This window comes from Elusimicrobiota bacterium (assembly GCA_016706425.1).
Taxonomy (GTDB): Bacteria; Elusimicrobiota; Elusimicrobia; order FEN-1173; family FEN-1173; genus JADJJR01.
In genome coordinates this window covers 1,957,440-2,015,110 of sequence record JADJJR010000001.1, presented here as the reverse complement: position 1 = coordinate 2,015,110, position 57,671 = coordinate 1,957,440, and the positions used below count along the sequence as shown (strand labels likewise).

Below are 57,671 nucleotides of genomic sequence, written 5' to 3'. Positions count from 1 at the left end.
CCCGTAGGTGAGGGCGTTTTTGTCCAGACGGTAACGGATCGAGCCCGTGACAAAGAGCGCCAGAATCGTCACCAGGACTTCCGCCGCCATGACCCAGCCGGGGAGCGGTTGTCGAGCGCCCAACCACAATACGCCGGCGGAGAGCAGGACGCACAGACCGAGGAATTTTTTGGAGGAAAGTTGTACCAAGTCGTTGTTTTCGTTGCTCATGAAACGCTCCTTATTTTGGCAAAGCCGCCGGTTTCAACCGTACGCGAATGGGCAGGATCACGGCCTGATGGCCGTTGAACAACAACCGCCGTTGAAGGACGAACGACGTGCGGTTGTGCAAAAAGCGGGTCCAAAAAGTTTCGCCTTCGAAGGCCAATTGGCCCATGAAAAAGACCTTTTTGGCCCAGCCGGGAGAAATCTGCTCGCAAAGACGGTCGAGACCGTCGATGACGTCGGTTTCGAGCACCATGTGGCCTTCGGCGTAGAGGCCCATGCTGTTGGCCAGTTCGACGTACTTGTCCAAGTCGGTGCGCACGTTTTTTTCCAGGTTTTCAAGCTCGGCGGTGCCTTTGAATCGGTCGGAATCGATGACGCCCACGGACAAAAACACGAAATTCTTGAAGTGGCCCGGGAACAGCCGGTGGATGGACAGGAACGAATGGATGCCCATGCCGTTGTAGCCGTTGACCATCAGGATGGCCGCCGGCTTCTGGCCCTGTTTGCGCACGGCCGGGGGCGTTTCCGGAGCGGTGAGGTTGACCAGGATTTCGTCCAAATGGTGGAGGGCCCGGGTGGTGTCTTTGTAGTGGCTGTGGACCCAATGGCAGAAGACGACGAGCGCCCCCGTGATCACCAGGGTGACCCATCCCCCGTCCATGAACTTAATGACCGACGTGGCCACGAGGATTCCCACCGTCAAGATCAATCCGAGCAGGCTGACGACGAGCTTGCGGGGCCAGCCGGACGGACGGGTGATGGAAAAGTGTTTCACCATGCCGAACTGAGTCAGCGAAAAGGTCAAAAACACATTGATCGAGTACATGACCACGAGCTTGCTCACGGAACCCCCGGTGTAAAACATGGCCGCCAGAGCCGACACACCGATCACCAGCACGCCGTCTTTAATGACCAGACGGTCCGATAGGTTGGTGAACCGTCGCGGCAACCAAGAATCGATCGCCATGTTGGACATGGTCCGGGGGCCGTCCAAAAAGCCGGCCTGGGCGGCCACCAGCAAAAGAGCGCCTTCGCTAAGCAGGGTGATGAAGAGAAAGGTCTTTCCGAAGGGCCAACCGGAGGTCAACCCGCCCACCAGGGCGGCGTTCATGGTTTTTCCCGGCACGTGGTGGACGCCGTTGAGCACGTAATTGATCAAGATGCCGCCCGCCGTGAGGGCGAGGCTCCAGGCCATGAACTTCATGGTTCGCTTGCCCGTGGCGGCCCGGGGTTCCCGCAAAATTTGAAGGCCGTTGGACACGGCTTCGATGCCGGTGAAGGTTCCGCCGCCGAGGGCGAAAGCCCTTAAGAAAATGGCGCCCATGCCGATGAGGCCGATGGCGCCGACGCCTTCCCGGGTCTCCGTTACGGTGTCCATCACCATGCCGGGCAGGTCCGTCCAATGGCCGAAAATCCCATAGAGAATGACAATCGCGTGGGTCACGAGGAACACCAAGAAAATAGGGGTTAGGATAACAATGGATTCTTTAACTCCGCGGAGGTTCAACGTTACCAGGATGGCCAAAATGATTGCGGCGGCCATGAATTTGTGCTGGGCCCAATCGGGGGGGAGGAAGCTGAAAATGGCATCAATGCTGGAGGCTACCGAAATGGCCACGGTCAATATATAGTCCACCAGGAGGGCCGAACCGGAGACCAGACCGGGGAGCGGGCCGATGAGTTTGGCCGCCACAAGGTATCCGCCCCCCCCGTTGGGAAACACTTCGATCACTTCCGAATAGCTGGCGGAGAGGATAAACACCGTTGCCGCGACCGCCAGCGCCAGGGGAATGGCCAGGTGGGTGTATTGGCCCAGGGCCCGGAAGGCTTCTTCCGGACCGTAGCAGGAAGAGGACAGGCCGTCCGCCCCCAGCCCCACCCAGGCGAAAAAAGCCACCAGGGAGACGTTGTGGAACACCCGGGGGTCCAGGGGGCTCTTGGGACGGCCGAAAATCCAGTTTTTAAACCATTGAATCATAACGGTTATCAATAAAAAACGTCTCGCTCCCACAACGTTTCTGCGGAACGAGACGACGGTTCAAACGACAGTGTTTGCCGCCACGCCTTTCCCGGAGGAAAGGGCGACAGAGGGATCTTATCATTTCGGCCCCCCCTGTCAAGGGCCCGGGGCACATTTAAAACAAATCGAAACTTTTTTCCCCACTGATTCCCGCTCGGGGCTCCGCCCCATACCCGGGCAGGGGCCCTTTTTGGACGCGCAAAAAGGGCCCCTGCACCCCAAAAACGCGCCCCCCCGTGGCCTGCGCGCGATGGCGTGCCGGAGGCCGGACCAACTTCCGGCCCTCAATTTCCAACGGGCCGGATCGGACAGGTCCGGCCCCGCTGCCGAGCCCCCCATCGCGCTCGAAACGCCACAGGGGGGGTCGAAAATCAAAACACGGAGTGCAATCGGAACGGAAGCGGGCGAAAGAATTATTGAAGTCGAAAGCGGACGAGGACCGGCAGTTCCTTTTCCTTAAACCCGTCCGGCAGGGGAGGGAAGGGCGCGGCGGCGGTCACGGCTCGTTTGGCGGTCATGTCGAACAGAGAGTCCCCCGAGGAGGCCTTGATCTTCACGGATTTCACGGACCCGTCCCGTTGAACCACAAAGCCCACTTTGCATTCCCGGGTGCCGGCGTCGGTGCGGTCCCAGGCCTCCCAAAGGCGTTTGTAAATGAGCTCCCCGTACCATTTGAACGGGAACTGCTTGGAGGCATCGCCACCTCCTCCCGGTCCGAACCCGCCAATTTCCAGGGAGGTGCCCACGCCGCCCACCGGCCCGGTTTTGGACCCCTGGAAATCTCCCCGTCCTAAAGCCGATTCACCCCGGCCGCCTTTGACGCCGGTCTTGGCCGGGGGTGTTTTGGGTTTGGGTTCGGACTTTTTCGGCGGTTCCTTGGCCACGGCCACCCGGTTGGGGTCGTCGGAGGCCGGGGCGGCCTCTTCCGGGGAAATCGGCGCGGGGGGGGCCGCCGTGGTGGGGGCGGGAGCGGGCTCCAGTTTGCCCGACCCGAACCCCGACTGGCCGCCCAAAAATTGGAACCCGTAATAGGCCGTCGGTTCGGCCGATCGCCCCATGATAAAGGCGAATACAACGGCGGCCAAAAAATGAATCAGGCTGGAGTAGAGGACGTAACGGGTCATGGCCGGGTCGAAGCCGCGTTAACGGGGCGCTTCCCCTTCCGCGGGGGCCGCCTCGATCGGCAGGACGGCCACGCCCACCTTGGCGGCCTTGAGTTTTTGGGCCGCGTCCAGGGCCAGCACCACGTTCTTAAAGCCCACGTCCCGGTCCGCCTCAATCAGCACCGCGCGCCGGGCGCTTTTGGCCAGGGCCGCCGCCAGGCGGTTTTCGAGGTCGTTGCGCAACACCCGGGCGTCGCCCACGTAGTAGTCGCCGTCCCGGGTGATCTTGAGCCGCAGCGGGGTGTCGTCGTCGCCGGCCGCCGAGGTCGCTGCCCGCGGCAGGTTGACGGGAATCTGGGACTGCCCGATGAACGGCGAGAGGATCATGAAAATGATCAACAGCACCAACACGACGTCGATGAACGGCACCATGTTGATCTCGGTGATGAGACGCTTCTTTTTGTGGGAGCCGAGATGGATTTTCACGCCGCCTCCGCCCGTTCCTCCAACTTTTCGTTGTGGTAGGTGAAGTAGTTAAAGATCATGCTGGCCGGAATGGCCACGAAGAGCCCGGCCGCCGTGGACACGAGCGCCTCGGAGATGCCCCCCGCCACCAGGGCCATGCCGCCCCCCGCCCCCGAAGCCTGGCTGATGGTGTGGAAGGCCCGGATGATGCCGACCACGGTGCCCAAGAGCCCCACGAAGGGGGCCGCGTTGGCGATGGTGCCCAGGAGCGCCAGGCGCTGTTCCACCCGTTCAAAGAGCGGCTTGAGCCCCTCGCCGGCCGGGCCGCGGCCCAACAACGTCCGCACCCACCGGTGGATGGACCAACATTCGATGAAAACCGCCACGGTCACGATGGAAAAAACCGCCAGCACCGAGAGCACCGGCCAGCCCAGGGCCAGCGTGTGCTTAATGTCAAACGAGGAAATCATGGGGACGTCCTTTCACGACGGAGATGTTGGATCGATTCGAAAATCAAAAGCAGGGCCAGGGCCGTGAGCACCAGGGCCACGACGGGGATGGATTCCCACCGCGGCCGGGTGGGCAGGTCCCTCAGCCAGGGGGCGATGGTGTTGGCCAGGGACCAAAGGGTCATTCCCATCATGAAAACCATCGGAATCACCGTGGCGATCCAGGCGCGGCCCCCCCGGCGTTTGAGCCAGACCGTGAGGCCCAAAAGGGTGAGCCCCGCCAGCAGTTGGTTGGCCGTGCCGAAAATCGTCCAAAAAACTTTCCAGGCCGGCACGGCCGCGCCCGACGCGTCGGTGATCCGGAGCGTCACGAAATAGGCCGGGAGGGCCAGGGTCGCGAGCGTGGCCATCGCCCCGCCTTTGACACCGCGCCAGCCCGTCAGTTCCTGGAGCATGTAGCGGCCGAGACGGGTGCTGACGTCCAGGGTGTCGTAAATAAAGGTCGCGAAGGCCAGCAGGGCGAAGGTCCGTGCCAGATCCGGGTCCACGCCGAAGCGCTCCACGAACCGCGCCAGCCCGTTGGCGTAGATCCGGTCCGGGCTCATGCCCAACGCGGCGTCCCCGGCGGGCAGCAGCATGAGCGTGGCCAGGGCGACCACCGCCACCAGGGCCTCCAACAGCATGCCCCCGTAACCCACGAGGCGGCAGTCGGTTTCCACATCCACCTGTTTGGAGGTCGTGCCCGAGCCCACCAGGCCGTGAAAGCCGGAACAGGCCCCGCAGGCCACCGTCACGAAAAGCAAGGGAAAAAGCGGCATGCCCTGGGCGTTGGTGAAGCCCAGGAAGGCCGGGTACTGGATTTTGTCGCCGCCCAGGAAAAGGCCCACCACGCCGATCACGAGCGTCCCGTAGAGGAAGAACCCGCCCAGATAGCCCCGGGGTTGGAGGAGAAGCCACAGCGGGGCCAGGGAGGCGACAAAGCAATAACCCAGGATCACCCAATCCCAGGCCACCTGGGGCCGGAGCCAACCGCCCTCCGGGAACCGCAACGGAAACGCGGGACCCCACCAAACAGCCGCGCCCACCAGGGGGACGGCGATCAAAGTGGCGACCCAGAGGGGCACGCGCCCCTTCGTCAGGGCCACGCCCAGCCCCAGGCCGATCAATAAATAAAGAGTCGAGGCCGTGGCCACGCCGCCGCCGAACCGGGGGTCGGCGAAACTCGCGCTCGTGATGTCGGTGAAGGCCGTGATCACGTAGACCAGGGTCAGCCAAACAAAGGCGGCGAAAAACCGATAGGCCCGGGGGCCCATGTGTTCGCGGACGATCTCGGCGACGGAGGAGGCCCGGTGGCGCACCGAGCCGATGAGGCTGGAGAAATCGTGGACCGCCCCGAAAAAAATCGACCCGAACACGATCCACAACAGCGCCGGCAACCAGCCGAACCAGAGCCCGGCCAAAATCGGCCCCACGATGGGACCCGCGGCGGCGATGGCCGAAAAGTGTTCGGCCAAGAGAAGCGGCGCCTTGGCGGGGACGAAATCCACCCCGTCTTTTTGGGTGTGGGCGGGGGTGGCGCGGCGGGCGTCGAGGCCAAACAGCCGGCCCAGGGCCCAACCGTAGATCCGGTAGGCCGCCAAGAAAAGGACGCACACCAGCGCGGCCAGTCCGGCCAGGGTCATTGGGGAGTCTCCATGCGAATTGATATTATAGCTATTACCTTTCCAGACGAGGAGCATCCATGAAACTATTGATTTCCGGATCCACGGGGCTGATCGGCGAAGCGTTGACGAGGGCGGTCCAGGACCAGGGCCACGAGGTCACCCGTCTGTCCCGCGGCAACGCCGTGACGGCGCCCCGGGTCCTTTGGGATCCCGTCACGGGGCAAATTCCCTTGCGGCTCCTGGAGGGGTTCGACGCGGTCATCCATTTGGCGGGCGAAAGCATCGCCGCGGGCCGTTGGACGGCCGCCCGCAAAAAACGCATTCGGGACAGCCGCGTTTACGGCACGTCCAATTTGGTGAAAGCGCTGACCACTCTGGAACGGCCCCCGCGGATTTTCCTCTCGGCTTCCGCCATCGGTTTTTACGGCGACCGCGGCAACGACGTCCTGTCCGAGGACAGCGTGGCCGGGGAAGGTTTTTTGCCCTCGGTGTGCCGGGAATGGGAGGCCGCCGCGGATCCCCTGCGGTCGGCGGGTTTGCGGGTGGCCCACGCGCGGTTCGGCATCGTGTTGAGCCGACGGGGCGGGGCCCTGCCCAAGATGCTGTTGCCCTTTCGCCTCGGTTTGGGCGGAGCGATGGGAAACGGCCGGCAATGGTGGAGCTGGGTGGCCCTGCCCGATGCGGTGGAAGCTCTCCTGCATATCCTGCACAACGACTCTCTGTCGGGCCCGGTGAACGTGACGGCGCCGGGGGCCGTGACCAACCGGGCGTTCACGGACACCCTGGGCCGCGTGCTGCGCCGCCCGACGGTGATGCCCCTGCCGGGTTTCGTCGCGCGCCTTCTCATGGGGGAGATGGCCTCGGGCCTGCTCTTGGCGAGCGCGCGGGTCGAGCCCCGGCGGTTGGCCCAGTCCGGGTTTCAATTCCGTTTCCCGGACCTGGCGACGGCTCTTAAGGGAAATTATTAAGGGGGGGGAGGGGGGGAGGAAGCCGCTCGAAAAATCGCCGGAGGGGGCCGACGCGCGCCGCGCGTTTCCCTCGGGTTGACACCGGGTGTCAATAAATCGATGATTTTCCATGTCCATGTTTCGAAACGGGTTTAGGGGATGGTTTCAAAGGAGTCCTTCATGCGTTTGAAAAATAATTCCGCCTTTTCGTGTCTTTCGCTCGGGATTCGCGCCGGGGTCTCGCCGGGGCCGGGGGCCCTGTCATGAGCCAAAACGCTCCCCAACACCCGGTGGCGCGCTGGTTGCGAACTTCCGTCGGATTGAAAATTTTTGTTCTGGGTTTCCTGTTGTTGGTTTTGTTGATCCCGGTCCAGATGATCAAGTCCTTGTTGCGCGAGCGGAAGAACGCGCGCGGCGGCGTGCTCGACGAAATCGCCGCGAAATGGGGGGCCCCGCAAACATGGACGGGGCCGTGGCTCACGGTTCCTTATTCGGTGGGGGTTCCCGGGCCCCGGGGAGAAACGTTGGTCGGCACGGCCCACGCGGCTTTTTTGCCCGAAACCTTGACGATCGACGGCGACGTCGCGACCGAAAAGCGGCGCCGCGGCCTTTACGAAACCATCGTTTATTCCCTCAAGGCGGACGTCGCCGCGACCTTCGGGCCCCCCCATATCGGGGCCCTGGGCTTGGCCGAAGACCGGATGCGCTGGAAGGAGGCCCGCCTCTGTTTGGGTTTGTCCGACGTGAAAGGGGTGCGGTCGGTCCTTTCCTTGAAACGGGGGGGCGCGGTTGTGGTCTTTGAACCGGGGATCCACGGGTTGGGTCCCGTTGTGTCGGGGGCCTGCGCCCCCGTCCCCCTCACGGCCAAAAGTTCGGAAACGTTTTCCTTCCCCGTTCATTTGAACGGCAGCGGGTTTTTGGGCTTTTCCCCGGTCGGCAAGACCAACGACGTGCGTCTTCGTTCCGCCTGGCCCTCGCCGAGTTTCCAAGGCGCGTTCCTTCCCGTGGAACGGGCCGTGGGCCCGTCGGGTTTCAGCGCGGGGTGGTCGGTCCTTCATTTCAACCGCAACTTCCCGCAACAATGGACGACCAAAGACCTGGAACAGTGGGCCGGCCTAGGCAACCCGTTTCAAGCGGGCGACGGTTCCGTCTTCGGGGTCCGTCTCGAGATTCCGGTGGATCAATACCAGTCCACCGAGCGGGCGTCAAAGTACGCGGTGTTGATCTTGATGGTCACGCTCTTTTCGGCTTTCGTCATGGAGGTGGTGGGGCGGCGCCCCGCGCATCCCGTGCAATACCTGCTCATCGGGTTGGCCCTCGTCTTTTTCTTTTCGCTGTTGCTGGCGTTGTCCGAAAAAATCGGTTTCGCGGGGGCCTACGTTTCGGCGGCGGTTTCGGTGGTCGCGATGATCGGGTTCTACGCGCGGGCTGTTTTCGCGTCGGTCAAAAGCGGGGCCGTGATGGCCGGGGTCCTGTCGGTTTTGTACGCGTTTCTGTATGTCCTCCTCCAAATGGAGGACAACGCGTTTCTCGTTGGCAATCTGGCCTTGGGCGTCTTGCTGGGGGTGTCGATGGTTCTCACCCGCCGGGTGGATTGGTTCAGGAGCGCGCCGGACAGCGATGCGAACTGATTTCTATTTTTAACCCGTCGTTTTCGGTTTGCAGGTCCACCAGGCGGCGGTGAAAGCGGGTGAGCGTGTGCCCCCCCAGCAGGAGCGCCGCCAGGGCCAGGATCCACCCCGACCACAGGGCGGTCTTGACCATGAGGTCGATGTGCGCCTCGCGTTCTTCGGGGGTGAGGGCCATTAAACGTTGAACCGGAAATACACCACGTCCCCGTCCTTCATCTCGTAGTCCTTCCCTTCCATGGAGACAAGACCCTTTTCCTGCAGGGCCTTGTACGAACCGAGCCGGGCCAAATCGTCGTATTTGTAAAGTTCCGCGCGGATAAAACCGCGCTCGATGTCGGAGTGGATTTTTCCGGCGGCCTTGACGGCCTTGGTGCCCCGGGAGATCGACCAGGCGCGGCTCTCCTCGGGCCCGGCGGTGAAAAAGGTGATCAGGCCCAGCAGGTCCTTTCCCGCCTTGGCCAGGGTGTCGAGCCCGGGTTCCCGAATGCCCGCTTCCTTGTAGTAGTCGCGGCGTTCCTCCGCGGGAAGTTGGACGATTTCGGCCTCGATCTTGGCGCAGAGGGAAACCACGCCGGCCCCCTCGATCCGGGCCCGGGCCTTTAGGGCCGCCAACATCGCGGCGTCGGAGCCCGTTTCGTCGCCGTTGGCCACGTAGAGAATGGGTTTGCCGGTCAGGAAACCCTGCTCCGCCTGGACGTCCGCCGGAATGTTTTGCACGCGCGCGGATTTCCCTTCCTTGAAACCTTGGACCAGCCCCTGCATCATCTCGAGTTTTTCCTTGGCTTTTTTGTCGCCGGAGCGCGCGGGCCCGTGCATCTTGTCCAGGGCCTTCTCGGCCTGTTGCAGGTCGGCCAAGAGGAGCTCCGTTTCGATGATGTCGGCCGCCTCGGCGGGGTTGAGTTGCCCGAGCACGTTCACGACGTCGGGGTCTTTGAAGCAGCGCACCACGTGGGCGATGGCGTCGACGGCGCGGATGTGGGAGAGGAATTTGTTGCCCAACCCTTCGCCCTGGCTGGCCCCTTTCACGAGTCCGGCGATGTCGACGAACTTTATGCCCGCGGGTGTCACTTTTTCGCTTTTGAACATCTCGCCCAATTTGGTCAGGCGTTCGTCCGCGAGGGGAACGACGCCGACGTTGGGGTCGATGGTGGTGAAGGGGAAGTTGCTGGCCGCCGCGGCGGCCCCCGTGAGGGCGTTGAAGAGCGTCGATTTGCCAACGTTGGGAAGTCCGACGATGCCTATTTCCATTGAACGGTCCTGTATCCTTTTTTGATGATTCGGTCCGCGAGGGACGGCCAGAGGCTGGACAGCCAGGCGCCGGGCCGCACCCACCAGGGAACGTAAATTTCGGGGCCGGCGCCGAGCGCCGCCTTGACCACCGCCCGCGCGGCCCGGTCCGCCGACACCCGGTACCCTTCGCGTTGGGGGTAGCCCGGGGGCAGGCGGGACCGGTCGAGATTGTTGGGCATTTCCGTGTCGGTGCCGCCGGGAAGGACGAGGGAGAGCGAAATCCCCCGGGGGCCGAGCTCCAGCCGCAGGCTTTCCGTCAATCCCAGGAGCGCGAACTTACTGGCCGCGTAGGCGGCCATGAAGGGCAGGCCGCGGCGGCCGACCCCCGACCCCACCTGCACGATCCGTCCTCCGCCCTGTTTTTCCATGACCCCGGCGGCCGCCCGGACCGTCTCCACCGTGGCCCAAAAATTGGTTTCAAAAATTTCGCGCATCTCCTCCACCGGCATGGCGAGGAAGGGCGCCATGCGCAGGACGCCCGCGTTGTTGACCAGCACGTCCAGACGGCCGAAGTGGTCGGCGGCGCTGGCGACCGCGGCGCGCGCCTCGTGGGGGTGCGACACGTCGGCCGGCAGCACGAAAGGCGCGGCCCCCCCCGCGGCGACGATCTCGGCGGCGAGGGCGTCGAGGCGTTCTTTGCGCCGAGCGGCCACGGCCACCCGCCAGCCCCGCGCGGCGAATTGCCGGGCCGCGGCCCGGCCGATGCCCGAGGAGGCGCCGGTGATCAACACGACGGGGCTATTCATGGACTTTGAATTTGTTGGTGATGGGCATGCGCCGGTCCCGACCGAAGGCGCGCGGGGTGATCTTGACCCCCGGGGGGGCCTGGCGCCGCTTGTATTCCATGCCGTCGATGAGCCGCAGGGTTTGGGCGGCCACGGCGCGGGGCACGCCCCCGCGGACGATGGCGTCGAGGCCCCGGTTGTCCTCGACGTAGGCGTGGACGATTTTGTCGAGCACGTCGTAGGGGGGCAGGCTGTCCTGGTCCGTTTGGTTCTCGCGCAACTCCGCGGTGGGGGGGCGCGTGAAAACGCTTTCGGGAATGAGCGCCCGGTCGGCGCAAGCGTTCCGCCAGCGGGCGAGCGCGTAGACGCGGGTTTTCGGGATGTCTTTGATGACCGCGAAGCCGCCCGCCGAATCGCCGTAGAGGGTGAAGTAGCCCACGGAGACTTCGGACTTGTTGCCCGTCGTCAGGACCAGCCAGCCGAATTTGTTGGAGAGCGCCATGAGGGTCGTGCCGCGCACGCGGGACTGGAGGTTTTCCTCCGTCGTGTCGGCGGTCCGCCCGGCGAAGAGCGGGGCCAGGGCCTTTAAGAAGGACTGGACCGTCTCCTCGATGGGGACCGTGTGGAAGGCGATTCCGAGGTTTTCCGCCAGGGCACGGGCGTCGGCTTTCGTTTCCGTCGCGTTGAATCGCGTGGGCAGCGTCACGCCGATCACGTTGTCCCTCCCCAGGGCGTCCACGGCCACGCAGGCCACCAGGGCCGAATCGATGCCGCCCGAAAGACCGATGACCGCTTTCTTGAAATTATTTTTGACAGCGTAATCCCGGGTGGCGAGAACGAGCGCGTTGTAGGCCTCTTCGTCCCGCTCCAGGGCCGGCGCCCGCACGGGCGCAAAGGCCGGTCGTTCCGTTCGCCGCGCGGGGAATTTCGCCGCCGCGGTCCCCCGGCGGGCGCGCGCGGGGGCGTCCACGTCGGCGAAAAGAAGGCACTCTTCGAATTGGGGCGCCTGGGCGATGGTCCGACCGCGCGCGTCGAGAACGCGGCTGCCGCCGTCGTAAACCAGTTCGTCCTGGCCCCCCACGGCGTTGCAGTAGGCAACGGCGGCGCCGGTTTCAACGATCTTTTTCTTGATCACGACGCCCCGCTCGCGGGTTTTCAATTCGTGGTAGGGGCTGGCGGACAGGTTGACGATCAAAGACGCGCCCGTCCGGGCGGCGGCCCCGGCGGGACCGCCGGGGCGCCAAAGGTCTTCACAAACGGTCAACCCGACCCGCGCGTCCCCCAGATCAAAAACCACGGGAACGTCGCCGGGTTCGAAATAGCGTTCCTCGTCGAACACCCCGTAGTTGGGCAAAAACCATTTGTGGAAACGGGCGTGGATTTTTCCGTTCCGCATCAACACCGCCGAGTTGCGAAGCGACCGGCCGGTGGCGGTGGGCGCGCCGATCACGACCGCGATGCCCCGGGGCAAAGCCCGAGCGAGGCCGCGAAGGGTTTTTTCGGTCGCGGCGAGGAAAGACGGTTGGAGGAGGAGGTCTTCGGGGGGGTAGCCCGTGAGGGCCATTTCGGGGAAGACCCCCAAGTCGGCGCCGGCGTCGGCGGCCCGGCGGGCGTCGCGCAAAACGAGCGCGGCGTTCCCCGCCAAATCGCCGACGGTGGAGTTGATCTGGGCGAGGGCGAGGCGGATCACCCGAGATCGGCCGCCAAAAGGAGGGCTTCGGCGATTTCTTTCATGGATTTTCGGCGGTCCATGCTTTGCTTCTGAATTTCGCGGAAGGCGTCCGGTTCGGAGAGTCCCCGCTTTTTCATGAGGAGGGCCTTGGCCCGTTCGACGAGTTTGCGCGATTCGAGCTGTTCCTGGGCGGCCAGTTTGTCTTGCAGGAGGCGCGTCTGCATGATGGCCGAGGCGCACTGGTTGGCCACCGACTGCAGGATGGACACATCGTCCTTGGTGTAGTCGTAGGGTTCGGCGGCGTAGGTGTTGATCACGCCGAGCACCTTGCCCTTATACAGCATGGGCACCGACAGCAGGGACACGAGCCCCTCCGTCACCGCGATGTCCCGGAAGGAAAACCGCTTGTCTTGGCGCACGTCTTTCACGATCAAGGGTTTTTTCTGCAAAACGGCCTGGCCCGAGAGGCTTTTCTCCACCAGCAGGGCCGGTTTGTTGCGGTAGGCCTCCGAAAGGGACTGTGTCGCCGCGATGCGCAACTCCGCCCCGGTTTCGTCCAAAAGCATCACCGAGCAGATTTTGGATTTGAGCAGGCCGGCGGTCATGCTGACGATCAACTGCAAAATCTCGTCGGCGTAGCGGTCGGAAGCCACGGTGTGGCTCACGGCCGACAGGGTTTGAATGGCGTCGGCGCGGCGGCGGGTTTCCTCGTACAGCCGGGCGTTTTCCAGGGCGCCGCCCACCTGGCGGGCGATGGTGGTGAGGAGTTTTTGTGTTCGTTCCGTGTGGGTGTGGGCCTTCCGGTGCTGGACGTTGATGACCCCGACCACGGCGTCCTTGATCAGGATGGGCACCGAGAGGAAGGACTCGAATTTGTCTTCGGGGAGGTTTTGAAAAAATTTGAAGCGGTGGTCCTCGTGGGCTTTTTCGGGAAGGGCCAGGGGTTTTTTGTGCTCCGCGACCCAGCCCGTCAAACCTTCGCCCATCCTAAGGCGGATTCGGCCGATTTCCCCGGGGTGCGGGGTTTTGGAAGCGGACAACACCAGGCAGTCCTGGGCCGGTTCGTGGAGATAGATAAAACAAGCGTCGGCGCGCGTGACCCCGCTGACCAGGCCGACGATTTCCTGCAGCATGGTGTTGAGTTCCAGGGTGGACCCGATGATGTTGGTGATTTTGTGCAGCAGGTCCAATTCTTCGGACGTGTCCAAAACAACGGCGGTCTTTGCACGGGCCATGGGGCGCTCCTCGCGGGGGGATGAGAAGACTAATCTAGCTCATTTCCGACGGGTCGTCAAAAGCGAAACGGCGCGCCGGGCGGCTCCGTTCGTGGTATGATTGAGGGAGAAGACACACCCAGGGGGCTTGCCATGAACATCCTGTTGGCCGTTGACGGGTCGAACCATTCCAAACGGGCGTCGGATTTGTTGGCGCGGGCGACCGCCGGGGCGCACCGCGTGACCGTGTTGAACGTGACCCCCACGCCCGTCCCGGCCCCCGAGAAAAATTTGACCTCCGTGACGGAGGCCCTTAAGAAAAGCGCCGTGGCCTTGACCGAGGCTGTCGCGCGGGACCTGCGGCGGGCGCGCGGTTGGAAGGCACGGGCGGTTGTGGTCGAATCCATGGACGTGGCCGGCGCGGTTCTCGCCCAGGCGGTCCAAACCAAGGCGGATTTGATCGTCCTGGGGGCCCGGGGTTTGAACCCGGTCAAGGCGATCTTCCTCGGCAGCGTCTCGCAAAAAATCCTGGAGCGGGCCACGGTCCCGGTCTGGATCGTCCGGGGCGGCGGGCGAAAGAAATCCTTCCACGCGGTGTTGGCGGTCGATGGAACGCCCGGCGGCGAGAGGGCGTCGGCGTTTTTGAAACGCTTCGGACCGGTCGGCGGCGCGCGCCTTTCGCTGGTCCACGCGGTGTTGCACCCCTTGGCGGCCTGGCGGCCGGGTCCCTTCGGCCTTCCGACCGAGGCCTACCTCTCCGTGGACTTGCTCAAACAAACCCGGGCGGATTTACTCACAAAAGGCCGGACCGTCTTGGCCCGGGCGGCGAAACGTTGGGCGGGCCGACGGCCTCCGGCGGACATTTTGCTCCGTGAAGGCTTTCCCGCGGAAACGCTGTTGGACGCGGCCGGGGCGCGGGGCGCGGATGTGATCGTGATGGGTCGGCGGGGACTCTCCCGCCTGGACCGGTTTTTAATCGGCAGCGTGTCCCGCAAAGTGGCCTCGCACGCCGCCGGTTCGGTGTTGATCGTTCCCTAACCCGGTCGCCACCCCGGCCGGGGGGAGGTCGTGATGAACGTCTCCGTCCCGCGTGTCCGATGGTTTGAAGATCTTCGGCTCGTCGACGTGCCCTCCGTCGGCGGCAAGAACGCCTCCCTGGGCGAGTTGACCGGCCGCCTGCGCGGGGCCGGCGTGCGGGTCCCCGAGGGGTTCGCCACCACGGCCGCCGCCTTTTGGGAATTCCTGGACGCGGCGGGTCTCCGCGGCGAAATCCGTCGCCGGTTGGACGATTTCCACCGAGGCGCCAAATCCCTTCAACAAACCGGCGCGGCGTTGCGCGCGTCGTTTCGCGCCGCGCCCCTGCCCGAACCCCTGCAAAACGCCCTTCGCTCCGCCCACGCCGAACTCGCCCGCCGCGCCGGGGTCCGCCGTTTGTCCGTGGCGGTGCGCTCCAGCGCCACGGCCGAGGACCTGCCCGAGGCCAGTTTCGCCGGCCAACACGAATCCTATCTGAACATCGTCGGCGAAGAGGCCCTGCTCCGCGCCGTGCGCGACTGTTTCGCGTCGCTCTTCACGGACCGGGCGATCAGTTACCGGGAACAAAAAGGGTTTGACCATCTTAAAATCGCCCTGTCCGTGGGCGTGCAACGCATGGTCCGGTCCGACAAGGCCTGCGCGGGGGTGATGTTCACCCTCGATCCCGAAACGGGTTTCCCCCGGGTGGTCGTCATCGACGCCGTGTGGGGCCTCGGGGAAAACATTGTCCAGGGGATCTCCACCCCGGACGAGTACGTCGTGTTCAAACCGCTCCTCGACAACCCCGCGGCGCGGCCGATCCTCGCCCGGTCCCTGGGTCGAAAAGAAAAGAGGATGGTGTTCGCCCCGGGGGCCGTCCCGACGCGGAACCGGCTCACCACCGCGCGGGAACGCGCCGCCTGGACGCTCTCCGACGATGAGGTTCTTCGATTGGCGCGTTGGGGGGCCGCCATCGAAAAACACTACGGCAAACCCATGGACATCGAATGGGCGAAGGACGGGGACACCGGCGACTTGTTCATTGTCCAGGCCCGCCCCGAAACCGTCCAATCGCAGAAAACGGGCTCGGTCAAAACGTACACGCTCAAGGGGAAAGGCCCGCGCCTGGTGGAGGGCATCGCCATCGGCGACGCCATCGCCGCGGGGCCGAGCCAGGTGATCCGGGATCCGAAGGACATGGGGCGCTTCAAGGCCGGGTCCGTTCTGGTGACCGCGGCCACGAACCCCGATTGGGTTCCGCTCATGAAAAAAGCCGCCGCCATCGTCACCGAGCACGGGGGGCGCACCTCCCACGCCGCCATCGTGAGCCGGGAGTTGGGGGTTCCCGCCGTGGTCGGCGCGGCCCGCGCCATCGCCGCCTTGCGGGAGGGCCGGGAGGTCACGGTGTCCTGCGCCGAAGGGGAGCGGGGGTTTGTTTACGACGGACGATTGGCTTTTGAAGCCCGCGAGGTCCCTCTGGAGGCACTGGGGGAATTGCCGGTGCGGATCCTGATGAACGTGGCGAGTCCGGAGGCGGCTTTTCGCGGTTGGCGCCTGCCCGCCCGGGGCATCGGGCTCGCGCGCATGGAGTTCATCATCAGCGACCAGATCAAGATCCATCCCATGGCCCTGGCGCATTTCGAGCGGGTGCGCGGACCGGACCGGGCGCGCATTTTGAAATTGACCGCCGGGCACAAGGACATTCGCGCTTACTTCGTGGATCGGCTGGCCGCGGGCATCGCTCAAATCGCCGCCTCCCGTTGGCCGGACCCGGTGATCGTTCGTTTGTCGGATTTCAAGACCAACGAATACAGCCGGTTGCTGGGGGGGCGGGGTTTTGAGCCGAAGGAAGAAAATCCCATGATCGGGTTCCGGGGGGCGTCTCGCTATTACGACCCGAGGTACAAAGACGGCTTCGCGCTGGAATGCCGCGCGCTCAAGAAAGTCCGGGAGGGGATTGGCCTCGAGAACGTGGTGGTGATGGTTCCCTTTTGCCGGACGCTCAAAGAGGCCGACGCCGTGCTGGCGACGATGGCGGAGTTCGGGTTGAAACGCGGCGAAAGGGGCCTGCAGGTCTACGTGATGTGCGAAATCCCCTCCAACGTGATTCTGGCGGAGGACTTCGCGGACCGGTTCGACGGGTTCTCCATCGGGTCCAACGATTTAACGCAATTGACCCTGGGCGTGGACCGCGATTCGGGCCTTTTGGCGAAGGTCTTCGACGAGCGGGACGAAGCGGTCAAAACGATGATCCGCATGGTGATCGCCGCCGCGCACCGCAAGGGACGCCCCGTGGGCATCTGCGGCCAGGCCCCGTCGGATTACCCCGACTTCACGCAATTCCTCGTCGAAGCGGGCATCGACTCCCTCTCCCTCAACCCCGACAGCGTGGTGCCCATGACGAAGCGCCTGTTGGACGCGTCGACGCCGAAGCGGGTTTGACCCTCCCCCAGGGCCGCCTCGGCCACAGGGGTCAATAACGCGGAAGTCGTTACGCGGGGCCCCCGGGAGGCTTGGGGGCGCGGTTCCATGGGAGAAAGCCCAGGACGCGGGCCAGTCCGCAATACCCGGACGCCCCGGCGAAGACCAACCCCGCGCCCACGGCCACGGCCAACCAACGACCGGGGCCGGACCAGAGTCCGCCGATCACCACGAGACTTCCCGCGACGATTTGCACCTGACGCATCAAAGGGAGGACGCGGGAGGACTTCTCCGTTTTAAACCCGGCGTTTTTCCAGGCGGCGACACCCCCCGTCCACCACCGCCACCCGCGTCCAGCCGGCGCGCCGAAGGTCTTCGACGGCCTTGGCGGATCGGAATCCCGTTTGGCAAAAAAAGAGCAAGTCCCGGTCCTTGGGCAAGGTGGGACGTTCCGCGTCGAGCCGGCTCAAAGGCACGTTTCGGCACCGGGGCGGCCGCTCCCACCGGTGTTCGTCGGGCTCTCGGACGTCGATGCCGAGGGCGCCGCGCGGGTGGTTCGGCGCGGTCCAGTCCCGCAATTCACGGACCGACACCACCGACGGGAGCGGTTCGGCCGCCGGGGCGGGGTTCGGGGTCGGGCGGTCGGCCGCGCAGGAGGTCATGCCGCCGGTGAGGTTGGAGACCCGGGCGAACCCGTTTTGGAGGAGGACCCGCGAGGCGACATGGGCGCGCAGTCCCACCTGGCAGGTCACCACCGTTTCCGCCGCGGGGTTTAACTCGGGCAGGCGATCGCGCAATTCGTCGAGCGGAATGTTGATCGCGCCCTCCAGCCGGTCCCGCGCGAATTCGCGGGCCGTGCGCACGTCCACCAATTGGAACGCCTCGCCCCGGTCGCGGCGTTGGCGAAAGTCGTCGCAGGTGATCAAGCGCTCCTCGCCCCGCAAGGCGTTGGAGGCCACGAACCCCGCGAGGATCACCGGGTCCTTGGCCGATGAAAAAGCGGGCGCGTAGGCCAGGTCCAAGGTCTCGAGATCGGTCACCTTCATGCGCGCGGCAAGGGCGGTGGCCAGCACGTCGATGCGCTTGTCCACGCCCTTTTCGCCGACGACCTGGGCGCCCAGGAGGCGTCCGTCCCCGGGGTCGGAAATGATTTTGATGTGCAAGAGTTCCCCGCCCGGGTAATACCCGGCGTGGTCCAGCGAGTGGATGGTCGTCGCTTGGACCGGCATCCCCAGCCGACGGGCCTCCTTTTCCGATAGGCCGGTTTTGGCGGCGGTGATGCCCAGGCATTCCACGATCGCGGTGCCCACGGCGCCAGGAAAAACCAGGCTTTCCCCCGCGGCGTTGGCGCCGGCCACGCGACCCTGTTTGTTGGCCGGACCGGCCAACGGCATGCGGACCGTTTTCCCCGTGACGGCGTGGACGACCTCCACGGCGTCCCCGGCGGCGAAGATATCGGGGTCGGAGGTTTGCTGGCGATCGTTCACGGCGATGCCGCCGGCCGCGCCGATGGTCAGCCCCGCTTCGCGCGCGAGCTTTAACTCGGGGCGAACGCCGATGGACAGGATCGCCATGTCCATCGGCAGACGGTGGCCGTCCGTGAGCTCGATTTCCCTGGCCCGCGGACCGCCGTGAAACGCTTTGAGGCCGCGACCCAGTTCGAGCGCGACCCCGCTGGCCCGCAGGTGGCCGCCCACGAAGGCGGACATGTCCGGGTCGAAGGGCGGGAGAACCTGGCTCTCCAGTTCCACCAGCGTCACGGCCACGCCCCAACGGGTCAAGGCCTCCGCCGATTCCAGCCCGATGAAGCCCGCGCCCACGACGACGGCGCGGCGCGGTCGGTTTTTCTCCAAAAAAGCGCGGACGGCGTCGGAGTCCGGTACAGTCTTGACGGTGAAGATGTTCTCGGCCGGAAGCCCCGCGACCGGGGGCACCACCGCCCCGGCCCCGGGCGCGAGGATCAGCCGGTCGTAGGGGGCGCGGAACACCGCGCCGGTGGCCAAATTCTTCACCTCCACCTCCCGGGCGGCGCGGTCAATGCGGATCACCTCGTGGCCGACGTGGACGCGCACCCGGAAACGCGTCCAGAATTTTTCCGGGGTTTGGAGGAAAAGGTCGCCGCGGTCGGGAATATCGCCCCCGATGTAATAGGGCAGTCCGCAATTGGCGAAGCTGACGTAGGGGCCTTTCTCAAAAAGGGTGATGTCGGCGCTCTCGTTGGCGCGGCGGGCCTTGGCGGCCGCGCTGGCGCCTCCGGCGACACCGCCGACGATCACGACGCGGAGGGGGTGGGGCATGGGGGGTCTCCTAAATGGATTTATAAAGACGAAAGGGCGCGACCGCCGCCCGGAACATCGCGCGCTGTGCCGCCCAGGGCGCGGCGAGGTCGTTTAAAGAAGCGCCGCCGTCCACGGCGCGACGCACCGCCGGAGAGCCGGTCAGGATGTCGATGGGCCGTTTGACCCTCTCGTATTCGTAGGGCGGGGGGGACCAGCGGAATTGCCGCGGGGCCAGGCGGCGGGCGGTGTGCAAAAGGGCGACGCCCGTCAAGAAGGGGGAGAAGGCGGACCAATCCGTCACGTGCGTTTGCACGCCGCCGCAGAGTCGGCCCGCCCATTTGTTGAAGGTCGGCCGGAACACGAGCGGCCGGAACGCCACCCCGGGCAACGCGTGCCGCGCCAGGGCGCGGGCCCAGGCGTCGCCGTCCAAAAAGGGCGCCCCCAGGATTTCAAAGGGACGCGTGGTCCCGCGCCCCTCCGAAAGGTTCGTCGCCTCGAAGAGGCACGCGCCCCCGTAGACGGACGCGGTCTCCAGCGTCGGCATGTTGGGGGAAGGCAGGACCCAGGGCAGGCCGGTGGCGTCGAAGCGTTGATTTCGCCGCCACCCCGTCGCGGGAAACACCCGCAGGTCCGCGCCCCAGCCGCGCGTCGCGTTCAGCCAAAGCGCCAGTTCGCCGGCGGTGAGGCCGTGGAGCACGGGCACGGGATGGAGTCCGACAAAGGAAAGGTGGTCCGGGTTCGGGAGGTTCCCGTCCGTTCGGCCGCCGAGGGGGTTGGGCCGGTCCAACACGAGGAAGGGTTTTTTCGCCCGGGCGCAGGCCTCGAGGGCGAGCGCCAAGGTCCAGACGAACGTGTAATAACGCACCCCGATGTCCTGCAGGTCGAAGACCATCGCGTCGATTTTGTCGAGCATGGACGGGGTCGGGGCGAGGGTTTTTCCGTAGAGGCTGAACAACGGGAGTCCCGTGGCCTTGTCCCGGGCGCCCTGCACGGGGGCCTGGTCCTGGAGGGCCGCCGCGAGGCCGTGTTCCGGCGCGAAAAGGGCGGTGAGCCGGAACCCCGCGCGTTGCAGGGCGAGGGCGGTGGGCGTTAAATCGGGGCGGACGGAGGCCGCGTGGGCGATGAGCCCCAACCGCGGTCCGCGCCATTTTTTTTCCGTCAGGAATCCTTCCACCCCCGGACGGACGGGTTTCATGACGCGCGGGTTCTTTGGCGTCGGGCTTCCATGAGCAGGATTCCGGCCGCCACGGCCACATTGAGGGATTCGGTTCGGCCGGCCATGGGGACGCGCACTTTCCGAACGTTCAAATCCGCCAAGGGGGCCGACCGGGGGCCGGCGCCTTCCCCGCCCAACAGGAGGGCCGTGGGACGGGTCCAATCGAAATCGGTGTAATCGACATCGCCCCGGGCGTCGGCCACCAGGAAAGTCAAATCGGATCGGGGGAGATCGCCGGGTTTTTCCAGGCGGAAAAGGGGCACGCGGAAAGCGCTGCCGGCGGAGGCCCGCAGCGCTTTGGGGGACAGGAGGTCGACGGTCCCCGGCAAGGCCCCGACGGCGTCCGCCCCCGCGGCTTCGGCCACGCGCAGCACCGCGCCGGCGTTGGCCGGGGATTGGAGCCCGTCCAAAAGCACGAACAGCGATCCGTTCGGGGGCACGGCCGCCGGGGGCGGGCGGTCGGCCCGGACCGCCAAACCGGGGGCCGCGTCCAGATCGCTGATGTAGGTCATCACCGTTTCGGACACGAAGTGAAGCGGCGCGCCCTTGGCTTTGAGAGCGTCGATCAAGGGGAAAAACCGCGGATCCCGGTAACGGGCGGTGAGGATCACGGCCTCCCGGGGCCGCAACGGGGATTCCAAAAGCTCGGCCACCAGGCGGGCGCCTTCCACGAACAGGGAACGGGGGTCGCGTCCGTCGCGGGCGTCCCGCATTCGGCGCACGAGGGGGTGCGCGCGGTCGCCCAGGGGGCGGGTCGGGGTGGTGGCGGCGGGGAGACCCGGCGCGGCGGGGTTGGGTTTACGCCGCTCCATGGGCGCGCTTTTTCGCGGCGGCGACCTGTTCGCCGTAAATCTTGGCGAAGGCCAGGACCGTCGCGACGATCAAGGGGCCCACAATGAGACCGATGGGGCCGTAGGCCTGCAGGCCGCCCAGGGTGCCGAAAAAGAGGAGCGCGATGGGGAGCTTGGCCTGTTCCCCAATGATGAACGGGCGGAGGAAGTTGTCCACCATGCTGACCACGAGCGCGCCCCAGATCATGAGCCCCACGCCGGGGACAACCCAGCCTTTGGCGATGAGCATCAGGCTCACCGGCAGCCACACCGTCGTGGCGCCGATGATCGGGATGAGCGCGAAAAAGGCGGTGGCGAACCCGAGAACGACGGAAAAGCGCACCCCCGCCACGGCGTAGCCCACGCCCGCCAGGAGCCCCTGGACCGAGGCCACGATAAACATGCCGCGGACCACCGCCGTCAGGGTTTCGTTGAGCCGGGTGAGGATGTGGGCCTTGTGGACTTCCTCCATGGGGATGAGCTCGACAATGGCCCGGGACACCCGTGCCCCGTCGCGGAAAAGGAAGAACAACGTGAAAACCATGATGGCCGTCTGAATGACGAAGACCAGGGTGTTTTTCAAAAGGGACGCCCCGAAGCCCGAAACGTTGGAGCCGAATTTTTCAACGGCGTTGAGCACGAGGTCTTTGGTGTTCGTGCCCGCCTTGTCCATGAGGTCTTGCCCGCGGACCCACAGTTTTTTGAGCGGCGCGGGGAGTCGGTCCTCAATGGCGTTGTGGGGGTCGGCGCGCACGGCCTGGACCTGTTCCTGGGCCCAGGGGTAAAGGGCGGCGGCCTGTTTCCCGAAAAGCAGGAGGAAAAACACCATCGGCACCACCACCATGAGGAACAGGGAGCTCACGCTCACCGCCGCGGCCAGGTTGGTCCGGTTGCGGAACCAACGGAGGAAACGAACGTGCAAAGGGTAAAACACCATGGCCAGGACGATGGCCACCAGGATGGCGTTGAAAAACGGCGCCACGATTTTAAGCAGTTGATAAAGGAGGAAACCGAAGGCCGCGAAAAAGAAGATGCGGAAGAGAAGGGGGCGGCCGTCGGAACGCCGGTCGGGGAACTCCGGGGCGTTCAAGACGGGTCCGTCCATTTGCCGTGGCGGCGAATGAGCGCCACCAGGCGTTCGTCGGCGTCGGCGGTGGCGATGCCCTTCTCCACGCATTCTTTGCCGACGTACAAATTGATTTTATCCACGCCGCCCCCCACGTAACCGAAATCGGCGTCGGCCATTTCCCCGGGCCCGTTCACGATGCATCCCATGATGGCGATTTTGACATTTTTGAGATGGCCCGTGCGCCGCTTGATCCGCTCGGTGGTGGTCTGCAAGTCGAAGAGGGTGCGGCCGCAGGAGGGGCAGGAGACGAATTCGGTTTTGCTGATGCGCGCCCCCGCGCCCTGGAGCAGGTTGCCCGCGCGTTCCAGGTCGCCCGCCAAGCCAAGGCCCGAAAGGAAAAGCGCGTCGCCCAGGCCGTCGGTCAAGAGCCCCCCGGCCAGCACCGCCGAGCCCAAGAGGGATTCTTCGCCGGGGTCCTGGGGGGGGAGGACCAACAGGAGGGGGATCCCCGAGGCGGCGACCCACTCGCGTGACGTCAAAAACCGCGTTTGGTGCAAAAGAAAGGAAACGTCCGCCCCCCGCAGGCCGAGGACCAAATCGCGGTGGACGGTGGAGGCGCCGTGGGCGGCCGTCAATAAGGTCTCCGCCCGGGCGCCCGTCAGCCAAAGGGGCTTGCCCGCGTCGGCGGCGGCGCGCGCGGCCGGGCGGACGTCCCCGGCGGCCTCCGGCAGCCAGAGGGCGTCGGCGACGGCCAGGGCCGCGGCGGGATCGACCGGACCGTCGGCGCGCAGGACGAAGCCGACGCGCGTTTCAAACCCGAGGGCCTTCTTGAAATCCCGCAGGCGGTCAATGTCGACGGCCGCCTGGGCCGGCCAAACGACGAGCTCGGGGGCGAGGCCAAGGCCGGCGGCGTGGATTTTGTCGAGCCGGGTTTTGAAATCCGGGGCGGCCGTTCCGCCGGTTTCGACGGCGACGCGGGGCGGGTGGTCCTTGCCCAGCGCCACGGGTCCCACCCGCAATTCCCGCGTGGGCCGGCGGGAGTAATGGGTGGGGTCGCGGGGCGGGGCCGCGCCCCCGGATTCCCGGGCGTAGGCGATGGGCGCGCGGCCCTGATAAGGGGCCGTCAGCCGCCGGGCCACGGGCAATTCGAATTCGGGGTCCTCGGTGAGGGACACGCGCACCGTGTCGCCCAGGCCGTCCTCCAGCAGGGCGCCGATCCCGACGGCGGATTTGATGCGACCGTCCTCGCCGTCGCCGGCCTCGGTGACGCCCAGGTGGAAGGGGTAGTCGCCCCCCTCGGCGTCGAGCCGCGCGGCCAACAGGCGGTAGGCGGCGATCATCACCTTGGGGTTCGAGGCCTTCATGGAAAAAATGACGTCGTGGTAGTCGTTCTTGCGGCAAACGCGCAGAAACTCCAGGGCGCTTTCGACCATCCCTTCGGGGGTGTCCCCGAACCGGTTCAGAATCCGGTCGGAGAGGGAGCCGTGGTTGGTGCCGATGCGCAGCGCCCGCCCGAGTCGCTTGAGCTTCAGCACCAGCGGGGTGAAGCGCTCCTCGATGCGTTCGAGCTCGAGCGCGTATTCCCGGTCGGTGTAGTCGCGGGTTTTAAACGCTTTCGCGTCGGAAAAATTGCCGGGGTTGATCCGCACTTTCTCGACGTGTTCGGCGGCTTCGAGGGCGGCGTCGGGGCGGAAATGGATGTCGGCCACGAGCGGCACGCGCACGCCCTTGGCCCGGAGCGCCGCGGCGATGTTTTTCAAATTGCGGGCGTCGACCTCGGAGGGGGCCGTGATCCGCACGATCTCGCAACCCGCTTGCACCAGGCGGATCGCCTGGGCCACCGTGGCGTCGGTGTCCTGGGTGCGCGTGGTGGTCATCGACTGGAGGCGGAGGGGGTTGTCCCCGCCGACACCGACGTCGCCCACCCGGACCACGCGGGTCGGTCGGCGTTGATAGGCGAAAACATCGGGGCTGAAGGGCAATGGGTCCATGGGGTTGAAGCCGTCATTATACCAAACGCCCTTCGCGGGCTGTCTTGACAATATATTACTTTTTAGTAATAATTAGAACATCCCAATACCCGGAGGACCATATGCTTACACTGACCCCGAGCGCCGTTCAAAAAGTGAAGGATCTCTACAGCCAGGACAATAGTTTGACGGGAAAATCCCTGCGCGTGTTCGTGGGCCAAGGCCACGGGTGTTCCAGCTACGAGTACGGCTTTTCCTTCGACCAGGCCAAAGACGGCGACACGACCCTTCCCTGCGACGGGTTCCAGGTGGTTGTCGACGCCCCCAGCGCCGCCCTCTTGAAGGGTTCGGTCATTGATTTCAAGGAAGATTTTTCGGGGGGCGGGTTCGCCATTCAAAACCCCAACGCCAAGCGCAGCTGCGGTTGCGGGAAATCGTTTGATGCCTAATTTGTTCGACGTCACGGACCGGGCCGCCGCCCGCGCGCGCCAACTGCTCTCCGGCCGCGGGCCCGACGCGGCCCTGCGGGTGCGGGTGATCCCGGGCGGATGCTCCGGTTTGAGCTACGCGCTGGCCCCTTTGGACGGACCCGCCCCGGCGGGGGACCAACGGGTGGAATCGAACGGTCTCGCGGTCTACGTCGAACGTCAAAGCCTGTTGTATCTGGCGGGGACGACCCTCGATTACGAATCGAATATTTTCGCAAGCCGCTTCACCTTCAAGAACCCCAACGCCGCCGAAGCCTGTTCCTGCGGGGAGTCTTTCGCGCCGCGGGCGGGTCTGCCCACCGACAACGTCCGGCCCACCCCCTGCAAGAAGTGATCAGCGGCTGTAGCGCCCCGGGGAGAGGACGCGCTTCGGGTCGAAGAATCCCTTCAGCCGGTCCACCGTGTTCCAAAAGGGGTCGTCCCGGCCCGTCAACACGCCCATGGTTTGCACGCCGTTCCGGTAAGGGATGAACCCCGCCCGCAGGCACTCGCGCAAAAGCTCTTCGTAGCAAGCCGTGGCCCGGGCGCATTCGTCCGGGTTGTCCTTGTCGAAAAACACCGGGAACGTGCTGTCCAGCGCCCGCGCGTTGACCGTCGTGAACATGGCCGGCGCCTCGAACCCGTGCTTGGCACAGATGGGCCGCACCACGTCCAAAAACTCCTGGACATGGCGGCCCGTCAAGGGCACGATGGGGACGAGCCACATCAGGCCGCAGCGGTCCCGGTCGGGGTCGAGGTCCCGGGCCGGTGTCGCGTGGCGGGTGTTGCGCCACCAGGACATGCGCAGGGAATGTTCGCCCGGACGCCCCGCGGCCAGGCCGAAGGTGAACCGCAACGTCTGCACGGCCCCCGGAATGTCCATGTCGAGGATCACGCTCAGGATTTTCTTGAACTGGTCCAAAAACCGGATGGTGCCGCGGGAGATGAACCGCAATTCATCGACGCGGCCTTTGAGCGCCGCGCGCAGCGCTTTCTTCGACGCGTTGATCTGGTCCTGGGTCCCGTACAGGGGCGCGATGCCGCTCCAGGTGTAAATTTTTCCTTGCTGGGCGATCCCGCGCGCCACGTCGGGCGGCATCGGCGTGCGGCCGCCCGTTTCCTCCCAGGGGAACTGCCGCGCCATGAGCAGGGCCCGGTCGCGGTGGGCGATCACGAGCGAGCCCTGCACGAAACCCCGCATCACGAGCGGGCGGAAGGCGTCGACCAGCGGGACGATGGCGTTTTCGTCGCGGCAAGCGAAATAGGCCATCTCAATGCACTCCGGCGCGGGGGCCAGCCACAAACCCATTTTGACCACCACCCCGAAATTGGATTGGGTGAAGAGGCCATCGAGGTAAGGCCCCACGCCCCACTTGTAAACCCACCGACCCTGGGCCCCGTCGAAATGGCCGAAACCCGTTTTGAGCAGTTGTCCGTCGGGCAACACGACCTCGAAACCCGCCACGGCGGCGAAGTGGTCGCCGTATTGGCCGAGGCCGAAGCCGCGCTCCAGGGCGTTGCCCACCAGGCTCGCCCGGGGGCCCGCGCCCGTCCCGTCGACGCAAAACGGAACGCGGTTTTTTTCCAGGTATTCCGCCAGTTGGCCTTGGGTGACGCCCGGCTCAATCACGGCGTAACCGAGTTCCGCGTTCACTTCCAAAATGCGGTTCATGCGGCCGAGGTCCATGACCACGCTGTCGTCCTTGGCGGGCTGGGCCGAACCGTACCCCCAATTGTGGCCGCCGCTCACCGGATAGAGGGAGAGCCCGTGGTCCCCCGCCGCTTGGATCAATGCCTTCACCTCCGCCGCGTCGGCGGGGCAAACCACGGCGCGCACACGCCGGTCCGTCGGGAGCGTGTTCCGGTGGTAGGGCGCGAGCCGCGCCGCGTCGGTAAAAAAGTGCGCTTCGCCCACGGCACCCGCCAGGGCCCGGGCCGCGGCTTCGGGCAGAGGCGCCGGCGCGGGGGGGGCGGCGACGGGCGCGGCGGGGCGGGCCGTCACAAGCACGTGGGGACTGTGCCGGGTTTTTTTCACCCGCCCGGGGGTGAACCCGCTTTGCCGGAGCGCCGCCAACAATTCGTTCACGTTCATGTCGACCAGGGCCTGGGGCGGTCGCTCGCGCGTGAGCACCAAGAGCTCGTAGGCCAGGCGGAACAGGCGGGGACCCACGCGGAGGAATTCCCGCGCGACCGCCGCCGCCCCGCCCCGGGCCCAGGCGCTCTCGAGGTCCGCCGCGAAGAGCCCGCGGAGAAAGGATCCGCCGGTGCGCCCCAGAACCAGGACCTCGCCGTCGGTTTTGATCACCCGCGCGGCCTCCGACAAGAGAAAAGCGGGGTTGCCCATGCCGACGAAGGCCAAGGGGTTCACCAAAAACACGCGGTCAAAGACCTTGTCTTCAAAAGGCCAGGACCGGCCCGGGTCGCCGTGGACCCAGGCGGGCGGCGCCTCGGGGAATTTGGCTCGGGCGGCGGTCAAGGCGCTTTCGTTTCCGTCGAACCCGACGTAGGCCACGGCGTGGGAGGCCAGGGCCTCCCGCAGGGCGCCGGTGCCGCAGGCCACGTCCAGGACTTTTTGACCCTCGGTCAATTGGGTGCCGTTGGCAATGTCCGCCGTCTGTTCCTGAAACGGCGCGAGGCTAGAAAAAAAATCCAGCAGCCGGTGATGCGCCCCGGGGTCGATGGTCGGCACGCCCATGAGCCCCTCGAAAAGGACCAGGTGCGTCAACAACAACACCGCGATCGAAACCGGAAGGGCGCCCCAGGGCCGAATGTTGAAACCGTAATCGGCGAACAGGTCGATACTTCCCAGGCCGCCGATCACAAAGGCCCAGAAGACCCGCCGGGCCAAGCGCTTGGCGTTCTCGTCTTCCAAAAAGCGGGAGCGCGCCAGGAGTTGACCGGTGCCCGCGATGAGGAGCCCGAAGAGGAAAACCACGAACAACGGGTGCAACGGCCCCGCCTGGAACCAATGCCCCCAGGGGTACCGGTTCACGCCGGAGAGGAACGCCCGTCCCCCGTAGGTGAGGGCCAAAAACCCGACCCCCGACCCGTAGAGCAGGCCGACGCCCCACCAAGCGGGGGGGAAACGGCCGAGCACGGCGCAGTAGTGGTAAATCCCGATGGGAATGAAAACGACCCCGACGTAGGCGGCGCGGCTCCAGAAGAAGGCGGTTGACGCGTCGGCGGAGCACAGGATCAACGCGTTGGTCGTCTGCCAGAGGCCGAGGGCGACCTGGAAGAACCCGAAGAGGGCCGTGGCCCGGGTTCGCTTCTTGGACACGACGAAGGCCGCCACCCAAAAGCTGAGGACGGCGCTGGCCAGGGGCAACAGGGCCAAGGGTGTGAAATCGTAATCGATCATGTTTTTCCTCCGTTAAGGCGGAGAGCCAGGGGGGCCGCCCACCGTCGCAAAAAGAGTCCGATCCCGCCCCACATCGTCAGGTACCAAAGGGGGACGCCTCCCGGGGGCGGGTCGGGGTAGCGCCAAAGGCCCAGGGCCACCCCGGGAAATTCGAGCAGCGTGCCGACAAGGACCAGATAACCCGCGTGCCGGAGATCCTCCGGCGCGTGAAAGCGGAGCAACGCGACGGCCAGCACCCCGCCCGAAGCGGCCAACACCGCCGTCGACGATCGAAAAAGGGAAAAGCTCAAAGCAAAGAGGATCAAAAGCCCCCAAACGGGCGGCCCGGGCCGGGGGGCGGGGACGCCGCCGATGGTCCGGTGGGTCTGGAGGACCCAGAATCCCCAAAGGATATATTCCCAGGCGGGTAAAACGCCCAGGTCCGGGGAGGTGAACTCAAAAATTCCCCGGTGGATGGCCACGGTGTTCATGACGGTAAAAATCGCGGCGGACCCGAGAAAGAGCGCCGCGTCGGAGCGCCGCCAGGGGGCGAACGTCACCCCCCAAAGAATCAGCAGCAGGCCGGTTTTCCAAAAGGCTCCCGGGACCCCGAACAAAATCGCGAACGTCGCCGCCAGTCGCGCCCAAGGCAGGAGCTTTCTCATCGCCCCCCCGCAAACAGAGTCCCGAAAAGCGCGGCGCGAAGCCGCGTGGACCTCCGAATCCCCCGGGGGGGACGCATCGGTTCAGGCCGCGCGGGGGTTCGGGCACCGGGGCACTCAATCGCCTGATAGACCGGAAGGAAATTGGCGAGTCGATGACGCGCGTTCGGCAGGCCGGCCGCCGTCCAAGCCGTCGCCCATTCGTCAAAAGAAAAAGCGGCCGCCAGGGAGTTGGCGCTGTCGCGTTCCAGGATCGCGGACCGACGCGCGGTGGCGAGGGCGGCAAAACGCCCGGCGGTGTCCGAGCCCCGGGGCCGGGCGTGGTCAAACAGCCAGAGCGCGGCGCCGTCCCGGTCCCGTATTCGCCGGATTTGCTCGAAACACCGCGCCAAATCCCCTTCCTGGGGCAAGTGGTGAAGCGCGAAGAGACTCGTGATGACGTCCAAAGGCCCGGGCAAAGGGTCCGTCAATTCGGTCATGTCTCCCTCGATCAACTGAATTTTCCCGGAGAGTCCGTCCTTCACGATCCGCTCCCGACCGAGCGCCCGCATGGCGGGGGAAGGTTCGAGGCCGACGATTGTTAAATCCGGTCTTCGAGCCGCGAGCAGACGCAGGAATTGTCCCGACCCGGAACCCAGGTCCAAAACGCGTCCATTCAAGGGCGCCAGACGGGACACGCGGCGGGTGTTGAAACAATAAATGGGGGCGAGTAAATCGAAGCCGGCCCCGTGAAAAGCTTCGACGGCGGCGGGGTCGGTCATCACGGACTGGGGTTCGGGGCGGCGTTGCTGGGGAAGCCCACAACGTTCGGCGGCGATCAATCGTGCCCATTCGAAACACAAGGAAAACAACATGGTTGCCCTTATATACCGTCGAAACAGCGGATTTTCAAGCCCCGGGAAAGGCGCGGTGGTTAATGTGTTGCAGGAAAACAAATAGATTGAATTTAACCCCAAAGTCGCGTATGTTTAAAGAGACAAAGCGCTCGAGACACCCATGCTTGATTACGGCAACATCAAATTCGTCGTGGCGACCACCCCGAAGCTGCTCCAGGGGGTTCACCGGTTGCGCTACGATGTCTACGTGAATGAATACCATTTCGAAAAAGCCGAGGACCATCCCAGCGGTTTGGAAAAAGACGAGTGGGATCCCATGTCCCTCCACATGGCCGCCGTCGACGCGGAGGAGAACGTCGTCGGGACCATTCGGTTGGTGTTAAACTCCCCGCACGGATTGCCCACCCTGCACGCCGTGACCCCGTTTTACCAAGAACCGCATCCGTCGTCGCCCCGGATTGCGGAGGTGTCCCGCCTGGCCGTGGCGCGGGATTTCCGTCGGCGCGTGGAAGACGGGTTCCGCGGCGTGGACGACCTGGCCGAGGCCGCCCCCGGCTCGCGTTTCCATCGGGCGGAAAAAGGGGAATTCAACAGCCAGGACCGTCGGCGTCAGTTCGCGGTGATATTGGGTTTGTTCAAGATCATGTACCACGTGTCCAAGCGGATCAACTTGGCGGATTGGTACATGGTGTCGGAAAAACGATTGTGGTATTTGTTGAAGCGGTACCACATTCTTTTCCACCCGGTGGGGCCGGAAATGGAGTACCACGGCGTGCGGATTCCCTACATCGGGCACATTTCGGAAATTGAAAACCACATGCTGAAAGTGAACCAATCCCTAGCGGAATCCTTCATCGAAGGGCTGGATCAATCCGCTGACGAGGGCAAGGCCACCTGCCCGGTGCCGCCCCCGGAGGTTAAACCCCGGGAGGTGTTCGAAACGGTGCCCGACATCGTCTGGCCCTACCGCATTCCCCAGTCCCCCCCGGTCGTGCCCACCGCGACGGACCTGGGCCTCGATCTGTCCTCTTAATTCAAGCCTTCTCCCCCGAAAGAGTTAAGCGAAACCAGGACTCGTTGCGCGCCCGCAAATAAGTGAGCCCGGTTTCCCTGGCCAGGGCGTCCAATTCGTCCGCTCGAAAAGAACGCCGCACGGCCAAGGGGCTGTCGTGGCGGAGGATCTTGTCGCCCCACAGGCCGGCCGCCGCCCCCGCCGCCCAGTAGGACAGAAGGCCGCGACGCAAGTCGGAGATCACGAGCCCCTTGCGGGCACGGCGGTCCATGGCCCGGAGCGCCTCGGTCCGCAGTCCCACCGGAACGTGGTGGAGGAACAAGGACGCGGTGACATAATCAAATGTCAACTCCTGGGGCAGGTCCCGGAGGTCGCGTGTCAGCACCGTGATTTCGGGGTAGGCCCGCGCCGCCTCTTTGGCCAAAGCGGCGATGGAAGGGAGCAGCTCGACCGCGGTGATGCGAAGGGAAAAACCGTGCTTGCGGCCCCATTGCGCGATGGCGATGGGAATGTCCGCGCCGCCCGTGCCCACGTCCAAAAGACGCACCGGCTCGCCCGGGTGCCAACGGACGCTCCAGCGGGCCAGGGGGCGCAAAATAGCCCGTGCGCCCCCAAACCGTCGGTTGGTGAGGGCCAGGTAGCGGAGGGCCCGCCGGGCCTGGTCCGGGTCGAAGGGGCGGGTGTCCATCCATTCGTCCTCATCGACGGGAGCGCGCAGATCCGGAAAAAGTTTCACGCCCGGCTATCTTACCATGTTGTCGCCCCGAAACAACGACGGCCGCGCCGGGTGGCGCGGCCGTCGAAGGCCCTGGGAGGGGGCTGAAGGATTTACTTCAAAACCGCCACCCGGAAGACCTGGCGGGATCCGTCGCCGTCGACCACGCCCAAATAGACGCCGGTGGCCACGGGGCGCCCATCTCCGGAACGCCCGTCCCACCGCGCCTGTCCCTCGCCGTCGGCGGTCAGTTCCACCACGAGGCGCCCCGACGCGGCGTAGAGCCGCACCCGGGCGTTCGCCGCCAATCCGTCCACGAACAGGGGGTCGCCCCGGGACGGTCGATAGGGGTTCGGCGTCACGGCGAGCGCGGCGGTCCTCGGAGCGACCGGCGTGCGCGTGGCGATCTCCACGTCGAATCCCGTCGCGATTCCATCGCCGTTTTGCGCCGTGACTTTAAAGACGACCGGGCGGTTCGCGGGCGTCGTCGGCAGCGCGGCGGTGTGCGCGGTGCCGCGATGCACCGGGGTGAACGCCGCGCCGCTCAAAGAGCGGAAAACGCGGTAAACCGTGTTCGCGGGGTTGCCGTTGGGATCCCAGGTCAGTGTCCAGACACTGTCCGCCCAGGACAGAGTGGAACCGACGGGCGCGTTGGCGAGCGTGAAGGCGGTTCGGGAGGGGACGGAGGTCGCGCTCCCGGCCTCGTTGAAAGCCTCGATCACGATCCGTTGCGGGGTGTTGGGCGACAGTCCGGGCTGGGTCCAAACGGTCGTGTCCGCCGGCAGGTCATCGGACAGGACGGTACCGTCGGCCGCCCGGCGGACGCGGTAGCCGGTTTCGTTGTCGGCGTGGTCGGTCCAGGACCAGGTCAAGCTGTCGGCGGTCCGCGTGGACACGGCGACGCCGGTCGGCCGGGCCGGCCGGGCGAGACCGCTTTTCGCAAGGGCCGAAGCGACCGATCCGCCGGCGTTCCGCACGGTTACGTAACGGTATTGTGGAATCCGGGGGGAAACCCCGGTTTCCGTGTGGGCGGTGGCGTTGGGGGGGAGATCGGCGATCAGCGCGAAGGGTCCGGCCGCGGAGGTCGCGCCGTAAAGGCGATACCCCGTTTCGTTGGACGCCCCATCGGTCCAGGTCCAGGTGACGTTGTTGCCCCGGGCCGCTCCCGTGAGCCCGCGGGGGGCTTGCGCCCGGCTGGTCCGTCCTCCGCCCACGGGGGCGGGAGCGCCGGTGTTTTCCCGAATCAAACGAAGACGCCCCTCCGTGGAGAGCGTTAAGAGTTGAGCCCCGCCTTGGGCGTCCAGAGTCAAGGCGGCGGGGGCGCCCCAACGGGCGTCCTCGGCGAGAACCGTTTCGGTCCAGCCGGTTTCACCCCGGACGCCGAGCACCGTGCGGAACCAATGGGGGTTGTAGTTGAAGTGCAAGGCGTAGAGAGTTCGGGGCGCGCCCGCGCCGTCCAGGGCGAAGCCCGGCGCAGGGGTTCCGGTGTGCTCCCAATCGGGTTCGTCGTAATGGGCATATTCCCCGATCCAACCGGAATCGGTCCGGACGTTGTAGCGCACCCGGCCGTCGCGGTTGTTCAGGCAATCCACGACCCGCGGACGGCCCTCGCCGTCGATCAGGATCGTCGGCTCCACCCGGTAGCGCCACTCCTCCAGGGAATCCACGGGTTCCGGCGCGGACCAGCCCTCGGCGTCCCGCACGGTGTAATACAGGGCGTGGGGGCCGTCGTTGGTCCCGTAGGCCACGTGCACGCGGCCCGACTCATCAAGGGCCAAATGGCTGGTGTTGGCGGTCACGCCGGTGGCCACGGGCTCGGCGGTCCAGCCCGTCGGCGATCGACGGGCCGTGAGGAGCGCGGCGCCCTGCCCCGGGGCGGACCAGAGAACGCGGGGTTCTCCGCTGGGGTCCACCACGAGATTGGCGATCACGCTGGCGTCAGTGGCGGCGACGGTTTCTTTTGTCCAGGCGCCGTTCTCGCTCACGGCCCAGCGGAGTCCTTCGGACTCGGTGTAGAAGACCACGTGGGGTCGCCCCCTCGCGTCCAGGGCGAGGTCCGACGCCACGAGGAACATGGCGGACCCGTCCGCGGCGGGGTACCCGGTGGCGTTTTCATCGATCCATTCCGGGGAGCTCCAATTGGTTCCGTTCCATGTCACGTAGCGGAGCCCCCGTTGAGACGGGTCGAAATAGGTCACGTGGAGCACGCCGTTTTCATCCAGGGCGCTGCGCAAAGTCCCGTCCGCCGCTTCGGGACCGAGAACGGCGTTCAAAGGAGTCGTTCGGCCCTCGGCTTGGTTGGGCTCGGATTCCGCCTCGCCTTGGAACGCCGTGATGCGGCGAAAAAAGGCGGTGTCGGCGGGCAGGCCGAGCTCCGTGTGGGAGGTTGTCCCCGCGGGCAGGGTCGCTAAAAGCGTGTAGGGCCCTTCGGGAGCGGAGGCGCCGTAAAAGCGAAACCCGTCCTCGTTCCCGCTGTTGTCGGTCCACGCCCAGCCCAGGCTGTTTCCGGTGCGGCGGGTGGCGTGCAACTGGGTCGGCGCGGTCGGTCGCAGGGTTGGGTCGTTTTCAAAGGCGACTTCCCACAGGGAATAACCCCACACGGTGTCGCCCGCCCCGCCCCGTTGTTCGCCTTTCACGCGGAAATAACGCGCGGTCATCGCGGGGAAGGTCACGACATCCTGGCCGCCGTCGCCATCCGTGATGACGGCGGCGTCGGTCCAGTGGGCGTTGTCGTTGGAGTATTGCACGCGGTACTTCTTGGCGTGGGCGGTTTCCCAATGGAGGGTGACTTTATTCACCGTCTTGGCGGAAATGAAGTCCATGGCCAAGAATTGCGGGTCCTCCCAGACCGATTCCCAGCGGGTGGCCGAATCCCCGTCCACGGCGTAGCGGGCGTGGTTGTCGCTCATGACGGAGGAGGCGAAGGCGTAGGGCGCCGTGTAGGGGCGCAATCCCGTCGCCGCCAAACCGCGTTTGATGTGTCCGTTTTTCATGAGGCTTTCCATGACCCGAAGGCGGCCGTCCTCCGTCAGCTGGTTGATGATGGCGATGGCCAGGGGCCCGTTGTTGATCCCCAGCGTCACGGGGGACGTGGATTGGGTCACGTTGAATGAATCGGTGAACCCGTTGCGGCCCCAGACGTGGTGTTTGTATTGAAAGTACATGTGTCGCAGGGCGGCGAGGGTGTTGGTGTAGTTGGCGGAGTGGTAATGGGTGAGGCCGATGGAGGCGCCCGCGGCGGACGGTGCCACGTGGCCATCGTGGTTGTCCAGGCCCCAGACGTGATAAATACCGTCGGACCCGTAGGCCGGGGTCAGGCCCCAGCGGTTTTCGGCATAGCGTCCGTCGTTGAGGCAGGTGAGCCGGTTAACCTCCGTGGCCAACAGGGAGTTTTTGGAGTAATCGCCAAAGTCGTCGTGCAGGCCCTGGTCGGTGAAATCGTTGTACACACCGCGGAAATTGTAATAGAGGTGGTGGAACTGGTGAAGGAAAAGAGGCGTCGGGTGGGGGCCGTTCATGTATTCGATGCCCTGACGCTGGCCCCACATTCGGTTCAGATTGGTCCAGGCGGCCGTGCTAATGGCGTGCGTCGGGGAGCCGAAGGCGAGGGGGTAGATGAACATGGCTTCGGAGTAGTCGCCCCAAAGCGCGGGAAGGTACCCCTCTTCATTGCTCCACCCCATGGAGAGGAATGTGTTCCGCCGGACGTCCCCGCCGGCTTTGTTGATGTATTTCGTCCAATCCATGCGGCGGTAAAGGCGGTCGGCCTGCTCGGTGATGTCGTTGTTCGGCGTGCCGCGGAAGTATTCTCCCGCTTGCAGGGCGCCGAGGATGAAGAGGGACGAGTCGACGGTTGAGATTTCGGATTTGTCCGCCCCGTCCACCCAGCGTTCGGCGGTGGCCCCTTTCATGAATCGGTACCAAAACCCCTCCTGGTGGGGCGCGATGTTCTCAAAGACATTCAGGATTTTTCTCGTGCGATCGGCGGCCTCCTGCGTGGTGATCCAGCCACGGTCGGCGGCCGCGGAGATCAAGCTAAGCCCAAAGCCCGTCGCGGCGATGTGGGCCTTGGGGGAGTAACCCGCCCCGTAACTGTTGGCCGTGTCGCTCACGAGGCCGGTGGTGGGGTCGGCCTCGTTCCAGAAATACCAAAACAATTTCTTGGCCATCCATTTTAAAAACTCCCGCTCGTAAAATTGGGTGGCCACGGCCTCGATCCCGGAGATCATGGCGTTGTCGGGGTCGCCGTCGTTCTGATAAACCTCGACGTTGATGCCATCGTGATTGATGGGCAGGTTAAAAGAGATGGTGTAAGGCTTGTTTTTCCCACCCGCCAAGGACCAGATGTCCAGGGTGTTTTTGATTTGCCCCGTTTTGGGGTCGGCGTATTGGTATTCGGTTCCGTTCAGCCGAACACGAAAAAGTCGTTTGCCGGGTTCGTCCCAATAGGTCTCGTTGAAATGCAGCCGGATGAAGTAGCCCCCGGGGGGGACTTCCAAGCGGTATTTAACAAACCGGCCGAAACGGTGCGACCGGTAGACTTCGCTCAACGCGGGGGTCACCGCCGAATTGTCCACGGCGGCTTCGCCGCCGAAATGGCCCCAGCGGTAAAGGGATTCGAAGGGTTCGTCCTTCATCCAATAATTGCCGTTCAAAACGTGGTTTTCGGTGCTGCCGCAGTTGAGGAGGAAGGCTTCCTCCCCGTTGGTCGAGGCGGGCGTGAGCGCGGCGCGCAACGGGACGGCGAACAGCGCGGCCCCGACGGCCGCGCCCAACGCAAAACGGTGGATTCGTGTCATAAGAGAGACCCCTTGGTCGGCGATGTGCCCGCGAATGCCCACGCGGGCAATAAAGAGTGTAGCAAAGTCCTTCGAAATGTCAAGGGGGGTTATTGGGGGTGTTCGGCGAGCCAGCGCTCGACGGCGATGGCCGCCATGCAGCCCTGGCCCGCGGCGGTGACGGCCTGGCGGTAGACGTGGTCCACGCAGTCGCCGGCGGCGAACACGCCCGTCACGTTGGTTCGGGTGTGGCCGTCGGTCTTGACGTAGCCCGTGTCGTGGAGGTCGATTTGGCCGCGGAAAACGCCGGTGTTGGGTTCGTGGCCAATGGCCATGAAAAGCCCGTTGGCGGCCAGGGTTTCCACGGCGCCGGTGGCGACGTTTTTGATCCGGATTTGCTCGAGGGTTTTCTCGCCGTGGGTGTCTTCCAGCACGTAGGGGGTCTTCAAAAGGATCTTGGGGTTTTTCCGGACCCGTTCGATCATCACCTTGGAGGCGCGGAATTCGTCGCGACGGTGAAGGAGGATCACTTGGCTTCCGAAGCGGGTCAGGAAGAGGGCCTCTTCCATGGCGGTGTCGCCGCCGCCGATCACGGCGATGGGCTTGTTGCGGAAAATCGGGAGCGCGCCGTCGCAGGTGGCGCAGGCGGAAATGCCCCGGTTCCAGAACTTGGCCTCGGCGTCGTTGTGCAGGCGTTTGGCCGTGGCGCCGGTGGCGATGATGACCGCCTTGGCGCTGTACTCGGCCTCGTCCGTCACCACCTTAAAGGGGCGGGTGGAAAAATCCACCGACTCCACGTCTTTGTCGAGCACCTCGGCGCCGAACCGTTGGGCCTGTTTGCGCATGTTGACCATGAGTTCGGGGCCGGCGATGCCGTCGGGAAAGCCGGGGAAATTTTCGACGTCCGTGGTGGTCATGAGCTGTCCGCCCGATTGACCGCCTTTCATAAAGCCGCCCAGGACCAAGGGCTTCAAGCCCGCCCGGGAGGTGTAGAGCGCGGCGGTGTAACCGGCGGGACCGGACCCAATAATGACAACATGGCGTGTTTCCATAAAACCAACCCCTTTGCGATGGATTAAGACAATTATAGCACACCGGGGATAACGTCCACGTCCTACCCAACCCTTGAATAAAGGCGGGGGGGGGTTAAACTTAATAGGAGAGAGGGGGAGGACCCAAGGAGAGTAAAAGGAGATTAACGATGTTCAAAAAACGATCTCCAATGGGTTTCACGTTGATTGAGGTGATGCTGGTTGTGGCCATTATCGGTTTGCTTGCCGCCATAGCAATACCGAAATTCGCCGATATGACTCGCAAGGCCCGGGAGGCCGCCACTTATGGGAACCTCGGAGGGCTCCGGGCCGCGTTGAGGATTTATTACGCCGATACGGAAGGTCTGTATCCCGATAGATTTTTTGTCGCTCAAGTGCTGACATCGGGAGGAAAATATATTGATTCCATCCCCCCCTGCGATATCCCTTTGCCAGGCCACCAAAAGATGAGAATTTTGAAAGCCCCCGAAGTGGTTCCCCACTTGGACGGGGGGTACTTTTATTATAGGGATCCACAGGAATGCAGATTTTTTGTATTTCCAACGGATGGTCTTGGATCCTTGGTCGGGATCAACATCGCCTGCACACATTTGGACGTAAAAGGAAAAAGTTGGGGGCGTGGGGAGGTGGGTGCGAGTTGAAGGGTGACCGTCCGGCAAAATTGTGATTCATCGGGGAGGGCGGGGAACAACACGTCACTCCCGATCTATGGGTGAAAATTAATCCCGACCTCGGCCGCAGAGAGATCAAGGGCGCGGAGGGTTTCGATCACGGCGGGTTTGAGGAAGAGCCCGGTTCGGGAGGTGTGCTCCAGAAATTCAAACACCCGGCGCCAGTGGGCGTAAGGCGCCTTGCCTTCGCGGATCATGCGGCAAAATTCGATTTCGAACCCGCTGTAGCCCCGCTGGTGGACGTCCACCACCCCCAGCAGGGGGATCAACTGGTGGTTGGTGACCACGGGACTGTTTTGGCGGGGAGAGAGCAGGCCCCAGGCGGCCACCTGGTCCCGAACGGCGGACTCGTCCAAATTCCAGGCGGCCAGGGGGAACAGGAGCCGAGCCACCCGGTCCGCCGGCCAGCGCGACCCGCGCCACCAGGGGTGCGGGTCTTCCGGCCCGAAGATGTCTTTTAAAGGGAGGCCCGCCACGTGGGTGCGGTCCGAGCGTTCCCTCTCCGCTGGGGATTCAAAGCCCCGCAGACCCAGCCCGCCCTCGACCTGCAGGCGGGAATAGCCGCAGAGGATCAACGGGATGCCTTTTTCGGCGGCCAAGCCCCGCGCCGTGTCGAGCAGCAGTTCCCCGTCGCTGAAATCCACGGTGCCGTAACCGCCGTTCTCGTTTAAGTGCGTGAGTCCGTAACGGAACAATTTTTTCATGAAGGCCCGGGTGGGTCGAAGGGTCACGTGGTCCAGGTCCAGGCGCCGGACCAACCGGTCGATGTTGTCCCGGGCCACCGGGCTCATGAAGGTGTTGTCGTGGGTGAAGGCCAAGAGGCGCAACCGGGGGTGTTCGTCCCGCAGGCGGCGGATCATGTAGACGCTGTCTTTCCCACCGCTGAAAAGCACGAGCGCGTCGTGGGGGCCCGTTCCGCGTCCGGCGTGGGCCGAGATGATTTCGTTTAAGCGCGGGGTGTCGTCCGGGGGCGGCGCGGTCGGGCCGGAAGGGGCCCGGCAGGGCGCGCAAAGTCCCTCGGCGTCCAAGGGGGCGGCGCGCTCCGACAGGGCGCAACGGCGGCACCGGCGGGACAGGCGGCGGCCGGCCCAGAGACGGTGCAGGGGCCAAACGCGGTGGACATAGAACTCAAAGAGGCGCGCGGCGCGGAGGGGGGCCGAGGCGTCGCTCATCAATAACTTTTCTTGGAGACCGAGAGGTAACGCAGGACGTCGCGGATGAGGAGGATGCTGACGGGTGTGCCGTCGGCGTTTAAAACGGGCACATGGCGGTACCCCCCCACGGACATTTTGTTGACCGCGAAGGCGATGGGGTCCTCGGGGTGGACCCAGCCGGGGTTCCGGGTCATCACGTCCTCGACCTTCAGTTTGTCGAGGTCGCGGTTCGTCTCCGCCACGCGCAACAGGAGGTCGCGGTTGGACAGGATGCCCACCATTTTCTTTTTCTTGTAGACAAGCACGCAGCCTTTTTTCTCTTTTTGAAAGATCGCGAGGATTTCGGCCACGGCGTCGTCGGGGCTGCAGACGAGCAGGTCCGCCCCGGTCAGGAGCTCCGAAACGGGCTCGTTCAAGAGGGCGTCCTGGAAGGCGTCGCCGCGGCGGCGGGTGTGCGGGAGGCTTTTTTGCATGAGGGAATGCATGCAGTGTTTGCACCGGTCGTCGCCGGGCAGGTTTTTCTGGCCGCAGAAAGGGCAGGGGGTCATGGGGTCACCGTCCAGGTGTCGTCGGTGTACAGCAGATCTTTCAAGCGGCCGCGGCCCTTTTTCTTGATCACGTCCTGAATCTGCTGGTTCATCAGGTCGTCGTAGGTGGGCTTTTCCACGCAGCGCAGCACGCCGAAAGGCACGGGAAAATCGGGGTGGGTCAATTGGGTGAGGAGGTAGGCGTTGTTGGGGCGGGGGTCCGCCTCGTTGTGGATCAGGAGCCCCTGGGTGTTCGCCGGGTCGAATTTCACGATTTCGGGGTAAAGGCCGTTGAGAAGGATGGCTTTTTTGTCGTCGACGCGGCCGAAGACCAGGGGTTTGCCGTTTTCCAAATACACCATGCGGTCTTCGCGGGTGTCGCGTCCGGTCACGGGGGCGTGGGCCTTGTCGTTAAAAATGATGCAGTTTTGGTAGACCTCGATGAAGGACACGCCCTTGTGGCGCATGGCGCGCTCCATGACGGCCGACATGTGGCGCGGGTCGGAGTCGAGCGTGCGGGCGATAAATGTGGCCTCGGAGGCGATGGCCAGACAGAGCGGGTTGATGGGGTGCTCGATCGACCCGTAGGGGGAGGACTTCGTCACCTTGCCCGTGGGCGAGGTGGGCGAATACTGTCCCTTGGTCAGGCCGTAAATTTCGTTGTTGACGAGCAACACGTTGAAATTGAGATTGCGTCGCATGGCGTGGATGAAGTGGTTGCCGCCGATGGACAGGGCGTCGCCGTCGCCGGTGATCACCCAAATGGACAGGTCCGGGTTGACGAGCCGCAGCCCCGTGGCGATGGTGGGGGCCCGGCCGTGGATCGTGTGGAACCCGTAGGTGTTCATGTAGTACGGGAACCGGGAGGAGCAGCCGATGCCGGAGACGAAGACGTAATTCTCCCGGGGAATGTCGAATTTGGCCAGGGTTTGTTGCATGGCGCCCAGGATGGAATAATCGCCGCAACCGGGGCACCAGCGCACTTCCGCGCCCGACACGAAGTCGTTCTTCGTGAACTTGGGGCGCGGGTCGGGAGCGGAAGGGACTTCCTGGGTCACAGGAGCTCCTCGATGGCTTGGCGGACTTCGGAAACGAAAAAAGGAACGCCGCGGATCCGGTTGTATCCCGTGAGCCGCGTGCCGTCTTTTTGCCCCAGCGTGTGGAATTGGTGTCGCAAGAGCATGAGCAATTGGCCGCTGTTCAACTCGGGGACCAGGACGGTTTTGTAGCGGCTCAACACCGCCCCGAGGTTTTTGGGGAAGGGATTGAGGTGCGTCAAGTGAGCCTGCGCCACCGGGCCCTTGCCCGCGGCGTTCACTTCGTCCACGGCGGCGTGAATGGCCCCGTGGGTGCTGCCCCAGCCCAGGACCAGGAGGGGGCCGCTCTGGGGGCCGCGCACGGTCAATTCGGGGATGTCATCGGCGATGCGGGCGACTTTTTCCGCCCGCAGTTTGACCATTTTTTCGTGGTTGTCGGGGTCGTAGCTGACGGTCCCGGTGATGTCGGCTTTTTCCAAACCGCCGATGCGGTGCTCCAGACCCGGCGTGCCGGGCTTGGCCCAGGGGCGCGCCAGGGTTTGGGGGTCGCGGGCGTAGGGTTGGAAGGGCCCTTTCCCCCGCGTGGGGTGTTGCACCGTGATTTTGGGCAGGGATTCCAGGGCCGGCAATTTCCAAGGTTCGGCCGAGTTGGCCAGGTAACCGTCGGACAGATAGATGACGGGCGTCATGTGGGTGAGCGCCAGCCGGACGGCCTCGATCGCCGTTTCAAAACAGTGCGCCGGGCTCTGGGGGGCGACCACCGCCACGGGGGACTCGCCGTTCCGCCCGAACATCGCCTGCAACAGATCCGTCTGCTCGGTCTTGGTGGGCATGCCGGTGGAGGGGCCGGTCCGTTGAACGTCGATGACCACCAGGGGGAGCTCGGCGATCACCGCCAGGTTCAAGGCCTCGGATTTGAGGCAGAGCCCCGGGCCCGAGGTGGTGGTGATGCCCAATTCCCCGCCGAAGCTGGCGCCGATGGCCGAGCCGATGGCGGCGATCTCGTCCTCCGCCTGGAACGTCCGAACCCCGAAATCCTTGCGGTAGGACAGGTCCTGCAAAATGCTGGAGGCCGGGGTGATGGGGTAGGACCCCAGGAACAGAGTTTTGCCGGCGAGTTCCGCGGCGGCGATGAACCCGAGGGCGGCGGCCTCGTTGCCCGTGACCTTGCGGTAGGTGCCGGGCTCCAATTTGGATTTGCGCACCTCGAACCGCGTGGGCATGAGCTCCGTGATGTCGGCGTGGTTGTATCCCGCTTTCAGGGCGGCGATGTTGGCGGCCACAAATTCCGGCTTCTTGGCGAATTTCGCCGAAATCCATTCGATGGTGTGGTCCAGGTTTCGGTCGTAGAGCCAGAACATGAGCCCGAGGGCGAAAAAGTTTTTGCAGCGTTCTTTTTCGGAGGCGCGCAGCGGGTGGTCCTTTAAAGCGTTGACCGTGAGGTCCGAGAGCGGCAGGCGCACCACTTGCCAGTCGCGCAGGGTCCCGTCCGTCAGGGGGTTCGTGGGGAAGGCGGCTTTCTCCAGGCCGTCCTCGTCGAAGGCGTTTTCGTTCAAAATCATGAGACCGCCCTTTTTTACGTGGCGTAAATTGACCTTGAGGGCGGCGGGGTTCATGGCGATCAGGACGTCCGCCACGTCGCCGGGGGTGAAGGCCGGCGTTTCGGAAAATTGGATTTGGAAGCTGGAGACGCCGGGCAGGGTGCCCGCCGGGGCGCGGATTTCCGCGGGGAAGTCGGGAAAAGTGGAAAAGTCGTTCCCCATCACGGCCGTGGTGTCGGTGAACTGGTCCCCGGTCAACTGCATGCCGTCGCCCGAGTCCCCCGCGAAGCGTACCGTCACCGCGGGGACGAGTTGTTTCGCCTTGCCGGCCATTTACCCGCCTTCCGCCGTGGGGGCGACCTGGTGCGGGTTGGGGGGGATGTTGTAGATCTCGCCGGGGTAGAATTCGGCGAGGAACCGGATCAGCGTGCGCACGCTCAGGACGTTGACCAGTTCCTGTTTTTCGTTCACCAGCGGGATGTGGTAAAAATCGTTTTCGGCCATCAGGTCGACGGCGCGGCCGACGGGGTCGTCCTGCCGCAACACGATGGGGTCCGGGGTCATGAAGTCGCGGACGGGGCGTTTTTCATCGATGTTTTTGCCGAGGATTTTGCGGGCGACGTCGGATTCCGTGAACATGCCCACCACCCGGCGGCCCTCGGCCACCACGATGTAGGCGGATTTACTCTCGCGCATCAAGTCGATGGCCCGTTTCAGCGAAATGTCGGGAGGCGCCTGGATCAAGCGGGGGTTGACCACCTCCCCGATCCGTTTGTCCTTGAGCCGTTGTGCCGCGGGCGCGCCCATGCGGCTATCATAGTTAAAATGTGGGGGCGGTTACAATCGGCGCCGCGATTATGCTTAAATGCCCAATATTCCAACGGATCAACGGGAGCGACGATGAAGTTGCATGAATATCAAGCCAAACGCGTGATGGCGGGTTTCGGTTTGCCGGTCCTGCCGGGGCGGGTTTTGGAGGCGGCGGATCGGGTCGGGACGGTATTAAAGAAGCTGGGCGACGGCCCCTGGGTGCTGAAGGCCCAGGTGCACACGGGCGGTCGGGGCAAGGCCGGCGGCGTCAAGGTCGTGGCCGACAGCAAAGAGGCCGGTGCCTTCGTCAAAGGTCTGTTGGGCAAACCCCTGGTCACACACCAGACCGGGCCCCAGGGGCTCGTGGTCCGAAAAATTTTGGCCGAACCGGCGGTCCGCGCCGTTCGGGAACTGTATGTGGCCGTCCTCGTGAACCGGCGGACGGGACGACCCGTGTTGATCGCATCGGGCGAAGGCGGCATGGACATCGAGGAACTGGCCGTCACCGCCCCGGACAAAATCGTTCGCGTCGACATCGATCCCCTGCGGGGACTCGAAGCGTTCCAGGCCCGGGACGTGGCCTTCGCCGTGGGGTTGACCGGGGATTTACTGGCGCCCGCGGTCGCCTTCCTTCAAAATCTCGTCAAAATGTTCCTGGCCACCGACGCCAGCCTGGTGGAGGTGAATCCCCTGGGCGTGATCGGGGAAGGGGCGGAGAGACGCCTGTTGGCCATGGACGCCAAAGTCACCCTGGACGACAACGCCGCCTTCCGCCACAAGGACCTGTTTCAAGAGGCGGATTGGACCGACTTGTCCGACGCGGAAAAACGCGCCGGCGAGGTGGGCATCTCCTATATAAGGTTGGACGGCAACATCGGCTGTCTCGTCAACGGGGCGGGTTTGGCCATGGCGACGATGGACATCATCAAACTGCACGGGGGCGAGCCGGCGAATTTTCTCGATGTCGGCGGCGGGGCCACGGTGGAGCAGGTCACCGAGGCTTTCCAAATCATCCTGTCCGACCCCAAGGTGAAAGCCATTCTGGTCAACATTTTCGGCGGCATCATGAAGTGTGACGTCATCGCCCAGGGCGTGGTCCAGGCCGTGAAAAACACGGGCCTCGACCGGCCCCTGGTGGTCCGCCTTGAGGGCAACCGGGTGGAGGAGGGTCGCCAAATTCTCTCGGCCTCCGGCCTGGCCATCACTCCCGCGGTGGACTTGGCGGACGGGGCGAAAAAAGCCGTGGCCGCCGCGGCGGGGGCCGCGTCATGAGCATCCTGATCACCAACGACACCAAAGTCATCGTCCAGGGCATCACCGGCGGGGCGGGGTCTTTCCACGCCAAGGGCTGCCGTGACTACGGCACCCGCGTGGTCGGGGGCGTCACGCCGGGCAAGGGCGGGGGGAACGTCGACGGTATTCCCGTTTTCAACACCGTCAAGGAGGTCGTCCGGGCCGCCGACGCCGACCCCCGGGGCATGGCCTCGATGATTTTTGTTCCGCCGCCCTTCGCCGCGGACGCGATTTTGGAGGCGGCCGACGCGGGGGTGGGCCTCGTGATTGCCATCACCGAGGGCATCCCCGTGACGGACATGGCCCGGGTCAAGGCCGCCCTGCGCGGCGGCGCCACACGCCTCATCGGGCCCAACGGCCCGGGCGTCATCACCCCGGGCGATGAAAAACGGCCCGGATGCAAAATCGGCATCATGCCGGGGTACATCCACAAGCCGGGCAAGATCGGGATTGTGTCACGGTCCGGGACGCTCACCTACGAGGCGGTTTGGCAGTTGACGCAGCGCGGCCTCGGTCAGTCCACCGTCGTCGGCATCGGCGGCGACCCCATTGCGGGTTCGAGCTTCGTGGACATATTGGAATTGTTTGAAAAGGACCCGGACACGGAGTGCGTGCTCATGATCGGCGAGATCGGGGGCAGCGCCGAAGAGGACGCGGCCCACTACTTCAAAAAAAACATGACGAAACCCCTCTTCGCGTTCATCGCCGGCCGCACGGCCCCCCCGGGCAAGCGCATGGGCCACGCCGGGGCCATCGTGGACGCCTCGGGCGGCCGGTCCGCCAAGGGCACGGCGGCCGAAAAGCGCGCCGCCCTCGAAGCCGCCGGTGTCAAAGTGGTGGAATCGCCCGCCGACATGGGCGAAATGGTGCTCCGCGCCGTCCGGGTGGGTTGATCGCTCCATGGCCCCGTCCCCGGGCGGGACGCCCGCCGTTTCTTTCGATCGTTCCGTCGGTTCGGTCCCCGCGATGGCCCTCGCGCGGGAATGGATTGAAACCAACGGTCGCGGCTCCTACGCCATGGGCACCGTGGCCGGGGGGCACACCCGGCGCTACCACGGCCTGCTGACCGCCGCCCGCCGACCGCCGGTGGACCGCCGCCAATGGGTCAACCGGTTGGCGGACGCCGTGCTTCAAAACGGCCGCCGCGTCGAACTGTCCTGCCAGCAATTCCCCGATGTCCTTCAAGCCGAGGGATGCAAAGTCCTCGAAAGTTTCCGCCTCGATCCGTGGCCGACCTGGGTGTACGCCTGGGAGGGCGGCCGCGTGGAAAAATCGGTGTTCCTCCGTTACGGGGAGGACACGGCGGTCGTCACTTACCGGTGGCTGAGCGGGGCCGCGTCCGCGCTGGAAGCCCGGCCGTTGATCACCGACCGGGACCCCCATTTCCTCGGCCGCTCCGACGGACGTTTCGACGGGAAAACCCGCGCGATCGAACGCGGGGCCCGCGTTGAGGGCGCGTCGGGTCGGGTCGCGATGTGGGGGTCGGCGGGCGAGTTCCAGATCGATCCCACCTGGTACCGGAACCAGGTGTACGCGGTGGAGGACCAGCGGGGCTTGGACAAAATCGAGGACGCGTTCTCCCCGGGCGTTTTTCGTCTTCCTCTCGAGCCCGGTCGACCGGTGCGCTTGTTCCTGTCGACCGAACGGGACGGCGGTGTCGACGGCGACCTTTGGGAAGAGGAGGAGCGTGACCAGCGTCGGCGCCTGGTCCGCGCCGCCTTGGTGCGCGGGCCGATGGCCGCGACCCTGACGGCGGCCGCCGACCAGTTCATCGTGACCCGGGGCGAGGGGGCCAGCGTCATCGCCGGTTACCCGTGGTTCGGGGATTGGAGCCGCGACGCGTTAATCGCCTTCCCCGGACTTTTTTTGGCGACGGGCCGATGGACGGAAGGGCCGGCGCTCCTGGACACCTACGCCCGGCACGTCCATCAGGGGTTGTTGCCCAACCAATTCCCGGAGGGGGACTCGCCCACTTCGTACAACGCGATGGACGCGCCCCTTTGGTTTGTTCGCGCCGTTCAAGCTTACCACCGCGCGACCCACGACGACGAATCGGTCCGGCGTTGGTTGCCCGTGATGCGGGACATCGTCGACGCCTATCAACACGGCACCGACCACGGGATTCGCATGGACGGCGACGGGTTGATCGAAGCGCCCGCCGGCGAACGGGCGTTGACCTGGATGGACGCCGCGGTCGATGGAAAACCCGTCACCCCGCGGGAGGGAAAACCCGTGGAAATCCAGGCCCTCTGGTACAACGCCCTGCAATTCCTGGTGGAAGTCCAATTGAAATGGAAGGAGCCGACCCGGGGTTACGACCAATTGGCTCAAATCGCCCAAAAGAACTTCAACGAAAAGTTTTGGAACGCCGAAAACGCTTATTTGTTCGACGTGATTAACGGCCGCCACCGGGACGCCCAAGTCCGGCCCAACGCGCTCTTCGCCCTGGCTTTCCCCTACGAGATTTTGGACGAAAAACATTTTCAGCCGGTCCTCGACACCGCCGCGCGGGAGTTGCTGACCCCCGTGGGGTTGCGCACCCTCGCGCGGGGGGCCCCGTCCTATCGACCCGTTTGCGCGGGCGCTCCCGCCGAGCGGGATCGCGCCTATCACCAGGGGACGGTGTGGCCGTGGTTGCTGGGGCCCTTCCTGACCGCCCACGCCAAGGTCCACGGGTCCTCCGCGGAGGCCAAAAAACAGCTGGTCGAATTTTTGCGGCCGTTGTCCAACCATTTGAACGCGGGCGGCGTGGGTCAATTGCCGGAGATTTTCGACGGCGACGCCCCCCACGCCCCCCGGGGATGCCCCGCGCAGGCTTGGAGCGTGGGCGAGGTGTTGCGGGTTCTGTGGGAAGAGGGGGTTGTCCTATGACACATCGACGGCTTTGGATCACGGGGGCGTTGGTCCTTGCGGCAATGGGGTCCACCGCCGAGGATTTCGAGATTTTGTTCACGCCCAGCGGACCGGTCCGACGGGCCAAAGCGGGCGCGGTCCCCGGTCCTTCGGTGGAAATGGTGGTCAACAGCCCCCTGGCGGATCTTCGGCGGGAGCCAGAACCGGGGGACCCGGCCCTCGCTCGCCGGCGGCCTTACCCCATCGATCCCCTTCAGGAAACGCAGCTGCTGCACGGTGAAACCGTGCGGGTTTACGAGGAAAAAAACGGGTGGTACCGCGTGGAAGCCGTGGAGCAGGCCGAATTCACCCACCACAACCATTGGCAGGGTTACCCCGGTTGGGTGCGCAAAGACGACCTGCTTCGCGCGCCCCCGGACACCACTTTTAACGCCACGGCCCGCCGTCCTTACATCTTCGTCTACGCCACCAAGGAATGGCGGTCGCCCCGCAGTAAACTGCCTCTGGGCAGCCGCTTCCATGTGATTTACCGGGACCGTCGCTGGTCCCGGGTGGCGGCGCCCTCCGGCCACACCGGACATATTCGCAACAAGGACCTGTTGATGGACCGCGAGATCCCCCGCGGCGGTGAGGAAATTCGGGACTTGATTTTGCGGACGGCCCGCCTGTACCTCGGCCAACCGTATTTTTGGGGCGGACGCGCCGCCCACCGCCCCTCCGACCGCGAACACCCCTCGGGAGTGGATTGTTCGGGACTCGTGAACCTGAGCTACCGGGTGGCCGGGTACGCCATCCCCCGGGATTCCCACGAACAGTTCCTGCTGGCGAAACCGGTGGCCAACGCCAACGCTCTGCAGCCCGGGGATGTGGTTTTCCTGGCCAAAAAAGACGCCCCCGACAAAATCGTCCACGTCATGCTCTACGAGGGCGGGGAGAATTTGTTGGAGGCGGTTTACGAATTCCACACCGTGCGGCGCGTGTCCTTCAAAAAAAAGTTGGGAGGGGCGCGGTCCGCCTGGACGCACGCCGCGCCGACCGGTGACAAAATCGTTTACTTCGGCCGGCTCCTCCCCTGAACGCGCGGCCCTCCCCCTTCCGTCTTTCCGGGGCGGCGGTCACGCCGGTCCGGTGGGGACTGCGCCGTCCCTTTGTCACCGCCCTGGGCCGAAAAACCCACACCGACAATGTCCTGATCCGTCTCGTTTTGTCGGGCGGCGCCGTCGGATGGGGGGAAGCGTCGTCGTCCTTGGCCATGCCCGATCAAACGGGACCGGGGATGGCGGCGGCCCTGCGGCGGCTCGCGGTCCGGTTCCGCGGGCGGGACGTTCGGGACGTTTCGGCTTGGGTGGCGGAGGCCTGGCGGTTCGAGGCGCGTTGGCCGACGGCCGTCGGCGCCTTTGAGGCGGCGGTCTGGGACGCCCTGGCCCGGGCCGAGGGACAAACCTGCGCCGACCTGTGGGGCGGGCGTCGCCGCGAGGCGGAAACGGTGATGACGGTTTCCGCGGTGTCTCCCGCGCGGGTCGGGGCCGCGGCGCGGCGCGCCGCGCGGGCGGGCTGGCGAATTTTGAAACTCAAGCTGAACGGGCGGGAACTATCGGGCGCGAACCGCGAGCGGTTGCGCGCCGCCCGCCGCGGAGCGCCCCGCGCGCGGCTGTTGGCGGACCCCAACCAGAGCTTCACGCCCGAGGGGCTTGAGGAACTTCTGCACGGACTTCGCCGGGACGGCATTCGGCTCGAGGCCATTGAAGAGCCCTTCGGCAAGCGGGATTGGCGGGCCCTTTCGGCCGGGCGGCGACGGGGGTTGGGGCCGTTTGTCCTGGACGAGACCCTGCAAAATCCCGCCGACGCGCGGCGGGCGGTTCGGGCGGGCGTCGCGCGGGGCCCCAACATCAAATTGGCCAAGAGCGGACTGTTGCGCTCCCTCGCCATTTTGGAGGCTTTCGCGCCCCGCGCCGTCCCCAAAGAAAAAGCTTTTATGATCGGGTGCATGGCCGAATCCCGCGTCGGTTTGTCGGCCGCGGTCCATTTCGCCCTGGGGACCGGGGCCTTTGATTATTTGGATTTGGATTCGGATTTGATTCTTCGCCCGACGCCGGCCCGGGGCGGCTACCGTCGTCGGGGCCCCTGGGTCGTCCTGCCGCGCCGCGCCGGGGCGGGGCTGGGGCTGACGTGTTAAAAAACCCGGTGGTCCTTGCGGGCGTGTTGGCGGGGACGGTGGCCCTCCTTTTGCGCGCCCGGGGATCGCCCCGGTTCGGGATTTTTTTTCGATGGGTGCCGTTGCCGTTTTACGCCTATTTTTTGCCCGCCCTTCTCACCGCCTTCGGTCTCCTGCCCGCCCGGCACGCCCTGTACGACACGGCGGGGGCCGTCGTCCTGCCGCCGTGCCTGGCGCTCTTGATTTTGAACGCCGATCTCGCGGCCCTGCGGAAATTGGGGCGGCCCGCCGTCGGCGCCCTGGGGTTGGGGTTCGCGGGGGTGATGGCGGGAATGTGGCTCGCCCACGGGCTTTTATCCCGTTGGCTGCCCGACGGAGCCTGGGCCGCCGCGGGGGCCTTGGCGGCCAGTTGGACGGGGGGGAGCGCCAACATGATCGCCGTCAAAGAGGGCCTATCGGCCCCGGAGTCGGCCTTCGCGCCGATCATCGTTGTGGACGCGTTTTTCGCCTACGCCTGGATGGCGTTTTTAATCTGGGCCGCCGGCCGCCAGGCCCGATTTGACGGTTGGGTGGCGGCCCGCGACGCGGGGGTGGGCGCTTTGGAAAGCGCGCCCGCCGATCGTCGCGCCGACGGACCCTGGGCGGGCGTGCCCCTGGCGGCGGGGGCCGTCGGGGTTCTGGGTATTTGGGTGGGGCGCCGCCTGGGCCCCTCGCTGACCGAGGGCTTGGCGGCGGTGGCACCTTCCGTCGCGGCGGGTTTCAAGACCACCACCTGGACGGTGTTGACGGTCACCACCGTGGGTTTGGGGTTGGCTTTTTCGGGACGGTTTCGGGCGCGCCCCGAGCGGACCGAGTTCCTCGGAAACGCGCTCCTTTATTTCCTCTTGACGACCCTGGGCGCCCAGGCATCCTTAGGGGCGCTGGGCCGCGCCCCGGCCTATTTGGCGATGGGCGCGGGCGCCTTGGCCGTCCACGCGGTTTTTTTGATGGCGGGGGCCCGGCTCTTTCGGTGGCCCCTGGCCCTCGTGGCCACCGCCAGTCAAGCCTGTGTGGGCGGTGTGGTGTCGGCGCCCATGGTGGCGGCCGTGTACCGGCCCACTCTGGCGGCCGTGGGGTTGTTGCTCGCGGTGGCGGGCAACGTCGTGGGAACCTATTTGGGTTTGGTGACGGCGCAACTTTGTCTCTTTTTCGGAGGACGATCATGAAACGTTGGCTGTTGGTTGTGTTGGTCGCGGCGGCGGCGGGGGTTCGCGCGGAAGGCCCAGCCTGGCCGGAAGAAACGGACGAGGTCGTTTTGCCGGTCTCATCGATGACGGTCGCGGTGGCGGAGCCCTTGCCCGAGCGGCCCTCCTTGAAAATCGTCCATCCGCCCGAAGGGGCCGCGCTTCCGGCGGTGCGTTCGTCTTTCGTTTACGGTTTCGCCGACCCCCGGGGCCAGCTGACGGTGAACGGCCGTTCCGTTCCGATCCACCCCGGCGGGGGCTGGCTGACCATGGTGCCCTACAGCCCGGGGGCCAACACCCTCCAGGCGGAATTGCGCTTGCCGATGGGAACGGCCGTCGCGACGCGGCGCGTGACGGTGGCCGGGGGGGGCGGCGGCGCGGTGACCGGCGTCACCCCGTTGCAGCCGGCGGTGGACGTGACCTTGCGCGGCGGGGAAATGGTGAGCGTCCAGGCCCTGGCCCCCACCGGGCGGGAGGTCTATTTTCAGGTGGGGGACGGGACAAAGAAATACCCGCTCACGGAGCGCGGCGCCGGGCTCTACCGCGGGCTCCACACCCTTTCCCATGAAAAACCGTTGAAGGAAGCGAAAATCAAAATCGCTTTCTTCGACAAAAAGAAAAACCGTCGAGAAACGGCGACCGCCCCGGGCAAGATCAGTTTGTTGGACGAATCGACGCCCTGGGTGGTGGAGGTGTCCACCGATTTGGCCATTTTGCGCACGGGCCCCGGTCCTCAGAAAAACGAAAAGGCCGGGTACGCCATGTTCCCGCCGCCCACCACGCGCCTTTGGGTGACGGGGAAACGCGGCGACGAGTTGCGGGTTCGGCTGTCCGCTTCCCGGGAGGCCTGGATCGGGGAGGACGAAGTCCGCCGCCTGCCGGCGGGGACGCCGCCGCCCTTGACCACCGTGGGGGCCGTGTCCATCGACGGGGTCGGCCGCCACACGCGGGTTCGCATGGCGTTGGGCCAACGGGTCCCCTACGAGGTCCGCGTGGCCGAAGAGGACCTGATCGAAATTTTGTTTTTCGGGGCGACATCGAACACCGACTGGATGCACTACAACAACGCGCCCCAGGCCGCCGTGAAGCGCGCGGAATGGTTCCAGGACGATTCAACGACCTACCGCCTGCGGCTTCACACGCACCCGGGCCGCTGGTGGGGTTACGACGCGCGTTACGAAAACGGAACGTTCGTTCTGGAATTGCGCCGCCCCCTGGCCAACCCCAAGGCGCCGGCGTCCCTGGCCGGACTGCGGGTCATCGTCGACCCGGGGCATTCCGCGGACCGGGGGGCCATCGGGCCCACGGAGTATCTGGAAAAAGACGCCAACCTCGCCATCGCCAAATGCCTGGAGAAAAAATTGCTGCAGGAGCGGGCGGAGGTCACGATGCTGCGGAACGGCTCCGAGCACGTGGCCCTCTACGACCGCCCCAAGGCGGCCTGGGCGGCGGGCGGCGATATTTTAATCAGCGTGCACAACAACGCCTTGCCGGAGGGGTCCAACCCCTTTGAGCGGAACGGGTTCGGCGTGTACTACTACCAGCCCCACGGGTTCGGGTTGGCCAACGCCATCTACAACGCGTACCGGGAACAATTCGGCCGCGAAGGGGCCTCCCCGCGCCTGCGCGACGACGGGTTGCATTACGGCAATTTGGCTTTGCCGCGCACGCCCCAAATGCCGTCGGTGTTGACGGAGTCGGCCTACCTGATCCTGCCGGAGGAGGAGGCCCTGCTCAAAACGGAAAAATTCCAATGCGATTGCGCGGACGTCACGGTGCGTGGCCTCAAGAGGTTTGTCGAGGAGATGCGGCGCCGGGACGCGTCGGCGCCGTAAACGCGCCGGCCGCTGGTGTCTAGGTGGGATTAACTTTTTTCTGGTCGAGGGACCAGGAGATCCAGTAGAGGGGAATGCCGACGGCGGCGACGGCGATGCCGAACAGGGCCTCGCGGGGTTGCTCTAAAACGCCGTTCAAGACGATCGCCAAATTGAGCGCGATGAACACCGCCGGCGTGTACGGAAACCCCCAAACCCGGTAGACCCCCGGCGGCGTCCCGTGTCGCCGCCGCAACACCAACGCCGCGACCCCCGTCATCGCGAAAAACAGGTAAATCACAATCTCGGTGAAGGTCACGATGCTGTCCAGGGTGCCCGTCCAAATCAAGACCAGCGTGAGGACCGCGTTCGCCAGCAGGGCCAAAATCGGCGTGTCGGTGGCGGGGTGCCGGCGCCCGAACCGCCGGAACAGCGCGTGGTCTTCGCCCATGGCGGCCAGGATGCGTCCCCCCGATAGGATGTAGCCGTTGAGGGCGCCGAAGGTGGAGACCATCACGGCGGCCGCCACCAGCCGACCGCCCGCGCCGGAAAAAACGCGGTCCATGGCGCCGGCCGCGACGAGATCGGTTTCGCGCAGGGTCGGCAAGGGCAGGTAGTAAACGTAAACCAGGTTGACGGCCAAATACAGCGCGGTGGTGACCAGCAGACCGCCCACAATCGCTCGCGGCAAGTTGCGTTCGGGGTTCTTCACTTCGCCGGCGACGTAGGCCGCTTCGTACCACCCACCGTACGTCCACAACACGGGAATCAAGGCCAACCCCAATTGCGACAACCAATTTCCCGACGGCACCCACAGGGGGGTGAAGTGCGACACCTCGCCCTTGCCGGCCAGGGCCCCGACAACGATGATGCCCAGGAGGGCCGACACCTTGAGCGCGGTGAAAACGTTTTGAATGTTCTTGCCGAACCGAAGCCCGGCGGCGTTGATCACGGTTAAGAGGATCACGGCCGCCGTGGCCGCCGGCCGGACGACGCCCGCCGACGCGCCCGCGGCCCGGGCCAAATGCTCGGCGAAGACGTAGGCGAGGATCGCCAGGGTTCCCGTGCGGTTGACGAACAGACGGGTGAACCCGTAAACGAAACCCCAGGACCGTCCGAAAGTGTGGGATAGAAAAACGTATTCGCCGCCGTTTCGGGGAAAGCGCGTCGCCAGTTCCGCCCACACCAGAGCCCCGCAAAGCGATAACAGGCCGCCGATGACCCACGCCGCCAGGAAAAGGCCGACGGAAGACGATTGGCGGGCCACCGAATCGGAGAGGCGGAAAATGCCCGCGCCGATGATGCAACCCACGACCAGGGCCGAAGCGTCGGTCAAAGAAAGGCGACGTTGAAGTGGTTCCGGCATGAATGAAGGATAGCATTGTTCAATGTTTCTTCGGGAGGTGGCGGATTGGCCAACATGACGCATCCATCGTATTTATGGCCCTTGCTCCCATCGTTCGGCGTTTTTTCGACGTGATCCGGCTCCGTCGTTGGGGAGCGGTGGGTTTGTCCCTCCTCCTGGCGTGGCCCGGTTCCGGCGGATGGTCGGGCGGCGGCCTGTGGTCCGAACGCCGTCGGGCCGAAACGGCGGCCCCGCACACCGAGGGGTTTTGGTCGGCGCTCCCGGTTTCACGGGGGGTCCCCGGGAGCGGTCCCTCCGCCTCGGTTTCCGCCCCCCGCGGGGCGCGCGCGATCGTGGACGCGTTGGCGCCCTTCGGGACCGTTCGAAAAATTAGGTGGCTGTCCGACCGCGCGCCCGTGGTCGTGCACGTCCACGACGTGCACGCCAACGAGAGCGCCCAGCGCAACATCGGTCGAGCCCTCGAACGGTTGATGGCCCGCGCGCCCTTGGACGCCCTGGCCCTCGAAGGGGCTTTCGGGCCCATCGATTTGGAACGCTTCCGGCGTTTCCCCGACCGCGCCGCCGTGGCCACCGTCGCCGATCGGTTGTTGGCCGAGGGGAGGATTTCAGGCCCGATCCACGCCGTCCTGACTTTGTCAACGGCCGCGCCCCCCCTGTGGGGGGTGGACGACCCCCGTCTGCACGCGGCGAACGTCGAAGCCTATCGGCGGTCCGCGCCCGCCGTGCCCGCGGCTTCGGCGGTCCTGGTGGCGGAGCGGGCGAAGCTGGCCGCGGCCCCGGTTTCAACGGGGTTGCGGCGCTTGGACGCGGCGGTGGTTCGGTACCACACCGGTCGCGCGGGGTTGGGCGATTATTTGCGCGCGGTGATGGAAGCGGCCGGTGAATCGGCCCGGGCTCCGACGGCGGCCGCGTTGCTCAACGTGTTGGCCCTGGAACAGACCTTGGATTTTGCGGCGGTGGCCGACGAACGGCGCCGCCTGTTCGAACGGTTGGTGCCGGTTCTGACCCCGGCCGAAAACGACGGTCTGATCGCCCGCGCGGCGGACCACCGGGCCGGCGCCCTTTCGCACGGGGATTTTTACGATTTCGTCTCCGGTGTGTGCCGACGAAAGGGGATCGACCCCGCCCCCGGGGCCGCTTTGTCCGGTTACTTCCGGTACGTTCGCCGCGCCCAGGCCATCGACGGGGAGGCCCTTTACGCTGAACTGCCCCGATTGGAGGACGCGGCCTACGGGCGGGCGGCGCGGGGCCCCCTCGAAGCCGCCTGGGCACGGCGCGCCCGCCGGATCACGCTTTACGAAAAACTCGCCGCCTTCGCCCTGACTCCGCCCGAATGGCGCGCGCTTCGATCGGAGGACGCGGGACAGGCTCCGGAAGGCGTCGATTGGGCGACGTTCACGGCGTTCTATCAACGGGCCGACGAGCGGGACGGCGCCATGGCGCGCTCCGTGGAGACGGCTGTTCGCGCGGGCTCCGCAACGCGGGTGGCCCTGGTCACCGGCGGTTACCACGCGGCCGGTGTGGGCGCCGCCTTGGGGCGCGCCGGGATCTCGGTGATTGATTTCGTTCCTCGGGTGGAGGCGGTGGACGGGCCCGCGGGTACGGCGGCCCTGTCGGTCTTTGTGCGTGAAAAGTCTCCCTTGGAACGTCTTTTCCAAGGGAACCGCCTCTTTTTGGCCCCCGCGCCCTTTCCCGCGGCGGAACAGGAACGGTTGCGCGTGGGGGTCCCTCTGGTGCGGGAGTTGCGCGACGCCGCGACGGATCACACCGAGGAAGAGGCGGACGCGGTCGCCCTCGCGGGGCCGGATTCGCCGCCCCTCGCGGTGTGGTCCGAGGACGGGCCCGAGGGGGCCGTCATGACGGTGCGGAACACGGACACAGGCGGGACGGTGCGGGTGACGGGCCGATTGGACGCGGGGGGCGGCTTGGCGGAAATTCGCGAAACTCCGGTCGCTTCGGAATGGGGGGATCGGCTTCGGGTCTGGGTGAAGGGGGCGCGGGGGTCCCGCGCTCGCGGCGGGACGGCGGATTTCATCTTGTGGGGGGAACCGCGGCGCCTGCGGCGGGCCCAGGACCGATTGGCCCAAGGCCGGGGGGCTCTTTTGTCCCGCGCCGAGCGGCGCGGCCTCGCTCGGGAATGGACGGAGGATTTGTTCGAGCACAGCGGATTGGCCGATCTTCTTTTGCCCGGTGCCGGGACGCCGGGGGACGGGGAGAAATCCCCCAGCCTCCTGAGGGCCGTGCGCGCCGCCGCCGCGTTGTTTCAAGAAGAAACACCCCGTGGCCGCGATGGCCGACCGATCGAGTTTTGGGCGGTGGATTCCGATGGGCTGGACCCCTGGGATCGCGGCGCGATCCACCGGGAGGACACGGCGGAAAAACGCGTCGTGCGTTTTCGCGGGGGGGACATCGCGGCCGTTCAGCGGTTTTTGTTGACGGAGGAAATTCTTCCCATTTATGGACTGGACGGGGACTCCCGCGCGGGCGACCGGCGGATCGCGGCGGCCTTGGCGGAGGAGGTGTTGACCGCCGGGGTGCATTTCTCGTTCGACGATTTCTGGAACATCCGCGCGGAAGAGGGGGAGCGATACCGGTCCTTAAGCCCCGCGCAGCACGATCGGACGCTTCGCGCCGCGGCCCGTTTTCGGTCCCGCTTCAAAAGCGTGTTCCCGGGCTCCGAGGACATCGCGGAAGAATATTGGGCGGTGCGGACCGAACGCCTGCGGGACGCGGGCCCCCGCCGTCGATCGACGATGGCGGGCCTCCTGGGCTGGTACGGCCGCGCCCGGGTCCTGGCCGGGCGCGGCCGCATCAGGGCGCGCCTTGTCGCCACCGAGGAACTGCGGGATCGTTTTTATCGCTTGTTACTGGAAGCCGGGGTGGCGACCCACCTGGCCCCCCACAGGCTGGCCTTTGGGATTCAGCAGGGGTTGGCGCGTCTCGAATCGGCCGACCGGTTGCGCCGCGAGGCGCGCGCCGCCGGCGCCGCGGAGGCGGGGCCATCGCCCACCGTGATCGATGGGATCTCGCGGGCCCTGATTGACGTCTCGGTTCCGTTCGTCCTTGACGCCAAGCTGCCCAACGGGCGGGACGCTTTTCCCCTGTGGCTGGACAAAGTGCATCAACAGATCGTGAGCGGTCCATCGATCGCGTCGGCCCGGGAGGGGGTGGAGCCCCTGGCCCGGGTGTTGCCGTCGGACGGCGCGGCGTTCGTCCGCCTCACGCCGGAACTCGTGGAATCCGCGCGGTTGTGCTTGGCGGGGGCCCTCTCTTTCGACGACCTGCGGGCGGCCTGGAGCGCCTTGTTTTTATCCGCGGGCGTGCCGGCCGACTCCGGGGAGGAGGGGCTTCGAACCCTGTGGCTGGTTCAAAACCTCGGAACACCCTTGAGCGAGGCCTTTGAAGGCGGGGCGAACGACTTGGTGGAAATCCTTCCGGAGCAGACCCCCGCCCGTCGGCTCGGTCGCGTCGGGTGGGACCTTCTGCGCGCTCCCGATGCCCCTTGGACCGAGGCGGACGCGCGGGCCCTTTTCTGGAATCCGAACGTCCCCGACGACGACGTGGCTCTGGGCGACGGCGTCGAGCGGCTCCTGGAGTGGATCGCGGGCGACGCCGAAAATTCCGATCCGGAAGCCGCGGTGCGCGATTTTGTTTTGGGTTGGTCGATGAGCGACAGCGAAGCCCGCGCGGCCTTGCCGATCCTCGAGGCCCGGTCGCGAGAAACCCTGGGGGCGGTGGCGCCCACGCCGGCGCACCGGACCGCGGGCGAAGCGGTGATGGAGGACATCCAAAAAGGGGCGGTGTCCCCCGTCCAGCGGGCCGCCCGGTGGATCCAGTTTCTCGGAGCCCTTTTGGCCCCGGGCCGTTTGGATCCACCGAATTCCGAGGACGATTCCCCCGCGATGGCCCTTCGTGTATTCGAGAACACGCTCCGCCAATCGGTGTTTTCCCTCGACGCGTTCCTCGCCAACGCCCGCGCCGTCCGGGAAATTCACCGCTGGGAACGGGGCGAGCGCGGTTTGTCTTCTTCACGACGGCGACCCGAGGAGGTCCGGTTCCCGTGGACGGGCCAGCGGGGCGGATTGCGGGGGTGGGGATTCATTGGCCCGGCCGCGATTTTGGGCGCGGGACTCTGGGGCGTTCCCGGAACGGCCGAGGCGGCCGGGTTGGCTCTTCCGG

The 57,671-nt window shown here is 65.5% G+C and carries 44 protein-coding genes and 1 pseudogene (2 of these 45 cut by a window edge); 16 read left to right on the top strand and 29 right to left on the bottom strand.

Annotated elements, in window-relative coordinates; genetic code table 11:
- The 6 genes from IPI56_08300 to IPI56_08275 all read right to left on the bottom strand — a co-directional run.
- On the bottom strand, nucleotides 1–210 hold the 5' end (the start) of the coding sequence (locus tag IPI56_08300) for a hypothetical protein (GenBank protein MBK7545725.1). 1,614 nt of this gene lie to the left of the window's left edge; only the first 210 of its 1,824 coding nucleotides appear in the window; it begins with the start codon at nucleotides 208–210; its stop codon lies off the left edge, out of view.
- Nucleotides 211–220: 10 nt separating this feature from the next.
- Nucleotides 221–2,185 (bottom strand): amino acid permease, encoded by a 1,965-nt coding sequence (locus tag IPI56_08295; GenBank protein ID MBK7545724.1) that lies wholly within the window; start codon nucleotides 2,183–2,185, stop codon nucleotides 221–223.
- A gap of 455 nt (nucleotides 2,186–2,640) precedes the next feature.
- Nucleotides 2,641–3,351, bottom strand: coding sequence for a TonB C-terminal domain-containing protein (locus tag IPI56_08290; protein MBK7545723.1), 711 nt, complete (start codon nucleotides 3,349–3,351; stop codon nucleotides 2,641–2,643).
- An 18-nt stretch (nucleotides 3,352–3,369) separates the two neighbouring features.
- Nucleotides 3,370–3,816 (bottom strand): biopolymer transporter ExbD, encoded by a 447-nt coding sequence (locus IPI56_08285; protein ID MBK7545722.1) that lies wholly within the window; start codon nucleotides 3,814–3,816, stop codon nucleotides 3,370–3,372.
- Complete coding sequence (locus IPI56_08280) at nucleotides 3,813–4,265, bottom strand: MotA/TolQ/ExbB proton channel family protein (protein MBK7545721.1); 453 nt, start codon at nucleotides 4,263–4,265, stop codon at nucleotides 3,813–3,815. Before IPI56_08280 ends, IPI56_08285 begins: the two co-directional genes overlap by 4 nt.
- A complete protein-coding gene (locus tag IPI56_08275) occupies nucleotides 4,262–5,926 on the bottom strand; it encodes a carbon starvation protein A (GenBank protein MBK7545720.1) in 1,665 nt (554 codons plus the stop codon). Before IPI56_08275 ends, IPI56_08280 begins: the two co-directional genes overlap by 4 nt.
- 59 nt (nucleotides 5,927–5,985) lie before the next feature.
- Here IPI56_08275 and IPI56_08270 point away from each other — a divergent pair, with 59 nt between their 5' ends.
- Both IPI56_08270 and creD read left to right on the top strand, forming a co-directional pair.
- Nucleotides 5,986–6,876, top strand: a complete 891-nt coding sequence (locus IPI56_08270) for a TIGR01777 family protein (GenBank protein MBK7545719.1) — start codon at nucleotides 5,986–5,988, stop codon at nucleotides 6,874–6,876.
- Nucleotides 6,877–7,118: 242 nt separating this feature from the next.
- Entirely contained in the window at nucleotides 7,119–8,486 is a 1,368-nt protein-coding gene (gene creD / locus IPI56_08265; protein ID MBK7545718.1) for a cell envelope integrity protein CreD, read from the top strand.
- On the opposite strand, the gene IPI56_08260 is transcribed toward creD, so the two are convergent.
- From IPI56_08260 to IPI56_08240, 5 genes are read right to left on the bottom strand one after another with little or no spacing between them, the layout of a single operon-like run.
- Complete coding sequence (locus IPI56_08260; protein ID MBK7545717.1) at nucleotides 8,455–8,661, bottom strand: hypothetical protein; 207 nt, start codon at nucleotides 8,659–8,661, stop codon at nucleotides 8,455–8,457. The two genes, creD and IPI56_08260, sit on opposite strands and share 32 nt — an antisense overlap.
- Entirely contained in the window at nucleotides 8,661–9,734 is a 1,074-nt protein-coding gene (gene ychF / locus IPI56_08255; protein MBK7545716.1) for a redox-regulated ATPase YchF, read from the bottom strand. The genes IPI56_08260 and ychF overlap by 1 nt, the downstream gene beginning before the upstream one ends.
- Nucleotides 9,725–10,522, bottom strand: coding sequence for an SDR family oxidoreductase (locus IPI56_08250; protein MBK7545715.1), 798 nt, complete (start codon nucleotides 10,520–10,522; stop codon nucleotides 9,725–9,727). The genes ychF and IPI56_08250 overlap by 10 nt, the downstream gene beginning before the upstream one ends.
- Nucleotides 10,515–12,191 carry an NAD+ synthase gene (locus tag IPI56_08245; GenBank protein MBK7545714.1) on the bottom strand — a complete coding sequence of 559 codons (1,677 nt, stop codon included), beginning with the start codon at nucleotides 12,189–12,191 and terminating at the stop codon, nucleotides 10,515–10,517. The genes IPI56_08250 and IPI56_08245 overlap by 8 nt, the downstream gene beginning before the upstream one ends.
- Nucleotides 12,188–13,408 carry a GAF domain-containing protein gene (locus IPI56_08240; GenBank protein ID MBK7545713.1) on the bottom strand — a complete coding sequence of 407 codons (1,221 nt, stop codon included), beginning with the start codon at nucleotides 13,406–13,408 and terminating at the stop codon, nucleotides 12,188–12,190. The genes IPI56_08245 and IPI56_08240 overlap by 4 nt, the downstream gene beginning before the upstream one ends.
- A gap of 132 nt (nucleotides 13,409–13,540) precedes the next feature.
- Here IPI56_08240 and IPI56_08235 point away from each other — a divergent pair, with 132 nt between their 5' ends.
- Both IPI56_08235 and ppsA read left to right on the top strand, forming a co-directional pair.
- Nucleotides 13,541–14,425: a universal stress protein gene (locus tag IPI56_08235; GenBank protein ID MBK7545712.1), complete on the top strand. Its 885-nt coding sequence runs from the start codon at nucleotides 13,541–13,543 to the stop codon at nucleotides 14,423–14,425.
- Nucleotides 14,426–14,458: 33 nt separating this feature from the next.
- Nucleotides 14,459–16,843, top strand: coding sequence for a phosphoenolpyruvate synthase (ppsA, locus tag IPI56_08230; protein MBK7545711.1), 2,385 nt, complete (start codon nucleotides 14,459–14,461; stop codon nucleotides 16,841–16,843).
- Nucleotides 16,844–16,892: 49 nt separating this feature from the next.
- On the opposite strand, the gene IPI56_08225 is transcribed toward ppsA, so the two are convergent.
- The 6 genes and pseudogenes from IPI56_08225 to ispG form a co-directional block, all read right to left on the bottom strand.
- Nucleotides 16,893–17,087: a DUF2892 domain-containing protein gene (locus tag IPI56_08225; protein ID MBK7545710.1), complete on the bottom strand. Its 195-nt coding sequence runs from the start codon at nucleotides 17,085–17,087 to the stop codon at nucleotides 16,893–16,895.
- A gap of 397 nt (nucleotides 17,088–17,484) precedes the next feature.
- Nucleotides 17,485–19,119 (bottom strand): annotated as a pseudogene (locus IPI56_08220) (FAD-dependent oxidoreductase).
- A gap of 10 nt (nucleotides 19,120–19,129) precedes the next feature.
- A complete protein-coding gene (locus tag IPI56_08215; protein MBK7545709.1) occupies nucleotides 19,130–20,296 on the bottom strand; it encodes a DUF1343 domain-containing protein in 1,167 nt (388 codons plus the stop codon).
- On the bottom strand, nucleotides 20,293–21,129 hold the full coding sequence (locus tag IPI56_08210) for an RNA methyltransferase (GenBank protein MBK7545708.1): 837 nt from the start codon (nucleotides 21,127–21,129) through the stop codon (nucleotides 20,293–20,295). The genes IPI56_08215 and IPI56_08210 overlap by 4 nt, the downstream gene beginning before the upstream one ends.
- Entirely contained in the window at nucleotides 21,116–22,252 is a 1,137-nt protein-coding gene (locus IPI56_08205) for an AI-2E family transporter (GenBank protein ID MBK7545707.1), read from the bottom strand. The genes IPI56_08210 and IPI56_08205 overlap by 14 nt, the downstream gene beginning before the upstream one ends.
- Complete coding sequence (gene ispG / locus IPI56_08200) at nucleotides 22,234–24,207, bottom strand: (E)-4-hydroxy-3-methylbut-2-enyl-diphosphate synthase (GenBank protein ID MBK7545706.1); 1,974 nt, start codon at nucleotides 24,205–24,207, stop codon at nucleotides 22,234–22,236. Before ispG ends, IPI56_08205 begins: the two co-directional genes overlap by 19 nt.
- A 101-nt stretch (nucleotides 24,208–24,308) precedes the next feature.
- Between ispG and IPI56_08195 the strand changes: the two genes are divergently transcribed.
- Together IPI56_08195 and IPI56_08190 are read left to right on the top strand one after the other, a co-directional pair.
- The gene (locus tag IPI56_08195) at nucleotides 24,309–24,635 is read left to right on the top strand and encodes an iron-sulfur cluster assembly accessory protein (GenBank protein ID MBK7545705.1); all 327 of its coding nucleotides are present in this window, start codon (nucleotides 24,309–24,311) and stop codon (nucleotides 24,633–24,635) included.
- Complete coding sequence (locus IPI56_08190; GenBank protein ID MBK7545704.1) at nucleotides 24,628–25,008, top strand: iron-sulfur cluster assembly accessory protein; 381 nt, start codon at nucleotides 24,628–24,630, stop codon at nucleotides 25,006–25,008. Before IPI56_08195 ends, IPI56_08190 begins: the two co-directional genes overlap by 8 nt.
- Here IPI56_08190 and IPI56_08185 read toward each other — a convergent pair whose 3' ends face one another.
- Genes IPI56_08185 through IPI56_08175 form a run of 3 tightly spaced genes read right to left on the bottom strand, consistent with a single transcriptional unit; the run spans nucleotide 25,009 to nucleotide 29,509 of the window.
- On the bottom strand, nucleotides 25,009–28,014 hold the full coding sequence (locus tag IPI56_08185; protein MBK7545703.1) for an FAD-binding protein: 3,006 nt from the start codon (nucleotides 28,012–28,014) through the stop codon (nucleotides 25,009–25,011). It abuts the gene before it with no gap.
- Entirely contained in the window at nucleotides 28,011–28,658 is a 648-nt protein-coding gene (locus tag IPI56_08180; GenBank protein ID MBK7545702.1) for a hypothetical protein, read from the bottom strand. Before IPI56_08180 ends, IPI56_08185 begins: the two co-directional genes overlap by 4 nt.
- Entirely contained in the window at nucleotides 28,655–29,509 is an 855-nt protein-coding gene (locus tag IPI56_08175; GenBank protein MBK7545701.1) for a class I SAM-dependent methyltransferase, read from the bottom strand. Before IPI56_08175 ends, IPI56_08180 begins: the two co-directional genes overlap by 4 nt.
- A gap of 142 nt (nucleotides 29,510–29,651) precedes the next feature.
- On the opposite strand from IPI56_08175, the gene IPI56_08170 reads away from it, so the two are divergent.
- Nucleotides 29,652–30,524: a PEP-CTERM/exosortase system-associated acyltransferase gene (locus IPI56_08170; protein MBK7545700.1), complete on the top strand. Its 873-nt coding sequence runs from the start codon at nucleotides 29,652–29,654 to the stop codon at nucleotides 30,522–30,524.
- Nucleotide 30,525: 1 nt separating this feature from the next.
- Here IPI56_08170 and IPI56_08165 read toward each other — a convergent pair whose 3' ends face one another.
- From IPI56_08165 to trxB, 3 genes are all read right to left on the bottom strand, one after another.
- Nucleotides 30,526–31,239 (bottom strand): methyltransferase domain-containing protein, encoded by a 714-nt coding sequence (locus tag IPI56_08165; GenBank protein ID MBK7545699.1) that lies wholly within the window; start codon nucleotides 31,237–31,239, stop codon nucleotides 30,526–30,528.
- A gap of 92 nt (nucleotides 31,240–31,331) precedes the next feature.
- Complete coding sequence (locus IPI56_08160; GenBank protein ID MBK7545698.1) at nucleotides 31,332–36,017, bottom strand: discoidin domain-containing protein; 4,686 nt, start codon at nucleotides 36,015–36,017, stop codon at nucleotides 31,332–31,334.
- 89 nt (nucleotides 36,018–36,106) lie between these two features.
- On the bottom strand, nucleotides 36,107–37,048 hold the full coding sequence (trxB, locus tag IPI56_08155; protein ID MBK7545697.1) for a thioredoxin-disulfide reductase: 942 nt from the start codon (nucleotides 37,046–37,048) through the stop codon (nucleotides 36,107–36,109).
- Nucleotides 37,049–37,197: 149 nt separating this feature from the next.
- Between trxB and IPI56_08150 the strand changes: the two genes are divergently transcribed.
- Entirely contained in the window at nucleotides 37,198–37,689 is a 492-nt protein-coding gene (locus IPI56_08150; protein ID MBK7545696.1) for a type II secretion system protein, read from the top strand.
- Nucleotides 37,690–37,754: 65 nt separating this feature from the next.
- Here IPI56_08150 and IPI56_08145 read toward each other — a convergent pair whose 3' ends face one another.
- From IPI56_08145 to IPI56_08125, 5 genes are all read right to left on the bottom strand, one after another.
- Entirely contained in the window at nucleotides 37,755–38,891 is a 1,137-nt protein-coding gene (locus IPI56_08145; protein ID MBK7545695.1) for a hypothetical protein, read from the bottom strand.
- The gene (locus IPI56_08140) at nucleotides 38,891–39,421 is read right to left on the bottom strand and encodes a CBS domain-containing protein (protein ID MBK7545694.1); all 531 of its coding nucleotides are present in this window, start codon (nucleotides 39,419–39,421) and stop codon (nucleotides 38,891–38,893) included. Before IPI56_08140 ends, IPI56_08145 begins: the two co-directional genes overlap by 1 nt.
- The gene (locus IPI56_08135; GenBank protein ID MBK7545693.1) at nucleotides 39,418–40,338 is read right to left on the bottom strand and encodes a 2-oxoacid:ferredoxin oxidoreductase subunit beta; all 921 of its coding nucleotides are present in this window, start codon (nucleotides 40,336–40,338) and stop codon (nucleotides 39,418–39,420) included. Before IPI56_08135 ends, IPI56_08140 begins: the two co-directional genes overlap by 4 nt.
- Before the next feature lie 116 nt (nucleotides 40,339–40,454).
- Entirely contained in the window at nucleotides 40,455–42,311 is a 1,857-nt protein-coding gene (locus IPI56_08130; protein MBK7545692.1) for a 2-oxoacid:acceptor oxidoreductase subunit alpha, read from the bottom strand.
- Nucleotides 42,312–42,785, bottom strand: coding sequence for a CBS domain-containing protein (locus tag IPI56_08125; protein MBK7545691.1), 474 nt, complete (start codon nucleotides 42,783–42,785; stop codon nucleotides 42,312–42,314). It lies immediately after the preceding gene.
- A gap of 93 nt (nucleotides 42,786–42,878) precedes the next feature.
- On the opposite strand from IPI56_08125, the gene sucC reads away from it, so the two are divergent.
- From sucC to IPI56_08090, 7 genes are all read left to right on the top strand, one after another.
- A complete protein-coding gene (sucC, locus tag IPI56_08120) occupies nucleotides 42,879–44,060 on the top strand; it encodes an ADP-forming succinate--CoA ligase subunit beta (protein MBK7545690.1) in 1,182 nt (393 codons plus the stop codon).
- Complete coding sequence (gene sucD / locus IPI56_08115; GenBank protein MBK7545689.1) at nucleotides 44,057–44,974, top strand: succinate--CoA ligase subunit alpha; 918 nt, start codon at nucleotides 44,057–44,059, stop codon at nucleotides 44,972–44,974. The genes sucC and sucD overlap by 4 nt, the downstream gene beginning before the upstream one ends.
- Nucleotides 44,975–44,981: 7 nt before the next feature.
- A complete protein-coding gene (locus IPI56_08110) occupies nucleotides 44,982–46,952 on the top strand; it encodes a glycogen debranching enzyme family protein (GenBank protein MBK7545688.1) in 1,971 nt (656 codons plus the stop codon).
- Nucleotides 46,949–48,010 carry a C40 family peptidase gene (locus IPI56_08105; protein ID MBK7545687.1) on the top strand — a complete coding sequence of 354 codons (1,062 nt, stop codon included), beginning with the start codon at nucleotides 46,949–46,951 and terminating at the stop codon, nucleotides 48,008–48,010. The genes IPI56_08110 and IPI56_08105 overlap by 4 nt, the downstream gene beginning before the upstream one ends.
- Nucleotides 48,011–48,186: 176 nt before the next feature.
- On the top strand, nucleotides 48,187–49,110 hold the full coding sequence (locus tag IPI56_08100; protein ID MBK7545686.1) for a hypothetical protein: 924 nt from the start codon (nucleotides 48,187–48,189) through the stop codon (nucleotides 49,108–49,110).
- Nucleotides 49,104–50,294: a DUF819 family protein gene (locus tag IPI56_08095; GenBank protein MBK7545685.1), complete on the top strand. Its 1,191-nt coding sequence runs from the start codon at nucleotides 49,104–49,106 to the stop codon at nucleotides 50,292–50,294. Before IPI56_08100 ends, IPI56_08095 begins: the two co-directional genes overlap by 7 nt.
- Nucleotides 50,291–52,147 carry an N-acetylmuramoyl-L-alanine amidase gene (locus IPI56_08090; protein MBK7545684.1) on the top strand — a complete coding sequence of 619 codons (1,857 nt, stop codon included), beginning with the start codon at nucleotides 50,291–50,293 and terminating at the stop codon, nucleotides 52,145–52,147. Before IPI56_08095 ends, IPI56_08090 begins: the two co-directional genes overlap by 4 nt.
- 19 nt (nucleotides 52,148–52,166) lie before the next feature.
- Here IPI56_08090 and IPI56_08085 read toward each other — a convergent pair whose 3' ends face one another.
- On the bottom strand, nucleotides 52,167–53,492 hold the full coding sequence (locus IPI56_08085; protein MBK7545683.1) for an amino acid permease: 1,326 nt from the start codon (nucleotides 53,490–53,492) through the stop codon (nucleotides 52,167–52,169).
- A gap of 74 nt (nucleotides 53,493–53,566) precedes the next feature.
- Here IPI56_08085 and IPI56_08080 point away from each other — a divergent pair, with 74 nt between their 5' ends.
- A protein-coding gene (locus IPI56_08080) for a hypothetical protein (protein ID MBK7545682.1) crosses the window boundary here: on the top strand, nucleotides 53,567–57,671 show its 5' portion. 782 nt of this gene lie beyond the right edge of the window; 4,105 of the gene's 4,887 nt are visible here — the first part of the coding sequence; the start codon lies at nucleotides 53,567–53,569; the stop codon falls past the right edge of the window.

Coding starts and splice junctions, on each gene's coding strand:
- IPI56_08295 (MBK7545724.1), bottom strand. CDS start 2,185: ATGATTCAATGGTTTAAAAACTGGATTTTCGGCCGTCCCAAGAGCCCC.
- IPI56_08290 (MBK7545723.1), bottom strand. CDS start 3,351: ATGACCCGTTACGTCCTCTACTCCAGCCTGATTCATTTTTTGGCCGCC.
- IPI56_08280 (MBK7545721.1), bottom strand. CDS start 4,265: ATGATTTCCTCGTTTGACATTAAGCACACGCTGGCCCTGGGCTGGCCG.
- IPI56_08275 (MBK7545720.1), bottom strand. CDS start 5,926: ATGACCCTGGCCGGACTGGCCGCGCTGGTGTGCGTCCTTTTCTTGGCG.
- IPI56_08270 (MBK7545719.1), top strand. CDS start 5,986: ATGAAACTATTGATTTCCGGATCCACGGGGCTGATCGGCGAAGCGTTG.
- creD (MBK7545718.1), top strand. CDS start 7,119: ATGAGCCAAAACGCTCCCCAACACCCGGTGGCGCGCTGGTTGCGAACT.
- IPI56_08260 (MBK7545717.1), bottom strand. CDS start 8,661: ATGGCCCTCACCCCCGAAGAACGCGAGGCGCACATCGACCTCATGGTC.
- ychF (MBK7545716.1), bottom strand. CDS start 9,734: ATGGAAATAGGCATCGTCGGACTTCCCAACGTTGGCAAATCGACGCTC.
- IPI56_08250 (MBK7545715.1), bottom strand. CDS start 10,522: ATGAATAGCCCCGTCGTGTTGATCACCGGCGCCTCCTCGGGCATCGGC.
- IPI56_08240 (MBK7545713.1), bottom strand. CDS start 13,408: ATGGCCCGTGCAAAGACCGCCGTTGTTTTGGACACGTCCGAAGAATTG.
- IPI56_08235 (MBK7545712.1), top strand. CDS start 13,541: ATGAACATCCTGTTGGCCGTTGACGGGTCGAACCATTCCAAACGGGCG.
- ppsA (MBK7545711.1), top strand. CDS start 14,459: ATGAACGTCTCCGTCCCGCGTGTCCGATGGTTTGAAGATCTTCGGCTC.
- IPI56_08225 (MBK7545710.1), bottom strand. CDS start 17,087: ATGCGTCAGGTGCAAATCGTCGCGGGAAGTCTCGTGGTGATCGGCGGA.
- IPI56_08215 (MBK7545709.1), bottom strand. CDS start 20,296: ATGAAACCCGTCCGTCCGGGGGTGGAAGGATTCCTGACGGAAAAAAAA.
- IPI56_08210 (MBK7545708.1), bottom strand. CDS start 21,129: ATGGAGCGGCGTAAACCCAACCCCGCCGCGCCGGGTCTCCCCGCCGCC.
- IPI56_08205 (MBK7545707.1), bottom strand. CDS start 22,252: ATGGACGGACCCGTCTTGAACGCCCCGGAGTTCCCCGACCGGCGTTCC.
- ispG (MBK7545706.1), bottom strand. CDS start 24,207: ATGGACCCATTGCCCTTCAGCCCCGATGTTTTCGCCTATCAACGCCGA.
- IPI56_08195 (MBK7545705.1), top strand. CDS start 24,309: ATGCTTACACTGACCCCGAGCGCCGTTCAAAAAGTGAAGGATCTCTAC.
- IPI56_08190 (MBK7545704.1), top strand. CDS start 24,628: ATGCCTAATTTGTTCGACGTCACGGACCGGGCCGCCGCCCGCGCGCGC.
- IPI56_08185 (MBK7545703.1), bottom strand. CDS start 28,014: ATGATCGATTACGATTTCACACCCTTGGCCCTGTTGCCCCTGGCCAGC.
- IPI56_08180 (MBK7545702.1), bottom strand. CDS start 28,658: ATGAGAAAGCTCCTGCCTTGGGCGCGACTGGCGGCGACGTTCGCGATT.
- IPI56_08175 (MBK7545701.1), bottom strand. CDS start 29,509: ATGTTGTTTTCCTTGTGTTTCGAATGGGCACGATTGATCGCCGCCGAA.
- IPI56_08170 (MBK7545700.1), top strand. CDS start 29,652: ATGCTTGATTACGGCAACATCAAATTCGTCGTGGCGACCACCCCGAAG.
- IPI56_08160 (MBK7545698.1), bottom strand. CDS start 36,017: ATGACACGAATCCACCGTTTTGCGTTGGGCGCGGCCGTCGGGGCCGCG.
- trxB (MBK7545697.1), bottom strand. CDS start 37,048: ATGGAAACACGCCATGTTGTCATTATTGGGTCCGGTCCCGCCGGTTAC.
- IPI56_08150 (MBK7545696.1), top strand. CDS start 37,198: ATGTTCAAAAAACGATCTCCAATGGGTTTCACGTTGATTGAGGTGATG.
- IPI56_08145 (MBK7545695.1), bottom strand. CDS start 38,891: ATGAGCGACGCCTCGGCCCCCCTCCGCGCCGCGCGCCTCTTTGAGTTC.
- IPI56_08140 (MBK7545694.1), bottom strand. CDS start 39,421: ATGACCCCCTGCCCTTTCTGCGGCCAGAAAAACCTGCCCGGCGACGAC.
- IPI56_08135 (MBK7545693.1), bottom strand. CDS start 40,338: ATGCAACAAACCCTGGCCAAATTCGACATTCCCCGGGAGAATTACGTC.
- IPI56_08130 (MBK7545692.1), bottom strand. CDS start 42,311: ATGGCCGGCAAGGCGAAACAACTCGTCCCCGCGGTGACGGTACGCTTC.
- IPI56_08125 (MBK7545691.1), bottom strand. CDS start 42,785: ATGGGCGCGCCCGCGGCACAACGGCTCAAGGACAAACGGATCGGGGAG.
- sucC (MBK7545690.1), top strand. CDS start 42,879: ATGAAGTTGCATGAATATCAAGCCAAACGCGTGATGGCGGGTTTCGGT.
- sucD (MBK7545689.1), top strand. CDS start 44,057: ATGAGCATCCTGATCACCAACGACACCAAAGTCATCGTCCAGGGCATC.
- IPI56_08110 (MBK7545688.1), top strand. CDS start 44,982: ATGGCCCCGTCCCCGGGCGGGACGCCCGCCGTTTCTTTCGATCGTTCC.
- IPI56_08105 (MBK7545687.1), top strand. CDS start 46,949: ATGACACATCGACGGCTTTGGATCACGGGGGCGTTGGTCCTTGCGGCA.
- IPI56_08100 (MBK7545686.1), top strand. CDS start 48,187: ATGCCCGATCAAACGGGACCGGGGATGGCGGCGGCCCTGCGGCGGCTC.
- IPI56_08090 (MBK7545684.1), top strand. CDS start 50,291: ATGAAACGTTGGCTGTTGGTTGTGTTGGTCGCGGCGGCGGCGGGGGTT.
- IPI56_08085 (MBK7545683.1), bottom strand. CDS start 53,492: ATGCCGGAACCACTTCAACGTCGCCTTTCTTTGACCGACGCTTCGGCC.